At 59.1% G+C, this 57,671-nt stretch carries 45 protein-coding genes (2 of these 45 only partly in view); 26 read left to right on the forward strand and 19 right to left on the reverse strand.

The window, feature by feature from the left end:
• The 5 genes from fnrL to ACFWW4_RS15005 form a co-directional block, all read right to left on the reverse strand.
• Positions 1 to 190, reverse strand: partial view of a transcriptional regulator FnrL gene (fnrL, locus tag ACFWW4_RS14985; protein WP_411891595.1) — the 5' end (the start) only. It extends 530 nt beyond the left edge of the window; only the first 190 of its 720 coding nucleotides appear in the window; it begins with the start codon at positions 188 to 190; its stop codon lies off the left edge, out of view.
• A 101-nt stretch (positions 191 to 291) separates the two neighbouring features.
• Positions 292 to 1,071 carry an IclR family transcriptional regulator gene (locus ACFWW4_RS14990; protein WP_393927153.1) on the reverse strand — a complete coding sequence of 260 codons (780 nt, stop codon included), beginning with the start codon at positions 1,069 to 1,071 and terminating at the stop codon, positions 292 to 294.
• Positions 1,072 to 1,084: 13 nt separating this feature from the next.
• On the reverse strand, positions 1,085 to 2,461 hold the full coding sequence (locus tag ACFWW4_RS14995) for a TRAP transporter large permease (RefSeq protein WP_411891596.1): 1,377 nt from the start codon (positions 2,459 to 2,461) through the stop codon (positions 1,085 to 1,087).
• Positions 2,461 to 3,069: a TRAP transporter small permease gene (locus tag ACFWW4_RS15000; protein ID WP_393927155.1), complete on the reverse strand. Its 609-nt coding sequence runs from the start codon at positions 3,067 to 3,069 to the stop codon at positions 2,461 to 2,463. The genes ACFWW4_RS14995 and ACFWW4_RS15000 overlap by 1 nt, the downstream gene beginning before the upstream one ends.
• A 155-nt stretch (positions 3,070 to 3,224) precedes the next feature.
• Entirely contained in the window at positions 3,225 to 4,454 is a 1,230-nt protein-coding gene (locus ACFWW4_RS15005) for a TRAP transporter substrate-binding protein (protein ID WP_411891597.1), read from the reverse strand.
• 105 nt (positions 4,455 to 4,559) lie between these two features.
• On the opposite strand from ACFWW4_RS15005, the gene ACFWW4_RS15010 reads away from it, so the two are divergent.
• The 7 genes from ACFWW4_RS15010 to ACFWW4_RS15040 all read left to right on the forward strand — a co-directional run bounded on the left by ACFWW4_RS15010 (position 4,560) and on the right by ACFWW4_RS15040 (position 14,862).
• Positions 4,560 to 6,155, forward strand: a complete 1,596-nt coding sequence (locus tag ACFWW4_RS15010) for a GMC family oxidoreductase (RefSeq protein WP_411891598.1) — start codon at positions 4,560 to 4,562, stop codon at positions 6,153 to 6,155.
• A 150-nt stretch (positions 6,156 to 6,305) separates the two neighbouring features.
• Positions 6,306 to 8,207: a type VI secretion system Vgr family protein gene (locus tag ACFWW4_RS15015; protein WP_411891599.1), complete on the forward strand. Its 1,902-nt coding sequence runs from the start codon at positions 6,306 to 6,308 to the stop codon at positions 8,205 to 8,207.
• Positions 8,208 to 8,213: 6 nt separating this feature from the next.
• Positions 8,214 to 8,642 (forward strand): DcrB-related protein, encoded by a 429-nt coding sequence (locus tag ACFWW4_RS15020; RefSeq protein WP_411891600.1) that lies wholly within the window; start codon positions 8,214 to 8,216, stop codon positions 8,640 to 8,642.
• Positions 8,643 to 8,646: 4 nt separating this feature from the next.
• A complete protein-coding gene (locus ACFWW4_RS15025; protein ID WP_411891601.1) occupies positions 8,647 to 13,236 on the forward strand; it encodes an RHS repeat-associated core domain-containing protein in 4,590 nt (1,529 codons plus the stop codon).
• Positions 13,237 to 13,299: 63 nt separating this feature from the next.
• A complete protein-coding gene (locus ACFWW4_RS15030) occupies positions 13,300 to 14,037 on the forward strand; it encodes a hypothetical protein (protein WP_411891602.1) in 738 nt (245 codons plus the stop codon).
• A 51-nt stretch (positions 14,038 to 14,088) separates the two neighbouring features.
• The gene (locus ACFWW4_RS15035; protein ID WP_411891603.1) at positions 14,089 to 14,436 is read left to right on the forward strand and encodes an RHS domain-containing protein; all 348 of its coding nucleotides are present in this window, start codon (positions 14,089 to 14,091) and stop codon (positions 14,434 to 14,436) included.
• A gap of 153 nt (positions 14,437 to 14,589) precedes the next feature.
• Positions 14,590 to 14,862: a DUF1308 domain-containing protein gene (locus tag ACFWW4_RS15040; protein WP_411891604.1), complete on the forward strand. Its 273-nt coding sequence runs from the start codon at positions 14,590 to 14,592 to the stop codon at positions 14,860 to 14,862.
• A gap of 744 nt (positions 14,863 to 15,606) precedes the next feature.
• Here the strand turns inward: ACFWW4_RS15040 and ACFWW4_RS15045 are convergent.
• A complete protein-coding gene (locus ACFWW4_RS15045) occupies positions 15,607 to 16,599 on the reverse strand; it encodes a type I glyceraldehyde-3-phosphate dehydrogenase (RefSeq protein WP_411891605.1) in 993 nt (330 codons plus the stop codon).
• Between the two features lie 464 nt (positions 16,600 to 17,063).
• Between ACFWW4_RS15045 and ACFWW4_RS15050 the strand changes: the two genes are divergently transcribed.
• From ACFWW4_RS15050 to ACFWW4_RS15085, 8 genes are all read left to right on the forward strand, one after another.
• A complete protein-coding gene (locus ACFWW4_RS15050) occupies positions 17,064 to 19,325 on the forward strand; it encodes a serine/threonine protein kinase (protein WP_411891606.1) in 2,262 nt (753 codons plus the stop codon).
• Positions 19,326 to 19,368: 43 nt separating this feature from the next.
• A complete protein-coding gene (locus ACFWW4_RS15055) occupies positions 19,369 to 20,205 on the forward strand; it encodes an FHA domain-containing protein (protein WP_411891607.1) in 837 nt (278 codons plus the stop codon).
• Positions 20,189 to 21,280, forward strand: a complete 1,092-nt coding sequence (locus ACFWW4_RS15060) for a PP2C family protein-serine/threonine phosphatase (protein ID WP_393928029.1) — start codon at positions 20,189 to 20,191, stop codon at positions 21,278 to 21,280. Before ACFWW4_RS15055 ends, ACFWW4_RS15060 begins: the two co-directional genes overlap by 17 nt.
• Positions 21,280 to 22,626, forward strand: a complete 1,347-nt coding sequence (locus ACFWW4_RS15065) for a GTPase (RefSeq protein ID WP_411891608.1) — start codon at positions 21,280 to 21,282, stop codon at positions 22,624 to 22,626. The genes ACFWW4_RS15060 and ACFWW4_RS15065 overlap by 1 nt, the downstream gene beginning before the upstream one ends.
• A 162-nt stretch (positions 22,627 to 22,788) precedes the next feature.
• Entirely contained in the window at positions 22,789 to 24,861 is a 2,073-nt protein-coding gene (locus ACFWW4_RS15070; protein ID WP_411891609.1) for a dynamin family protein, read from the forward strand.
• Between the two features lie 11 nt (positions 24,862 to 24,872).
• On the forward strand, positions 24,873 to 25,736 hold the full coding sequence (locus tag ACFWW4_RS15075; protein ID WP_411891610.1) for a dynamin family protein: 864 nt from the start codon (positions 24,873 to 24,875) through the stop codon (positions 25,734 to 25,736).
• Between the two features lie 80 nt (positions 25,737 to 25,816).
• Positions 25,817 to 26,179: a hypothetical protein gene (locus tag ACFWW4_RS15080; RefSeq protein ID WP_411891696.1), complete on the forward strand. Its 363-nt coding sequence runs from the start codon at positions 25,817 to 25,819 to the stop codon at positions 26,177 to 26,179.
• Between the two features lie 33 nt (positions 26,180 to 26,212).
• Positions 26,213 to 26,995 (forward strand): hypothetical protein, encoded by a 783-nt coding sequence (locus tag ACFWW4_RS15085; protein WP_411891611.1) that lies wholly within the window; start codon positions 26,213 to 26,215, stop codon positions 26,993 to 26,995.
• 40 nt (positions 26,996 to 27,035) lie between these two features.
• On the opposite strand, the gene ACFWW4_RS15090 is transcribed toward ACFWW4_RS15085, so the two are convergent.
• Entirely contained in the window at positions 27,036 to 31,391 is a 4,356-nt protein-coding gene (locus ACFWW4_RS15090; protein ID WP_411891612.1) for an ExeM/NucH family extracellular endonuclease, read from the reverse strand.
• A 206-nt stretch (positions 31,392 to 31,597) separates the two neighbouring features.
• On the opposite strand from ACFWW4_RS15090, the gene ACFWW4_RS15095 reads away from it, so the two are divergent.
• The 6 genes from ACFWW4_RS15095 to urtE all read left to right on the forward strand — a co-directional run bounded on the left by ACFWW4_RS15095 (position 31,598) and on the right by urtE (position 38,758).
• Positions 31,598 to 32,518, forward strand: a complete 921-nt coding sequence (locus ACFWW4_RS15095) for an alpha/beta fold hydrolase (protein WP_411891613.1) — start codon at positions 31,598 to 31,600, stop codon at positions 32,516 to 32,518.
• 278 nt (positions 32,519 to 32,796) lie between these two features.
• Complete coding sequence (gene urtA, locus ACFWW4_RS15100; RefSeq protein ID WP_411891614.1) at positions 32,797 to 34,086, forward strand: urea ABC transporter substrate-binding protein; 1,290 nt, start codon at positions 32,797 to 32,799, stop codon at positions 34,084 to 34,086.
• Between the two features lie 51 nt (positions 34,087 to 34,137).
• The gene (gene urtB, locus ACFWW4_RS15105) at positions 34,138 to 36,075 is read left to right on the forward strand and encodes an urea ABC transporter permease subunit UrtB (RefSeq protein WP_411891615.1); all 1,938 of its coding nucleotides are present in this window, start codon (positions 34,138 to 34,140) and stop codon (positions 36,073 to 36,075) included.
• Between the two features lie 86 nt (positions 36,076 to 36,161).
• Positions 36,162 to 37,325 carry an urea ABC transporter permease subunit UrtC gene (gene urtC, locus ACFWW4_RS15110; RefSeq protein WP_411891616.1) on the forward strand — a complete coding sequence of 388 codons (1,164 nt, stop codon included), beginning with the start codon at positions 36,162 to 36,164 and terminating at the stop codon, positions 37,323 to 37,325.
• Complete coding sequence (gene urtD, locus ACFWW4_RS15115) at positions 37,322 to 38,062, forward strand: urea ABC transporter ATP-binding protein UrtD (protein ID WP_411891617.1); 741 nt, start codon at positions 37,322 to 37,324, stop codon at positions 38,060 to 38,062. Before urtC ends, urtD begins: the two co-directional genes overlap by 4 nt.
• A complete protein-coding gene (urtE, locus tag ACFWW4_RS15120; protein ID WP_411891618.1) occupies positions 38,063 to 38,758 on the forward strand; it encodes an urea ABC transporter ATP-binding subunit UrtE in 696 nt (231 codons plus the stop codon). It abuts the gene before it with no gap.
• A gap of 35 nt (positions 38,759 to 38,793) precedes the next feature.
• Here the strand turns inward: urtE and ACFWW4_RS15125 are convergent, their stop codons facing one another.
• From ACFWW4_RS15125 to ACFWW4_RS15135, 3 genes are all read right to left on the reverse strand, one after another.
• A complete protein-coding gene (locus ACFWW4_RS15125; RefSeq protein WP_411891619.1) occupies positions 38,794 to 39,996 on the reverse strand; it encodes a hypothetical protein in 1,203 nt (400 codons plus the stop codon).
• Positions 39,997 to 40,092: 96 nt separating this feature from the next.
• Positions 40,093 to 40,992: an NAD(P)-dependent oxidoreductase gene (locus tag ACFWW4_RS15130; protein WP_411891620.1), complete on the reverse strand. Its 900-nt coding sequence runs from the start codon at positions 40,990 to 40,992 to the stop codon at positions 40,093 to 40,095.
• A gap of 9 nt (positions 40,993 to 41,001) precedes the next feature.
• Positions 41,002 to 42,537 (reverse strand): trimethylamine methyltransferase family protein, encoded by a 1,536-nt coding sequence (locus ACFWW4_RS15135; protein ID WP_411891621.1) that lies wholly within the window; start codon positions 42,535 to 42,537, stop codon positions 41,002 to 41,004.
• A gap of 104 nt (positions 42,538 to 42,641) precedes the next feature.
• Here ACFWW4_RS15135 and ACFWW4_RS15140 point away from each other — a divergent pair, with 104 nt between their 5' ends.
• Complete coding sequence (locus ACFWW4_RS15140) at positions 42,642 to 43,541, forward strand: LysR family transcriptional regulator (protein WP_411891622.1); 900 nt, start codon at positions 42,642 to 42,644, stop codon at positions 43,539 to 43,541.
• Positions 43,542 to 43,626: 85 nt separating this feature from the next.
• On the opposite strand, the gene ACFWW4_RS15145 is transcribed toward ACFWW4_RS15140, so the two are convergent.
• From ACFWW4_RS15145 to bhcR, 9 genes are all read right to left on the reverse strand, one after another.
• A complete protein-coding gene (locus ACFWW4_RS15145; protein WP_411891623.1) occupies positions 43,627 to 45,837 on the reverse strand; it encodes a methyl-accepting chemotaxis protein in 2,211 nt (736 codons plus the stop codon).
• Positions 45,838 to 46,020: 183 nt separating this feature from the next.
• Positions 46,021 to 46,803, reverse strand: a complete 783-nt coding sequence (locus ACFWW4_RS15150; RefSeq protein WP_411891624.1) for a carnitinyl-CoA dehydratase — start codon at positions 46,801 to 46,803, stop codon at positions 46,021 to 46,023.
• Entirely contained in the window at positions 46,800 to 48,788 is a 1,989-nt protein-coding gene (locus ACFWW4_RS15155) for an acetate--CoA ligase family protein (RefSeq protein WP_411891625.1), read from the reverse strand. Before ACFWW4_RS15155 ends, ACFWW4_RS15150 begins: the two co-directional genes overlap by 4 nt.
• Complete coding sequence (locus ACFWW4_RS15160; RefSeq protein WP_411891626.1) at positions 48,788 to 49,948, reverse strand: acyl-CoA dehydrogenase family protein; 1,161 nt, start codon at positions 49,946 to 49,948, stop codon at positions 48,788 to 48,790. The genes ACFWW4_RS15155 and ACFWW4_RS15160 overlap by 1 nt, the downstream gene beginning before the upstream one ends.
• Positions 49,949 to 50,225: 277 nt before the next feature.
• Complete coding sequence (locus ACFWW4_RS15165; RefSeq protein ID WP_411891627.1) at positions 50,226 to 50,708, reverse strand: protocatechuate 3,4-dioxygenase subunit alpha; 483 nt, start codon at positions 50,706 to 50,708, stop codon at positions 50,226 to 50,228.
• The gene (gene pcaH, locus ACFWW4_RS15170) at positions 50,708 to 51,427 is read right to left on the reverse strand and encodes a protocatechuate 3,4-dioxygenase subunit beta (RefSeq protein ID WP_411891628.1); all 720 of its coding nucleotides are present in this window, start codon (positions 51,425 to 51,427) and stop codon (positions 50,708 to 50,710) included. Before pcaH ends, ACFWW4_RS15165 begins: the two co-directional genes overlap by 1 nt.
• Positions 51,420 to 51,794, reverse strand: a complete 375-nt coding sequence (gene pcaC / locus ACFWW4_RS15175; protein ID WP_411891629.1) for a 4-carboxymuconolactone decarboxylase — start codon at positions 51,792 to 51,794, stop codon at positions 51,420 to 51,422. The genes pcaH and pcaC overlap by 8 nt, the downstream gene beginning before the upstream one ends.
• A 9-nt stretch (positions 51,795 to 51,803) precedes the next feature.
• Positions 51,804 to 52,964 carry a 4-hydroxybenzoate 3-monooxygenase gene (gene pobA, locus ACFWW4_RS15180; RefSeq protein ID WP_411891630.1) on the reverse strand — a complete coding sequence of 387 codons (1,161 nt, stop codon included), beginning with the start codon at positions 52,962 to 52,964 and terminating at the stop codon, positions 51,804 to 51,806.
• Positions 52,965 to 53,010: 46 nt separating this feature from the next.
• Positions 53,011 to 53,838, reverse strand: coding sequence for an HTH-type transcriptional regulator BhcR (gene bhcR / locus ACFWW4_RS15185; protein WP_411891631.1), 828 nt, complete (start codon positions 53,836 to 53,838; stop codon positions 53,011 to 53,013).
• 165 nt (positions 53,839 to 54,003) lie between these two features.
• On the opposite strand from bhcR, the gene bhcA reads away from it, so the two are divergent.
• From bhcA to bhcD, 4 genes are all read left to right on the forward strand, one after another.
• Positions 54,004 to 55,194, forward strand: coding sequence for an L-aspartate--glyoxylate aminotransferase BhcA (bhcA, locus tag ACFWW4_RS15190; protein ID WP_411891632.1), 1,191 nt, complete (start codon positions 54,004 to 54,006; stop codon positions 55,192 to 55,194).
• Positions 55,194 to 56,165 (forward strand): beta-hydroxyaspartate dehydratase BhcB, encoded by a 972-nt coding sequence (bhcB, locus tag ACFWW4_RS15195; protein ID WP_411891633.1) that lies wholly within the window; start codon positions 55,194 to 55,196, stop codon positions 56,163 to 56,165. The genes bhcA and bhcB overlap by 1 nt, the downstream gene beginning before the upstream one ends.
• 11 nt (positions 56,166 to 56,176) lie before the next feature.
• A complete protein-coding gene (gene bhcC / locus ACFWW4_RS15200) occupies positions 56,177 to 57,340 on the forward strand; it encodes a 3-hydroxy-D-aspartate aldolase BhcC (protein WP_411891634.1) in 1,164 nt (387 codons plus the stop codon).
• 99 nt (positions 57,341 to 57,439) lie between these two features.
• Positions 57,440 to 57,671, forward strand: partial view of an iminosuccinate reductase BhcD gene (bhcD, locus tag ACFWW4_RS15205; RefSeq protein ID WP_411891635.1) — the 5' portion only. Its footprint extends 734 nt past the window's final position; the window shows 232 of its 966 coding nt (coding positions 1-232); its start codon is at positions 57,440 to 57,442; the stop codon falls past the right edge of the window.

The following is a 57,671-nucleotide window of genomic DNA, read 5'->3' on the forward strand; positions in this document are numbered from 1 at the left end:
CAGAGACAACAGAGGCCACAAACTCCAGCGGATCGCCTGCAAAAAAGATCGGCTGCCCGGCGGAGTAGGACCGGTAATATTTGATACTTTCGAGGCTATTGAGCTCATCCGGTTCACATTTGGAACAGACCGCGTTGTAGCGGATCGGGCAATCCTCACAGGATTTGAGTTTTGGAACGGCAAGCGTCACGTATCTGTCCCCCTGCGATGTTGGTTGGCGCGAGTATTGCGTAGTTTTGCGCGGAATACCAAGGGTCTTCGCCCTGCACAATGTCGCAGGCTGTCAGCGGCCTATTGCCCTGCGATGGTTGAGAGTTCAGCCGCCGCCGCCTTGAGGCCATCAAGATGGGCAATCAGGTCCGCGATCGTGCGGCGCTGTTCAGGGGCATGGATCGACAGCGTCGACAGAAGCCGGCCGCGATTGTCCAGAATGGGCACCGCGACGGCGGTCATGCCCGACATGAACTCTTCATCGTCGGTCGAATATCCCTGTTCGCGGATGACGCCCAGCGCATCCTGCAGTTTCGCCGGGCTGGTGATGGTTTTGTCCGTCAGCTTGGTCAGGGTGTAGTTCTTGAGGAACCGTTCGAGATAATCAGGCCGCAGCGTGGACAGATACATCTTGCCGCTGGCGGTACAGTGAAACGGCACCTGCGTGCCCACCGGCAACTGGATGCGCAGCGGCCAATGGGTTTCGACCCGGTCGAGGTAGAACATCCCTTCGCGTTCGGGAACGGCGATATTGCAGGTCTCGCCCACCGTGGTCGCCAGGTTTTTCAGCACCGCCAGACGCACAGTGCGGACCCGTTCGGATGACAGCGTGTTAACCGCCAGCAGCCGCATGCGCCGCCCCGGGCTGTAGGATCGACCGTCGATGTCCCGCTGCAGGAACCCTTCGGCCTCTGCCGTGGCAAACAGCCGATGGATCGTGGGCTTTGGCAGCCCCAGCGCCTCGTTCACTGCCGATGGGGTCACGGGCACACCTGCCCTTGCCACTTCCTCCAGCAGCATAAGCAGCCGGAGGTTGGTGGGGATTTGCCCCGTGGTTTCGACAGTATCCTGGTCTGTCATCGACTCTCCGCTTTTATCTTTCCGGCAGCAGGAACAACGCGGTTTCAGGAACAAAAGCCACGAGGAACCAAACGCTGATCAACGCCACAAGGTAAGGCACCGTGTATTTCAACAGCCGGAAGTAGGGAACACCCGTCACCCCGGATGCAACATAAAGATTCAGGCCATAAGGCGGCGTGATGAAACCGATGGACGCACCCACAAGGAAGATCACCGAGAAATGGACCGGGTCAATCGCATCGGCCCCGAACAGTGTCGTTGATGTGACGATTGGCGCAAGGATGGGTGCCAGAATTATCGTGACCGGCAGGCTTTCGAGAATCATGCCCGAAACGAACACGATCACCATGGCGGTCAGCAGCACCGCTGTCGGCCCGCCCATAGAGGTCACAAAGTCACTGATGACCGACTGCGCCCCGAGCAGCGACAAGATCTGCTGCATCACGACCGAAATCGCGATCAGCGGGGCCAGAATGCCGGAGATCTGCGCGGAACGCACGACGATGGAGGGCACCTCTGGGAGCTTGAAACCCTCGACCGTGATCATTTCGGCCCAGCCCTTTTTCTCGATTGGTGTGTCAGCCCGCGTTCCCATCATCTTGTTGAGCGGATAGCTCAGCAATCCGGCAATGATGCAGAAGCCGACGGTCACGCCTGCCGCCTCGGTCGGGGAAAACTTGCCGGTATAGATGCCCCAAAGCACCAGCCCGATGGCGAAAAAGCCAAGCCAGGCACCAAGTGCCGTTTTCAACACGCGGACCAGTTCCAGCGGGATCAGATAACCCCACCCATTGCGCCAGCAGATGATGAAGCAGGCCAGTTGCATACCCAGCACCATCAGCGTGCCGGGGATGATCCCGGCGATGAACAGATCCGAAATCGGCAGGTTCATCAGGAAGCCATAGACGATGAAGATGATGGATGGAGGGATGATGATCCCGACCGTACCACCGGCAGCAGCCGTCGCTGCCGAGAACCGTTCATCATACCCGCCCTTGACCATTTCCGGGTGCAACATCGACCCGATGGTGGCCGTGGTGGCAGAGTTGGAGCCGGAGATCGCAGCGAATAGACCGCAGGCCCCAAGCGAAGCCATCGCCAGACCACCCCTGATCCAGCCCAGACAGGAATAGGCGAAGTCAGACAGCCGTCGCGCAATGCCTGATTTGTTGATCAGGTCACCAGTCAGAATAAAGAGCGGCATGGCCAGCAGGGCAAAGCCCTTGTTGAACACGTTCAGCAATTCCGAGCCCAGATTGTCGAGCGTCAGGCCCAGCACGAAGGAACAGCCGATGACCCAATAGGCGATGACCAGCAGCACTGGCACGCCCAGCATGAAAAACAATGTCACCCCGATTGAGATGATGGTGACCCATGTTCCGGTATCCATTACACATCTCCCCCGATGACGGCTTGCTGGATCAGCGGCTCGCCACTGCGGTAGCGGGCGATATCATCGCCCAGGTTTTCGAAAACGCGGCCCGCCAGCATCACAAAGGCCAGTGGAATGGTCGCGATGAACCACCACTGCATCACATTGTCCGTGCCCAGCACGATCTGGAAGTTGGCGGCCGAATTGACTGTTAGCCGCAATGTCGTGGTCACCACGATCACCGACAGGCCAAGCCATAGGACGGAATCAAGGCAAAGACAGGCCATTTGACCGGTCGGTCTCATGCGTGTGCGAAATTCGTTGAAACTAAGGTGGGTGCGCAGGCGCACGTTATAGGCGGCCCCGAACCACGCCATGATCATGAACAGGAAGGGAGGTATCGTTGTCGACCATGGTTCCTGATCATTGAAGATGAACCGGTCGATCACACCCCAGAAGATGATGAAAGCGATCGCCAGATAGCTCCAGACCATGATGGATTTTTCCAGATGCCTGTCGATAAAGGGGACATGCCGGTAGATAAACATCACCAGCAATCCGCCCACGACAGTGACAAGCCCCCCAAACAGCCAGGCCGCATCCGTGCGCAATGCGGTGCGGATCATGAACGTATCCTGGTCCATCAACGCGCTGAAAATAGATAAAAAATCGCTCCACATGGATATGGCCTCCCCCGTCCATATCAGGCCGGTTTGCCCGGCTCGTCCGACAAAAAGGCCAGCCCAGTAGGTTGGGCTGGCCTTGATAGCTTAGGCGGTCATTACGCTTTCCACCACCGCCGTGGCTCGACATTTTCGGCCAAGGTGTGTGGGTTGTTGCGTACTTCGTCGTAGATCTCCTGGTAGGTATCGATGCCACCGGCCCAGCCGTTGATCCGCTCGCGCCATTCTTCCCACAGGGCAGGCTGATATTCGGGCGAACACATTTCCTCGGCCTTCTTGATCTCATCGTCGGACAGGTTGGCGATCCGCACGTTGTTCTGTGCAAAGATCGTGTCTGGCAGTTGCGGGGTCGAGAAGCCGACTGTGTTGACCAGTGCAGCCTCGTTCGCGGCCTGCACATGGACCTGTGTCAGATAGGCTGATTCCATCACGGCGTCCTGCAGATAGCCATCAAGGCTGTCAAAGACCGATGCATTCATCGCCGTATGTTCAGTACCGCAGAAGAAGCGCAGATCGACGCACTGGCTGACCACAGGCGACATGTTGGCGTAGGCCACGGCGGACGCCCATGTTTCGGCCCCATCGATCAGACCCTGCTTGAGCCCATCGAGCGTTTCTTCCCATGCAATCGGCACAGGGTTCAGGTTCAGCGCCTGCATGGCGATGCGGCCCAGCTGTGTGCCCGTGACGCGGTTCTTTGTGCCGGCCAGCTGTTCAACGCTGGTGACCGTTTCACGATCCTGCCAAGACAGGCCCAACTGGATGCCGCGCAATTCGGCATGGCTGAAGAGGAACTTCAGGCCGTGCATCTTTTCGAACGGATCACGCAGCACTTCCTGGCTTTTCGGGCTGTAGAGGAAGTAATACTGGTCAGCGCGGCTGCGGAACATATAGGCATAGTCCAGCACGTTCAGATACGGCGCACCACCGGCAGAGTTCTGGGTGGAGGCGGAGTACATATCCACGATGCCCTGCTGGGTCTTTTCAACGCAGGACAACTGGTTGCAGATTGCGTTGTCACCGATGAATTCGACGCGGATTTCACCGTCTGTCCGGCTTTCCAGATCACGGGCGAATTCAAGAACCCCGGCGCGTTCGATCAGAAGGTTGCGTTCGTTAAAACCGGCCGCCCCCAGCTTGAGCGTGAACTTTGGTTCTTTCGCAAAGCGCTTTTCATAGGTCGATTCTGCGGCTTTCGCCAGGTTTGCAAGGCTCATCGCCCCCCCGAATGTGCCCGCCGCCAAAAGCGTCGAACTCATCCCGTAAGTTCCTGCTACCTTGAATAAATCCCGCCGCGAAATACGGCTCAGGTTGTTGCTGACTTTCATGTTTTCCTCCCATGATGTCGATTATTGAGACTTTTAGTTTCAAAAAACACTAGTATAGTCCGGGCGTTCTGCATAGAGTTTTTTCACTTCGGGGGAGGAATAGAAGTGGAAGCGGATTTTATCGTCGTTGGCGCCGGTTCGGCGGGCTGCGTCCTGGCCAACCGGTTGAGCGCTGATCCGACCAATAAGGTGATCCTGCTTGAGGCTGGTGGGCGCGACCTGAACCCGTGGATCCATATCCCTGTCGGTTACTTCAAGACGATCCATAATCCATCGGTCGACTGGTGCTATAAAACCGAGCCTGATCCGGGGCTTAACGGGCGTTCCATCGAATGGCCGCGCGGCAAGGTGCTGGGTGGCTCATCATCGCTGAACGGTCTTCTGTATGTCCGTGGACAGCCGCAGGATTACGACCGCTGGCGCCAGATGGGTAATGCCGGTTGGGGCTGGGAGGATGTGCTGCCCCTGTTCAAACGGGCCGAAAACAACGAACGCGGTGCGGATGAATTTCACGGCGATCAGGGCCCGCTTTCGGTGTCGAATATGCGAATCCAGCGCCCGATCACCGATGCCTGGGTCGCCGCAGCACAGGCCGCAGGTTACAAGTTCAACCCGGATTACAACGGGGCGGAGCAGGAGGGGGTGGGATTCTTTCAGCTGACATCGCGCAACGGGCGGCGGTGCAGTGCGGCTGTCGCCTATCTCAACCCGGTCAAATCCCGCGACAATCTGCAGATCATCACCCATGCGCAGGTCGATAAGGTTGTGATCGAAGGCAAGCATGCGACCGGCGTCGTCTATACCGACCGCAGCGGCAACAAGCACACCGTCAAAGCGGGCAAAGAGGTGATCCTGTCGGGTGGCGCGATCAATTCCCCCCAGATCCTGATGCTGTCAGGTATTGGTGAAGCCGCGCAACTGGCCGAACACGGGATCGAGGTGGTGCATGACTTGCCCGGCGTGGGCAAGAACCTGCAAGACCATCTGCAGGCGCGTCTGGTCTATAAATGCAACGAACCCACCCTAAATGATGAGGTCAGTTCGCTGTGGGGGCAGGCCCGGATCGGGCTGAAATACCTGATGTTCCGGGCAGGCCCCATGACGATGGCCGCCAGCCTTGCCACAGGGTTCATGAAAACCCGCGAGGATGTGGAAACCCCTGATATCCAGTTTCATGTGCAGCCCCTGTCGGCAGAAAATCCGGGCAAAGGGGCCGACAAATTCTCGGCCTTCACGATGTCGGTTTGTCAGTTGCGCCCGGAAAGCCGGGGCGAGATCAGGTTGCACAGCAGCGATCCGCGCATCTACCCCCGGATCATCCCCAACTATCTGTCCACCGAAACCGATTGCCGGACGGTGGTTGCTGGCGTCAACATCGCGCGCACCATCGCCCGGCATGCGCCGCTGACCTCGAAGATTTCGGAGGAATACCGGCCTTACAAAGACCTCGACATCAATGACTACGACGCGACGCTTGACTGGACCCGTAACAACACCGCGTCGATCTATCACCCGACGGGCACCTGCAAGATGGGTCAGGGCAAGGATGCGGTGGTCGATGAAAGGCTGCGCGTGCACGGGATCGCCGGGCTTCGGGTCGCGGATTGCGCGATCATGCCGGAAATCGTTTCGGGCAATACCAACGCCCCCGCGATCATGATCGGGGAAAAGGCGTCTGATTTGATCCTGCAGGACATGTGACTGACGCCGCAAACTGTTGATCCGAGCCTTCGCTGAAGGTAAGCAGTTGTTTGCGTCCGTCTGTCAAGTGCCGGATTCCGGCATGACAATCACCGGCAATGTCAGTATGATTGCAATGTTTTCAAACGTCTGCACCAAAGGCGATAATTTATGAATGCTCCTTTTTCGCAAGAGACCCGCGCGGGTCGTCTGACGACCGCACTAGGCCCTGAAACCCTGGTCATGTTGCGTTTTGGCGGGTCTGACTATGTTAACAAGCTGTTCGAATACACGGTCGATGCGTTGAGCCCGGAGCCGGATCTGGATTTTGACAAACTGGTGGGCACTCATGCATCCGTCGAACTGGAAACCCAAAATCACGACCCCCGGGTCTTCGACGGGCTTGTGACGAATGCCAAATGGGCCGGTGTCGGTGAAAACGGGTTCCGCTATACATTGACCCTGCGCCCGTGGCTTTGGGTGGCCAGCAAGCGCCGCAACCAGCGCATTTTTCACGAAAAGACGGTGGTGCAGATCCTTGACGAGCTGTTCGCCACCTATGGCGGCATGGGCAATCCGGCGGTCGATAACCGCCTGACCAAGAGCTATCCGGAACTGGAATATACGGTGCAGTATCGCGAGAGCGATCTGGATTTCGCCACGCGGATGATGGAAAAATTCGGCATTTCCTATCATTTCACGTATACGGTGGGTTCGCACACGCTGGTGCTGACCGATACGCTGGAACAGCATGACAGCGTGGCTGGTGAAAGCCGTCTCTACAAACCGTTCGAGGGTGCATCGCAGGCGGCGGAAGAACATTTCTGGGAATGGGCCCCGGAAAGGAACATGACCACGGGTGCGGTCCGGATGATCGACTACAACTTCAAGAATCCGACCGCATCGATGGAAGTCGAACATATGGGCGACGCGGCCTTTGCCCATGGTCAGATCGAAAGTTTCGATTTCCCCGGTGGATTTCAGGATGCCGGCACCGGGAAAGAGGTCGCCGCGCTGCGCACGGCCCAGGAACGCGGGCGCGATGTGCGCCACCGTGCGGTTGGTGACTGCACCAGCCTTGGGGCGGGTATGAAGGTCGCGATCACTGGTGATCCCGTAAAGGGCGTGACCGGCAAGACATTTGTCTGCCTCGCCGCGACCCATTCCTATGTCTCGGATTCCTATGGATCAGGCAGCGCCGAAAGCGACGGCATGGCCTATTCGGGGTCCTATGTGCTGATGCCGGATACCGCCCCTCTGGCCCCCAAACGCAAGACGCAACCCCCCGTCATTCAGGGCGCGCAGACCGCCATGGTCGTGGGCGAAGGCGAGATTGACTGCGACGAGTTCGGGCGCATTCTTGTCCGGTTCCACTGGGATCTGAGCGGGGCAAAATCCATGCGCTGCCGGGTGTCGCAGAACTGGGCCGGTGGTGGCTGGGGTGGCATGGTCATCCCCCGCATCGGGATGGAAGTGATCGTTCAGTTTCTGGAAGGTGATCCGGATAATCCGGTGGTCACCGGCTGTGTTTATAACCAGAAAAGCATGCCCAGCGCCGGCCTGCCCGCCGCCAAGACCCAAAGCGGGTTCCGCACCAATACCCATGGCGGCAGCGGCTATAACGAGATGATGTTCGAGGATGAGGCGGGTAAGGAAGAAATCCGTGTCCACGCGCAAAAGGACCTCAATCGTAAGATCCTGGATAACGAAACCACGTTCCTGCGTGACGGCAACCGCAAGGTCGAGCTGCAGACTGGCGACGAACTGAAGGTCCTGCAGACGGGTCATAAGACGACTAATATTGATTCGGGCAACCTGACCGAAAATGTAGCCCTGACCCGTGCCGTGACGGCCAATGTGGTTCAGGCCACCGCCAACGGGGGCGAGGCGGGGCCGGGTATCGTCAGCTATACCGCGACCGATGAAATCTCGCTCACCGTGGGTAACAGTACCATTGTGCTGACCCCCGATGCGGTCGTGATCCGCCACGGCAGCTCGCAGATTCTGCTGAATGAGGGGTTCATAGATCAGGTCGCGGGCATGATCCATTTGAATAAAGACAGCGCTGGATAATCACATATGTACCACATGAATGAAGGCAGCATCGACCTGCCTGACAATTGGAAAGATCAGACCATCAACATCATCGCCAGCGGGGGGACCGGCGCGGTGCCGGGCCTGTCATTTACCGTGACCCGCGATGATGTGCCCTGGGGGATGGAGTTTGATGAATATGTGACCGGTGAGATCGAAAAGGCCAGTGAGGCGCTGACCGATTTCACCATCATCAACCAAAGCGGCCTGCATATCTCGGGCCGTCAGGCGGTTGAGCTGGAATGCACATGGAACGCCAAGCAGGGCCCGATGCATCAGATCATCACAACGGTGAATGCACCCGCCCATGCGATGGTGCTGACCGCCTCCATGCCCGGCAAGATGAGCGACACCCAGAAATCCGAGGTGCGCCGGATCACTGCCACTTTGCAACTGACCGAACCGGCGAGTTGATCCGATGGCGGGTGGCTTGCTGACAGGCATGACCATTGGGCAGGATGCGAGCCGTCACGCCCGGTCCGGCAGCAGCGTCACTGAATCCGCCCCGCGCGGCACCTTGCGTAGTGAGTTCGACCGCAGTGGGTCGGAAATGTTCATCGACAACACGTTGAACGTGGTCGAAGGCGACACGTTCAATTACGTCGTCAGCGGCGGGATGATGGGATATGCCGCCGTGTCTGGTGGCATGGCGGCCTCAGCTGCTGGAACAAGCGTTGCTGCCGGGGCCCTGACCGCCGCCGCCCCTGTTGCTGTGGGCCTTGCCGCCGGGATTGCAGGCGGCATTGCGGGGGCATGGGTTGGCGACAAGCTGGGCCATGCGGTCATGGGTGACCTGCTGGGCTGGCAACGCCTGCCCGAACAGGGCGAAATGCCCGCAACCATGGGGCACCCGATCGCCCATACCAGCCCATGGGCCACCCTTGGTGCGATGGCGCTTGGCGCGGTAGCGGCTGTCGCTGTGGGCGCTCTGATCATTGCCAGTGGCGGCACCGCGCTGATCGTGATTGCAGCCGCCGGTCTGGCGGCGGGTGCCGTGGCGGGTCTGGGGGCTGGCTTTGCCTCGGCCGCCGGTCAGTACGGCACGAACCAGGGCATCATCAGTTTTGGATCACCCAACGTCTTCTTCGAGGGCAAGCCGGTGGCCTTTGTCGGGTCGCCCGTACTTTGTAGCGTGCACAAGGTGATGGCGGTTGCCGAAGGGGCAGAAACCGTGGCCGTCAACGGGATGCCGATGTCTCGGATCGGCCACAAGACGACCTGTGCGGGGGTCATCAACGATGGCTGCAAATCCATCGCCATCGACATGGATACCAGTCCCATTGCGCTGGATATCGACGGCGGCTGGGCCCAGCGCTGGACCCGGATCGGGCTGGGTGTGTTGAACTTCCTGCCGATCCCGCGCGGGGGTAAGGCCCGCAACAACCGCAGCAACCCGCGCCCTAGACGATCGAACGCGACGACCGACGGCACCCCGCCCTGCACCCGCTGCGCCAGCGGGCGTGACCCGGTTGCCTATGCCACAGGCCAGTTTTTTGATCTGCGCACCGATATCGCGATCCCCGGCACGATCCCGCTGCAACTGACCCGGCTTTACCGGCGTGGCGCTACAGGGCAGATGGGCAAGGATTGGGTCAGCACATGGTCACAGCATCTGGTAATCGACGGCGAAACCACCACCTATTTCGATCCCGAGGGTCCCGGTGTCATCTTCCACACCCCCGACCCCGAAATCCTGAGTGACCATACCCGTTTTCCTCATCTGGAACTGATGGGGCGCAAGGATGGCGACATCTTTCTTTATAACCGGCGCGAACGACTGTTTTACAAGTTTGCCCATCGGCACGATGACAAGGTCCTGCTGTCAGAGATTGAAGATCACAATGGCAACAAGATCACCTTCCTCTATCACGCCGACAACCTTTACAAGGTCACCCACTCGGATGGCTTTGCCCTTGATATCAAATGCGAAAACGGGCTGATCCGGGCGGCATCGCTGATTGATCACGAACATGGTGACTGCAACTTCACCTGGGATTACACCGATGCGGGGCGGCTGAAAGAGGCGCGGTCGTCGCAGTTTGGCACGCTGTTCTACAAATATGACGGTGAAGGCCGGGTTTTGGGCTGGTCCGATACCAAGGCGACCTCGGCCACTTACATCTATGGCAGCAATGACCGGATTGTTGAGGTCCAGACCTCCTCCGGGCAGGCGGGCGGCAAGCTGTCCTATGATCTGGAAAACCGGATCACCACGGAAACCAACACCTTTGGGCATAGAAGCTATCACCATTACAATGCCGACGGGCTGGTCTGGAAAGAGGTAGACGCAAACGGGGCGGATTGGCTGACCGAATGGGACAGCCAGTATAACCCTGTGGCCCGGATTGACCCGCTAGGGCACCGGTCGGAATATACCTATGACGATCTGGGCAACATCACCTCAGTCACTGATCCAGACGGGGCAACTCTGTCCTGGACCTATGACGCCAACGGATTGCTGACCGCGCGCACTGATGCCGCCGGGGCGACCGAGACCTTTCATTACGACGACAAGGGCAATCTGAAACGCATCACGGACGCGATGGGGGATGATGTGGCGTTTCGCCGGGGTGACCGGGGCGAGGTGCTGCGGATCGAGATGCCGGGCGACGCGCAGGAACGCATCTATTACGACGAATTCATGCGCCCGCGGATGCGCACCAATGCCGACGGGCATGAAGAACGGATGCGCTATGACCGCGAGGGTCGGCTGACCTTTGTCGAAGACGCCGCCGGGGCCGTCACGCGCTATGACGTCAAGCGCGGCCCGACCAACCCGCGCGGTGCCGTGCAGCGGATCGACATGCCCGACGACGCGACCATGCAGATGGCATGGGACAGCGAAGGGCAGTTGGCCTCTGTCACCGATGGTGAAGGCAATACCCGCCATTTCGTCACCGGGGCCTTTGATCTACCGGCCGAGGTCACTGACCCAATGGGCAACACCATGCGGCTGGAACATGACAGCGAGATGCGGTTGACCGCTGTGATCAACGCATTGGGGGAACGGTACGAGTATCATTACGATGCTGCGGGCGGGCTGATCGCTGAACGGGATTTCGGCGGCCTGACAATACGTTACATCCGCGATGTCGCCGGTCGGGTGACCCGCAAGATCGCCCCCGACGGGGTAGAGACACAGTATACCTATTCCTCCCGTGGCGACCTGATCGAGATGCAGTTGATGGGGGCGGACGGGCCTGCCGTGACCCGGTTCACCTATGATCCGCGCGGCCTGATGACCATGGCGCAGAACGACACGGCAACGGTCGAATACGCCTATGATGCTTTGGGCCGGATCATCAGCGAAAAGGTGGACGGGCGCGAGATCAAGTCGGCATACTCTCCCGGGTCAGGCCTGCGCACGCAGCGGGCGGGCGATGTGCTCCCGCTGTCCACCGATTATACCCCCGCCGGTCTGCCTGCCCGGATCAGCATCGGGGATCATGCGCCCCTGTCCATGCAGCACGACGCGCGAGGGCTGGAAACCCTGCGCCAAAGTGCGACGGGCTTTGCGCTGGCCCAGGATTACACCGCTGCCGGTTTCCTGCGTACCCAGATGGCGGGGCCAAGCGACGCGCTGCCCGGCCCTGGCGGGCTGTCAACACGCGGTGGCGGGCTGGTCCGGGCGCATCGCAGCTATGACTGGGACAAGGCCGGGCGGGCGATTTCCCAGATCGATGCCCACTGGGGCCAGACCCAGTTCAACTATGACAAACGCGGTCAGGTCGCCGCGACCCGCCAGATCGACCGGACCGGTGCCGAAGTTGCGCGCATGGGTTACAGCTATGACCCCGCCCGGAACCTGTCAGCCACGACCGACGCCGGCGGTTTCGCCCCGATCCAGCAGGCACCTGGGGGTCGTGTCAAATCGCGCGGCCGGACCTATTACATCCACGATGCCTGCGGACGTGTAATCGAAAAGCGGGTCGAAGAACCCGGCTTCCGCCCGCGCATCTGGCGGATGGCCTGGAATGGCGAAGACCGGCTAGTCCGCCTGTCCGCCCCCGACGGGTCGGTCTGGCACTATGGCTACGATGCTCTGGGACGCCGTGTGCGACGACTGAAGGTCGTGGCCGGTCGGCGCGACGAAGAGATTGACCTGCAGCCGGGCGAAGGCCGGGCCTATCAATGGGACGGCGACCAGATCGTCGCCGACGCACCCGTTTATGCAGACGGAACAGTGGCTTGGGATGCGGCCGAGGCGTGGGTCTACGAACCCGGCACCTTCCGACCGATGGCAAAACTGGCCGGGGATGATTTGTACTATGTGGTGACAGACCACATCGGCACGCCGCGCGAGATCGTGTCGGAAGACGGCAAGCGCACGGCTTGGCGCGCCAAATTCGGGCTCTGGGGCAACGAAGAAAAGATCGACATCTGGAAAGCCGAGGCCGCCAACGGCGGTGAGGTCACCTGCAACATCCGGTTCCAGGGGCAATGGGCCGATGAAGAGAGCGGGCTGCACTATAACCGGTTCCGATACTATGACGCGGAGGCGGGGCAGTACTTGCTGACTGACCCAATCGGCCTATCGGGAGGAACCCGACCGCACGGATATGTCGTGGATCCGAATAACTGGATAGATCCATTCGGCCTGGCGACATGCCCGGTGCGCGTCGTGAACGACACACCCATCTACGGGAGAGGCCAGAAAGACGGCACACCCGGTCACGATCAATTCTCCGAGGTAATTGCCAACAAGCTGGCTATGAGCGGTAAGTTTCGCGAAATCCACATGAACCGGCAGTATAATTCGGGTGTCGGCCCAGGTCAGTCGCGACGGCGCCCAGACGTTATGGCCATTGACCATAATGGTCGTGTACACTCAATAGAGTTGGCATCAAAGACTGATATGGGTCGCAAGTTGCCAGAGCTGACAACTAGAAATCAGGCTGCAATGAATAGGCTGCCGCCAAATCAAAGGGGAGAAATCGTTGTCCTTGAACATCCTTACAAGGCCGCAGACATCAAGTCGGCACTCGACAATCTGATCGGCGGTATCTGAATAATGTGCATTGGGATAGCAATTTACGGGGTCGCGCCCGGGCAAGCCGGTCCAATACTTGAAATGGGCAAGGCATTCTTTGGACGACTTGGCCTTAATATAACCAATGCTACAACACCAAGATTCCTCGAAAACGGCGACCACCCCGGCGACTTTGAAGTAAACGACATCGAGCTAAATGACCTGGAATCAAATGTGTCAGCAGGGCGTATACAGGCATTCGCGCTGTTTCATGAGGACGAACGTCATAGGCCGTGGCGTGCAGCCTTTCATCAGAACATAAATGACTTTGGGAGTTTTCCCTACATTAGTATTCAGCTCGCCGATGCTGGCGAAAATGCAAAGGAAACCTTAATCGATTATGTATCGTCTTTGAGTGATAAAGTCGATTTCCATTATGCAATCCTGTACAATTCAGACAAGACATCTTCTGCTTGGAACTATGCAATAGGGAGCGGGGTTACGAAGGTCGATCCCAACGAGAATGTACTTCGGTTCGCGCGCGAAATACCGGAGCTAAGAGGTGGCGAAGGGCGGTATAATGGGAAAATGCTTCGGATGGTGTACCCGATAAATGTAATTAACTCTGAGCACTGTCAGATATCTATCGATGGCAAGACTTTGAAGGACTGGATTGAGAATTCTTCTGATTTGGGCAAGCTTTCATATCTATCTTGCGATTTGTTCTTGTGGAAGGTGCCTGAAGACGAACTCGGCACCATCAACGCATGGTTGGGACATGCGGGAAAGCTTATTTCATGGCAAGTTGAGAGCAAACAAAATCCCCGTCGCCTTCCATAAATTTTGACTATTATTCCATCCCGTCGAATAAGTCCGAAGGATCTGTAACGCTTGGCAAATGACGACCGCGCGTATCAATGGGACGGCGACCAGATCGTCGCTGACGCTCCAATTTGTGCGGATGGGTCAGTCGCTTGGGACGCGGCAGAGGCCTGGATCTACGAACCCGGCACATTCCGACCGATGGCGAGACTGGCCGGGGATGACCTCTACTATGTGGTCACCGACCACATCGGCACGCCCCGCGAAATCGTTTCGGAAGACGGCAAGCGGACCGCGTGGAGGGCGAAATTCGGGCTGTGGGGCAACGAAGAAAAGATCGACATCTGGAAGGCCGAAGCCGCGAACGGAGGCGAGATCACCTGCAACATCCGGTTCCAGGGGGAAATGGGCCGGTGAAGAGAGCGGGCTGCACTTTACTGCGTTCCGGTGCTACAGCGCGGAGACAGGGCAGTGCCTTTCGAGCGATCCTATGGTTTTGTATGATGGAACGCGCCCCAGCATTTACCTCGCCGGCTCCATCGGTCTGACTGATATATTGCGATTCTCAGGTTGCCCGGGGCAGGTAATATAGTTATCGGAACAAATTCAGCTTTCGTTTCTCAAAATTCTCCTGTTCGTTACCAACTCAAGACGGAGCGGCATAGCCAGCAGATGGTAATGACACGCTCAGCAAAGGCCGAGTTTGACAACGTGCTTGGCATGGCTGGATCGCAAAAGAAAGCCCAGGCCCAACGCCTCTTGGATCACGTTCAATTCGTTCCGGATAACCATTCGACCCGAACCGCCAATCGGCAGATTACCAAAAAGGGTCGGCGTGAATGACGAAGCTGTTTTTGGTACAGGCAATAACATTTGGATTTTCTTGCATTGCTCTTGTGGGGACTAAACATGGGCGTCAAATCAGGTGAAAATTATGACTGCTAGAAACCGAACCTACCTAGGCTGTCTGTCGGCCTTTTTGACAAGCATTTCGATCATCGCAATCATTCACCCGTCCAGAGTCAACTCAGATGCTGCGGATGTAGCGGATAAGCTTATTGAGATCCTTACCGACTCTGCGGTTGTGCCAACAGTTGAACGCGTGGCGAGATTCGAGAATTGCTCAATAATAGTCGACGAGTTCTTTCCAGATTTCTGCGACGGATCATCTCCACTTGCTCCAGAGCGACGTTGGAAAGAGACAAGCATAGACCTACGAAGCGTAGGTGCCATAAGGCATAACAGCCAATTTAATGACTATACTATTTTAGATTTTGTGACGTTGCGTGGTGGTGGCGCGGTTGGTAGCTTCGTGGAGAGGCGGTTCTATTGTGATGGACGTATTACAGAATCATCTAGTGAAACTGGCATGTCATTTCTGGTTGGTGGCGAAAACCACCAAAAACTAGCGGGTTTAGACTTTCGCAGGTTGTTGGACTCTTGTTCAAATCCGAACTTTTAGGAAAACAAAACTGTCAAGTTGTGCGACCTTTGGCCTAGACAGTTAGTCCACCACATCAACGTGAACTCAGCAAGCCGTTCACGACTGGGTGCATTTGGCGCGCCGCCCCTATTCAGGACAGCACGTCAGCCCGTTGCTATCGGCCCCGGTTTCATCATCTGCGCCACGTCCAGCATCCGGCAGGAAAAGCCCCATTCATTGTCGTACCAGCCGAATATGCGCACCAGCCCGCCTGCGGTCACCCGCGTTTCGGGGAGTGAGACGATCAGGCTTTCGGACCGCGCCCGCAGGTCGGATGACACCAGCGGTTTGTCAGTGTGCCCGATGATGCCGGATTGCTGGCGGATGACGTCATGCACGTCGGCAAGGCTTGCTTTGGTCTTGAGTGTCACGGTCAGGTCGATGGCCGAGACGGACGCTGTGGGAACGCGGACTGCCGCCGCCTCGATCCGGCCGGCAAGGTCAGGCAGCACCTGATTGAGCAGGTTTTGCGCGGATGTCGTTGTCGGCACCATGGATAACCCCGCCGCCCGGCTGCGCAGCATGTCCCCGCGCGGGGCGTCGATGGTGGGCTGACTGCCGGTGTAGCAGTGGATTGTCGTCATCCAGCCGGTTTGCAACCCCCATGTGTCGTTGAGTAACCTGACCATGGGCGCGAGCGCGTTGGTTGTGCAGGAGGCGTTCGAGACGATGGACTGATCGCCCAGCAAGCCTTCATTGGCCCCCAGCACCATTGTCAGGTCAGCAGCCTCCGACGGGCCGGATATGAGGATGCGCCCCGCCCCGGCCTGCAACCCCCGTTCGGCGATGTCCCGGCTATTGGCCTTGCCGGTGCATTCAAACATCACATCGATATGACCAAGGTCCAGCTTGCTGACATCCGAAGTGCGGTGAAGTGGAATTGACCTATGGTCAACCATAAGGCGACTTTCCGCCCATTCGACCGTTCCAGGATAGGGTCCGAACACACTGTCATAGGCAAACAGGTGCGCGCAGAGGTCCGGTGACGCAATGTCATTGATCCCGACGATCTGCAGGTCCGGCGCCCATCCGGACGCCCAGGCCCGCAGCACCGTTCGCCCGATCCTACCGAAACCATTGATAAAAATCCGTGTCATGGCAGACCCCTACACCGTTGCAGGGATGCTGCATCTTTGTTGCGACCGCCACAAGGAGGGTTTCGCAAAATGCTGCAATGCCGCTATACCCACAAATGTAAAGGATTCGTTAATGTGACCTTCCACGGGAGTATCGAGGGAATCGGGCGCGAATCTGTGTGGGACAAGAATGCTTAATCCATGAAACCTGGCAGAATGCCAATTTTTTTGTGCTGTCGCTGATATATTCATCGACCGGTCGCCCGTAAGGGCAAATTGACTGCGAAAGCGCACCTATACAGTGATTATAGGCGAAAAATCGCCAACCACTGTTTCATGATTAGGTGATAATGTGTCTTAAAGCCCGTCATTGCGGGCCATGAAACAACAAGTTGGCGTCACTTTTTAGCCCAATTTGAATGAGACTAGAAACTAAGGGCTAGCGGAATTCCGTCTGGCCGCCGAGTTTGAAAGCTGGATGTGAAATGGGTACGCCGCAAGTGAAAGATAATGCAGACGAAAAGGACAATTTCGTCGATGAGCTGAAGCCGGGCACCAAGTTGATGCACGGTCAGTATACAATCGACCGTTTTCTGAACGCGGGCGGCTTTGGCATTACCTATCTTGCCAAGGACAGTCTCGACCGCAAAGTTGTCATTAAAGAGTGTTTCCCCGGCGCGTTCTGCCGTCGCAGCCGTTATGTCGTGCAGGCCCGTTCGCGCGCCCACCAGAACGAGCTGAAATCCATTGTCCGCCTGTTCGTGCAGGAGGCCCGCAGTCTGGCCAAGCTGGACCACCCCAACATTGTGGGTGTCCACCAGGTTTTTGAAGACAACGAAACCGCCTATATGGCCCTTGATTTCGTTGAGGGTCGCGATCTGTTGGATACGATCGAGGATCCAAATCACGGCCTGACCCCGCCCCAGATCAAGAATATCCTCAAAGAGGTTCTGGGCGCTGTCGGCTTTATCCACGATCAGGGTATCCTGCACCGTGATATTTCGCCCGACAACATCCTGATCAATGAGCAATTCCATCCGGTCCTGATCGACTTTGGTGCCGCCCGTGAAGAGGCCACCAAGCAAAGCCGCGTGCTGTCGGCCCTGCGTGTGGTCAAGGATGGCTATTCCCCGCAGGAATTCTATATTGCCGGATCCGAGCAGAGCCCGAGTTCTGACCTTTATGCGCTGGCCGCATCCTTCCACCATCTGATTGCCAAGGATGTCCCCCCGAACTCGCAGGCCCGTCTGGCCGCGATTGCGTCGGGCGATTCGGACCCCTATGAGCCGCTGATCGGTCGTTTCCCGGAATATGACAGCGATTTCCTCGCCGCGATCGACAAGGCGCTGGCCGTTCTGCCCAAGGATCGTCTGCAGTCCGCACAGGACTGGATCAACATGATGGACGGGGTAGAGGGCAATGTGACCTCGCTCAACGTTGTCAAGCCTGCTGCCGGTGGTGTGGCGGTCGATGCCAATGGTCAGCCTGCAACAAAATCCAAGATGCCCCTGCTGCTGGGTTCGGCTGCCGTTGTGGCCCTGCTCGTTGGCGTTGGTGCCTTTATGATGACCGGCGGTGAAGAGCCTGCCGCGGCCGTTGCCACGACGCCTGAGGCGCCCGTGACAGAAGCCCCGGCCACCGAGGCCCCTGCACCTGTCGAAACTGCGGCCGTGGAGCCGCCTGCTGTTGAGGCCCCTGTCGAAGCCGCCCCTGAGCCGGTTGCGGTCGCACCTGTGATTGAAGAGCCTGCACCGGTTGAGCCCGCCCCAGTGGAAGAGGTCGCCCCTGCATTGCCCGGACCGGTGATCGTCGACGCGACAGAGCCGTCATCCGCGCAGGAGCCTGGTCCACGCCCTGTTATTGTGACAGGTCCAGAAGAGGCCATTGAGCAGCCTGTGCCGACAATTCGCCCTGCTGCCCGCCCCGAAAACCTTGAAATCGCTGCCGTTCCGGAAATCGTGGCACCTGCCCCGCTGCCCGAGCCGGTTGACACCCCGCGTCCGGTCACAACTGAACCTGCAGCGAATGCGGAACTGCCCAATCAGCCAGCGAACCGCCCGATTGCCGATGCATCAACCCCTGAGGTTGCCTTGCCAGCCATCCCTGATGCGGTTGCCGCCATTGGGTCCGGCTTGGTTGTTGACGAAATCGCAGCTGTTGTGCCCGGAAATGAGCTGACACCGTCGGAAGTGACCACAAACTGGTCCGTGCAACTCCCGTTCGAGGCGGATCCCCTATCGCCGAACCGGGTTGGCCAGGTGGCGTTCATTTCGCCGATCTGGGTGCGCGAAGGTCTCGTCATCACCACAGTGAACGGCACCCCGGTTGATACCATTAACGATATTTCACGTGTTCTGCGCGGTACCACTGCGCCGGGCGACGCGGATCAGATCGAAGTTGTCTTTGGCACGTTGGACCCTGCGTCGGGCGTAACCGAAGGTCAAAGCTGGGTGGTTCCTGTTGTGCAGGAGACCGCGCTGGCGAATGGCTTGCGTTTTGAGACGGTGTTCAACGGCACCGATTGGCGCACGTCTGTCACCGAAGTTCCTGAGGGTCTTGCTGGAGGTCTTCAGGTTGGTGATGTTCTTTTGTCGAGCATCACCACTTCAGAAAACATCACAGGCCGCGACACGATTGCCGAGATTTTCGGGCGCGAGTTGAGTGATGGCTCGGGGCAGTTTGCCTTTGAGGTCCAGCGCGGGGATGGCCGTTGGGTAGCTCCGCTTAGCTATGATAGCGGCGAGTAGTGCAACCAATCCTCGTCTGTGACGTAAATGGAAGGTAGGTAAAATGAAATTTCTTCGCTCTATTTTTGGCAAGAAGCGTACAAATGAAGATACTGGTGGTGCGTCCGGATCGCTGGAGCAGTCGTATCGCGACACCATCGGATCCATCGTGGATGAGAACCAGGCCCTGCAGCCCGGCCAGAACGGCGACGTGGCGGTCACGGATATCCTGACCAATATCAACAGCAAGGTGAACCACGGCGACGGTGCCGAAGCGGCCCCTGCGGTGAATATCTGGGACATGGATGACAATGCCGGTTCGACCGAACTGCCTGCGACTGCGCCATCGGCGCGCAGCACTTCTGCGGCTGCCGCCGCCTCTGCCGCGGCGTCCCGGTCACCTGCCCGCGCCCGCCGGACCAAGACACGGCTGATCGGTTTTGACAAATCTGACGGTGATGTCGTTGATATCTTCAATGATGCACCCGCGATCCCGTCTGCGCCTCCCGCACGGCGCACCAAATTCCCGGTTGGCTGGATCGTGGTCGCCGAAGGCCCCGGCCGCGGCGAAAGCTTTTCCCTGTTCGCCGGCATGTCCCAGATCGGACGTGGTGAGGATCAGGCGGTGCAGCTCGATTTTGGTGACAATTCCATTTCGCGCACGAACCATGCGGCGATCGTCTATGACCCCGAAACAGCGGAATTCACGCTGGGTCATGGCGGCAAGTCCAATATCGTGCGCCTGAACAACAAGCCGCTGATCAGCAATGAGACGCTGAAAACCGGTGATGTAATGCGTATCGGTGAGACGGTTCTGCGTTTCGTAGCCCTCTGCAATGAAGATTTCAGCTGGACTGACGATGACGCCGACGGGGAGGATGAAGATGTGGCGATCGCCTGAACCTCGTTTTGACGTCGCTTCGGCGATTTGTCAGGGCGGACGTGACTATCAAGAAGACGCGATTGTCACTGACTTTCCCTTTGGGATGGACAGTGGTGTTGTGGTCCTTGCTGACGGCATGGGTGGCCATGCCGCCGGTGACGTGGCCAGTAAGATCGTGGTCACCGAAGTCTATAGCGAGCTGAAGTTTCAAAGCGCAAACTTTGCTGATTTTGAAACCGAGATCCCCCATTACCTAACCTCTGCCGCGGTCAACGCAAATAACTGCGTCCGCGAGCATGTGATGGAACACCCTGAGACCCGGGGCATGGGTGCCACGCTGGTGTCGCTGGTGCTGGTTGAAAACCGCATGTTCTGGATGTCTATCGGTGACAGCCCCCTGTATCACTATCGTGCAGGCAAGATGCAGCAGTTGAATGAGGACCATTCGATGGCCCCTCAGATTGATTTCATGGTGAAATCGGGTTTGCTGGACCCTGAGGCAGGCAAGAACCACCCTGATCGCAACTGTCTGACCTCTGTGATCCTGGGTGATCGCGTGGCGAAGTCCGATTGCCCCAAGACCCCGTTCGAATTGCAGGTCGGCGATATTGTCGTCGTCTCCTCTGACGGGTTGCAATATCTGGAAGACGACAAGATCCAGAAAATCCTGCACCGCTATCGCCGCCGCAAGAGCGCCGAGATCTGTGGCTATCTGCTGGAGGCGATTGAGGCCCTGGCAGACCCTGATCAGGACAACTGTTCCTTCTCGGTCATCAAGCTGAACCACAACAAGCCGGTAATCCGCGCTATCCGCGCCAAGCCTATCGGCCATGTGGAAACCCATGCCGCCACTGTCACTCGCGTGGTGCAGATGGATGATGATGCACCTGGGGCCGATGGCATCCCTGCCGGAAAGCCCAAGGAAAAGATCAGCGGTGATCTGCAACTTCCGCCGGTCATCAAGGAAGTCAAACCGGTCAAACCGGTTGATCCGAAGGCTGATGCCAACAAGACCGACGACACAACAGACACACCAGATCAGGAGGTTGATGCGGCTGCGCCGCCGGCTAAGATAGCCGCCGGAGGTAAGTAATGTCGAATCGATCACTGGGCGCGCGCGTCCAAGAACAACTGACGCAGGCAGTAGAGTCACATCTGCTGCCTTCGTCCGTGCAAGAGAAGGCGGAACATCTGCTGAGCCGCCTGCAGAAACCGGTGCGCATCGCCCTGTTGGGCCGCCCCGGATCAGGCAAGTCGACATTGCTGAACCTTTTGGTGGGCGCCATCGTCCTGCCGTCTGACACCCCCTTTCCGACCCTGCAGCTCAGCTATGGCGAGACCCCGCAATCGGTCGTCACGCTTGCGGACGGCAGTAAGCAGACCGTTGACCATGCTGACGGCGACAAGATCGCCGCCATGTCCCCCGCCTTTGTTGAAATGCAGATGCCACTGGCCGCCCTGACCAAGATCAGCCTACTTGAGGTGGTGACACCCGACGATCCGACCGCCCTGCAACGCGCCAGCCAATGGGCCAGCAAACGTTGCGAGGTCGCGATCTGGTGCACCCAGTCATTCAGCAAGATCGAACAGTCCCTTTGGTCAGAGATGCCTGACATCATCAAGGATCACGGGTTTCTGATGTTGACCAAGGCGGATTTCCTGCGCGCCAACAACATGCTGGATCAGACCCTGGACGGTATCAACATGATTGCCCGGGATGAGTTCGCCCATATCATGCCCATCGCGACCAAGCAGGCCATTGCGGCCCGCCGCCCGAACAAGACGGTAGACAAGGACCTGATGCGCAGCAGCGGCGGCACCGCACTGATTTCGGCTGTACTGAAGCAGGTGGATATGGGCCGCCAGACCGCCGTGGATATGGCCGATATTCTGCTGCATCAGCATGCCGAGGTTCTGGCCCCCATTCTGTCGCCCGAAGCAGCGGACGCCTCACCAACGCCGAAACCTGAGCGGGAACCCGCCGAGATTGAAACCGCAATCAACGCCACTGTTGCGGAGACTGAAACGGCAGCGCCACAACCTGACGCTGCGGCAGCGAAGACACCAGCGGTTGAAGAACCGGTTGCCGAGTCCAATATCGTCACACTGCACCCAGCGTCCCGAGAGGCCTATGAGGCGGCAGTGGCTTACATCATTGAACAAAGCCGCGCACTGATCGCGGAGGTCGATAATATCGACGATGGTGGCGCTGCGACCATAATTGCAAAGGCTGTGGAGCATGTGCAGTGGATCAGTGATCACCTGAACGAGAACGGTGATGACGCCGACGCAGCCTTGCAAACAGCCCGCGACGCGGCGATGGATGCCGCTGATCTGGTCCAGTTGATGCAGATGGAAAAGCGTGATAGCGCTGCAATCGAGGCGCTTAGTCTGCTCTTGCAGCTCAAGCACGAGTTGCAGGCCGATCTAGCGGCGTAAGCTGTTGCAACAGCTAACAATTTTATGAAAACTGTGCCACACTTTTGCCGTTCTGGTCTGTTTCCATTATGGCAATAAAAACAGTGTAAGCCTCGTGATTTGGCGACGAGGCTATCAACTGGTAAAGGTGGTGCCAATAAGAGTGATTGAGGACGGACAAGAATGAAGATGGAAGAGCTGACAAAAGGGGACGGGTACAAAGTCCCTGCAGCGCACCACCCTTTCATGCGACTTGGCCTTGAAAAGCTGGACGCGTTTCATGATGAGATCACCGATCTCGAGGCGACCCTTGCGGACGTCGTGAAACTTGGCGGCCCGGATGCAGAGAAGAAATCTGCAAAACTTATCAGGCAGTTACGGACATTTGAACCCAGCATCACCATGATCGGTCAGATCAAATCGGGCAAAACATCGCTGGTGAACGCGATGGTAGGCCGCCCCGATCTGCTGCCCGCTGATGTGAACCCGTGGACATCGGTTGTGACGTCCTTGCACCTGAACGCGCCGCTACCGCCCGATGCGCCCACCGCGTCGTTCCAGTTCTTCAGCCAGGGTGAATGGGATCATCTGGTCGAAAATGGTGGCCGAATCGGTGAACTGTCCGCCCGTGCCGGTGCTGACGAGGAACTGGAAAAGGTCCGCGAACAAATCGCCGAGATGCGCGAAAAGACCAAGGCCCGCCTTGGCCGCAAGTTCGAACTGCTGTTGGGCCAAAAGCACAACTATGCCGAACTGAGCGATGAGTTGGTCCAGCGCTATGTCTGCATGGGCGATGATTTCGAGGATATGGACGAAGAAGACCAGCAGGGTCAGTTCGCCGATATCACCAAATCCGCCGATTTGTATCTGAAAGCGGATTCCATTCCGATGCCGCTGTGTCTGCGCGACACACCCGGTGTCAACGATACCTTCATGATGCGCGAGCAGATCACCATCAATGCCCTGCGCGACAGCCGCATCTGCGTGGTTGTCCTGTCTGCCCATCAGGCGCTGAGCTCGATGGATATGGGCCTGATCCGTCTGATCGCAAACGTCAAATCCCGCGAGGTCATCATTTTTGTCAACCGGATCGACGAATTGTCGAACCCGGCTGAACAGGTCCCTGAAATCCGCGACAGCATTTTGCAGACGCTGGCCGACAATAACGGACCCGAAAACCCGGAAGTGATTTTTGGCAGCGCCTATTGGGCCAATATCGCCCTGTCCGAGGACCTGAACGATATCGTGGCTGATAGTGCTGCGGCGCTGTTCAACTGGGCCGAGGTCGCGCTCGATTCCGGTACGTCTGGCATGGAAACGAACGAGCTGGTCTGGCATCTGTCGGGTGTCCCTGCGCTTTATAAGGCGCTGTCAGAGCGCATCGCCGAAGGTCCGGGTGCCGAGGTGCTGTCAGCGTCGCGCAAACGCGCCCTGAACCTTGTTGGCGGCGTGCGCGCTTCGAACTCTGTCGTGTCGATGCGGATCGATGGTGACAGCGTTGCGATGATGCCCCCGGATCAGTTGGCGGCGCATCTGGACAAGCTGGAAGCCGATAACCTCAAATTCCTGCATGACCGGCTGGACATCGTGTTTCAGCAATTCGGATCGCGCGTGGATCAGTCCCACAAGCGGTTCCTGGATCGCGCGTTGGAATCCCTGCTGCAGCATCTGGAAAAGAACGGCGAAGACCAAATCTGGCAATACAGCCCGGACGGTTTGCGCATGCTTCTGCGCACCAGCTATCAGGTCATGCGCCGCAACGTGGCATCAACCTGTGATCAGGTATTTGCCGCCGCTGCCGGTGATCTGGCCGAAACCTATCGCACCGCCTTTGGTGTTGCGGTCGAAAACTTTTCCATCACGCCACCGGCGGCCCCTGAAATCCCGGCCCCGGTGTCGCTGGGCCAGACCATCGCGCTGGACCTGCAGACATCTTGGTGGAAAGGCTGGTGGAAACGTCGCAAGGGCTATCGCGCCTTTGCCAGCGGGTTCTATGACCTGATCGAAGCGGAAACCGCCCCTATCGTGGACGAGCTGAAGGTGCGTCAGGCCGAGGATATTCGCCAGATGGCCGAACGCGAGCTGCGCGAGTTTCTGGCCGAGCAGCGCGCGCTGCTGACCGATATCAGTGACAAATCCAACATCGGCGTTGACGATTTGAAAGATATTTTTGGTATCACTGCGCAGCAAGAGCGCGAAGAGCTGTTCGAATTCATCTTTGAAGAGCTTAGCGATGGCGCACCGGCTGAGGCATAAGGAACCGATTAATGAGTGATCAGACCCCCGCACCCGGCGGGCCACGTAAACCCCGCATCGCCCTGATGGGCGAATTCAGTGCGGGCAAAAGTACGTTGTCCAATCTGTTGCTGGGGTCCCGGCCATTGCCGGAAAAGGTGACCGCCACCCGCCTGTCGCCTGTCTGGATTTCACACGGGTCCGATACCCCTTATCGCGTTGATGTCGACGGCAGCACCGAACCTGTGTCACTGGACCGGCTTGAGGGCATTCCTGTCGAGGAAACCCGTTTCATCCGCCTGTTTATCGAAGCCGAAATTCTCGACCTGATCGACCTGATCGACTTTCCCGGCATTTCTGACCCGAACATGGAATCGACGGTCTGGGAACGCATGCTGCCGGAAATCGATGCGGTGATCTGGTGTACCCATGCCACGCAAGCCTGGCGCCAGTCCGAGGCCGCCGTATGGGACACGATTCCAGACGCGGTCCGTGAGAATTCGATCCTGCTGATCACCCGCTATGACAAGCTGACCACTGATACGGATCGGCGTCGCGTGTTCAAACGTGTCCGTCGCGAAACCAAGGATATGTTCGGCGGCACTTTCCCGATCTCGCTTTTGCAAGCGCTGGAAGCGGGCGATGATTACGACAAATGGGATGGCAGCGGTGCTGGCCCCTTTGTCGATCACTTCATCGACACCATCGGCAAGTTGACAGCGCTGGCCGCACGCTCTGCCATGCCGCTGTATAACGTGGCCAATGGCACCGCCATTCCAGAGCCTGTCGCCCCCACTGTTGCCCCCCGCCGGGTGCAGCGCCCGCTGGATGCGGATAAGCCAAAACGCGAGCGTCCCGCGGCCCCAACCGGCACTGACGTCAACTCCGGTTCCTGATCGCCCCCTTTTACAGGCTTCCACAAGTGACTATCTTGGCGTAGTCACGAAAGACATGGGCTGAAAACTGGGCGCGAATGATGGTTGTGGACGATTTAGATGCGCTGCAAGGCAAGTTTGACGGATGCGAGACGATCGCATTTGCCGATTTGTCCACGCAGATGATTTTGGTAACGAATACAAATGCTGATCACCGCCGCGAGGTGTTGGACCGATTATGCGCCGAGGCGGCACTGGCCCTTGGCACGGCAAAGAAGCCCGCATTTGGCGACACCCCAAGCAGTGCCGCATTTGTGGCGACCAAGAACCAGTTGCGGATTTTTTTGCGCGCCCCTGATGAACCTTCGGATGTTTTATGTTGTGTGTGCAGGCCTGACGTGGATGTTGCGTCGTTCCTGTCAGACGCCCGCCCTTGCCTCGAAAAAATCAGCAGCGGCGCGTGACGCGATAATTGTAACTGGATCAGGACCACTTGCGTGAATGATTTGACGGCTCTTGCCACGAAACTCGCCGCGCTGATTGCCGAAGATGCCGTGTTCGCCCCCGGCGGTGCCCGTGTGATCAGCCAGGGCGGTGCCCCGCCAGCAATGGTGGCGATCCTGCGCGAGGTCGATGACACCGTGCTGGAACGCACGCTGGTCTTCGGGCTGGGTGATGTGACTGTCAGCATGGTGGCGGCCGGTCGCCGGCTGCGCGGCATTGTCGAGGTTGAGGGCGACGCCCCCGGTGTGGATGCGGTCATTGATCAGGTCCTGACCCGCGATGCGCCCGACGTTCTGAAATCCGCAGGCAAGCTGTTGACCCAATTGGCCGATGCCGCCACGCAGATCACCGTGCGCAGCACCCCAGTGCGTCCGATTGGCAGCAGCGGCGATGCGGGCCTGTCGGCCACCGGTCTGGCAAAGGAATGGGGCGTCGATATGGATGCCCGCCCCGCCCCACCGATGGAGCGGTTTCTGGCGGCCAATACAGACGCCATTCGTAGCATGATTTATCTGGAAGCTGGCAAGTTGGTTGAGGCTGTCGGCGATGACGCCCCCTTGCAGGCGATCTGGGACGAACAGATTGCCGATTTCCGCAAACGCCACAAGGCGCTGAAGGCGGCGACAGAGGGGCCAATGCTGGTCTGTCTGGACGGTGCGCTTGATGGGTCGGCGGGCGCGGCCCTTGCCATGATCGATGATGAGGCTTGCGTGTTTTCCTATGATGAGGCCGCACTGCCCACAATCGTCGGATCCTGGTCGGCCATCACGGCCTAGGGGCGACGCGGCAACCAAAGGTCGCCGCGCCATTTCGATTTTATGCGATTGTCGTGATACCGCCGAAGTCCAGCCCGACGATCAGCGGGTCGTGGTCGGACGCCGCATAGACCCCATCGTTGAAGAAGAGCGGGTTTTTGAACGATGTATCATAGTTCAACAGATCCGGTTCGTCCGCATTGATGTGCCATTCGGTGGCACCGGTGACAAACGCCGCCAGCGTATCATCGGCCAGGCCTTGATCCAGCGTGCCGCGCTGCCCGTCAAAGACAAAGCTATATGCGTTCTCCTGACCGATGAATTCGTCAATCAGATCGACCAGACCGGCATCATCATCTAGATGCTGCACCGGGTCTTCCTCGGCATAGGCATTCAGATCGCCCAGCAGCAGGTAGTTGTCCGTGCCGGTGCCGTTATAGCCGTTTTCGATCCAGTCGCCGAGTTCGATGGCCGCATCCAGCCGCACCTGGTTCCAGAACCCCTGCCCGTTGCCCTGGTCAAAGTTCGGGTCAGCCCGCAGCGCATCAACATCCGCCTGAGTGAATCCAACCGCCGTACCGGCATCAAGCGCCGCCTGGGCGTCATCGGCCAGCCGATCCAGCCCGCTGGGCCCTTTGGATTTGAAATGGGACGACACGATCGTGAAGGTTTCGCCCGTAGCATTGTCCTCGAACGTGGCGGCCACGGACGGCCGGTTACGATCAAAGTCGCCAACGCGGTCCGTGCCCAGCGCTGTATCAAGCACATTGGCCAGTGCAAAGGTCGTCGCGGCAGAGGTTTCTTCGAACTGGATGAAATCCGCACTGACCAGCGTGACCGCGTTGGCATCGTAGATGATTGCGGTCTGGATCGCGTCGGTGCCGATGAAATCCTCTGTTCCGTTTGACGGATCGACAAAGGCATAGTTGGCGGCGGTCCCTTCCGCATTCAGGGCATCAACCAGCGTTTGCAGGGCCGAGTCCGGGCCGAACCCGTTGTTTTCGATTTCCTGCAATGCCAGCACCTCGGCCCCTGTCCCAAGAATGGCCGCGACCGATTTTTCCGTCTGCCGTACCAGTTCCTCGGGGCTGTCAGCCCCGCGCGGGTCAAGGTTGTTCGGCCCCGATCCTGCCCCAGGCTCATCAATGGTCGAGAAGTAGTTGAGCATGTTGACGCTGGCGACCTGCAGGGTGCCACCCACATCATCGGGCGTGTCCTGCCGGGCACCGCTATTGGTGCTTTCGTCGATATCCAGTGTTTCGGTGACCACCAATTGGTAATCGCCAAAGGCAAAGGACATGACCCCGGTCACATCATCATTGATCTGTGCGCCCAAGCGGATGGTGGACCCCCCATCACCGAAATTGTCACCTGCGTCGAGGAACCCGTTGCCATTGTCGCCCGGACCGCCCGGCACGAATTCGAACTGGTCAGGGTTTTGTGACCCGTCGCCATCATCAAGGATCAGCCGGTTGTTTTCATTGGCCTCCTGTAAGGCGGCGATTTCGTCAGCCTCCGTCTGGGCATCGAAAAGTTGCGTGGCCTGGGTCTGCACGCCTGCGCTGATCACCAATTGACCGAACCGGTCAAAGTTGAAGTTGGTAATCACCGTCAGCGGGTCGGGCGTGCCAGAGGTCACGTTGACCAGCATCCCCTCGACCGCCTCAAAATCCGGTGCGGCGGCAGGCGACAAAAGGATGCTGGCGGCGGTAGGTGTCGCCACCAGCGCGTCAATCACCACGGTCGCGCTGACATTGGTCAGTTGGGTCTGGCCGAACCGTTCCTGCACCTCTGCCGTGATCCCGATCAGATTGCCGACATCCACGGTTGGCACACTGCTGGTGAAGACAAAGATACCTTCGGACGTGGCCGTACTGCCGTCGGCGTCAGCGTCTTCTTCCTGCAGGTAATAGCCGTTGGAGACGATATGGGTCACCACGGCCTCTACATTCACCGTATCTCCTTCCAGCGTGGACACATCGCCACTGCCTTGGATTTCGCTGATCAACCGGTCCTCGGCAGGGTTGATCACTGGCTCGTTCGCCGCACCGCGTGTTTCGTCAATGGGGCCGACCCAGCTGCCGTCAGCATCAAGCTGCAGGGATTGCCCTTCGGGTTCACCTGCTTCGGCTACACCGATATCGGTGGATGTCTGCCCGGCGGCAGGGCCGTCCGTGGCCGTCACCTCGCCCTCATAGCTGAGGAATTCGACCACTGTGCCGTTGTTGGACAGGGCGATTGCATCAGGCCCGTTCTGAATACCGGGCGTGTCGATCACATAGTAATCATAGGTCCCGTCCGTGCTCTGGGTGCCGCTGCTGACGGCGAAGCTGGCATAGCTGCCACCGCCATTGCCATTATAGAGGTTGATATTCAGCGCACTGACATCCTCGCCCGCGTCGACCCGGATTTCGATGAATTCGCCATCGTCGCCACCGTCGTCGTCATAGTGGAACTCATTGATCCGCGCGCTGGTCGGCCCGGCCGCGTTGGCAGCACCCGCGGTATTGGGGGCGGCAGCTGACCAAGTGCCATCGGGGTTGCGCTGCAGGCTGTCGCCAATGGCGGTGGTGCCGGGTTCCGACACGCCGATATCGGTCGATGTGGTGCCGTCAGCGACGCCACCCACGGCGGTGAATGCACCTTCGTAGCTGAGGAATTCGACCAGTTCGCCAGCATTCGACAGCGAGATCCCGTCAGGCGATCCGTTCTGCAGCCCGTTGGCGGGCAGGTTGAAGACATAATAATCATATGTCCCGTCAGTCGTCTGAACAGCATCGGACAGGTCCGGCGTGCGATAAACCGCCCCGTTACTGCCGTTATGCAATTCCACCAGAAGTCCGCTTGCATCGGCCCCTGCATTGGTGCGGATTTCGATGAACTCGCCCACATCTCCGCCGTCATTGTCATAGTGAAATTCGTTGATCCGGGCGTTCAATTCGATGGGGGCCGGGACGTTTTCCGCACCAGCGGTATTTTCCTCGGCCTCGCGCCAGGTGCCATCGTCATTGCGCTGGAGCGAGAAACCGACCGGAGTCGTTCCCGGCTCTGACACGCCGATATCTGTTGAGGTGACGCCATCAGCGACCCCGCCGATGCCGTCAAAGCTGCCTTCATAGCTGAGGAATTCGACAAGCGTGCCGCCATTCGACAGTGCAATCCCGTCAGGGGAGCCGTTTTGCAGCCCGTTGGTAGGCAGGTTTAGAACGTAGTAATCATAGGTGCCATCGCTCGTCTGTACCGCGCCGGACAGGTCGAGTGTGTTGTAAGGACTACCATTGCTGCCATTGTAGAGCACAACCAGCAGGCCGCTGGCATCATCGCCTGCATTTGTGCGAATCTCGATAAATTCGCCAACGTCACTACTCGCGTTGTCATAGTGGAATTCATTGATCCGGGCGACGACTGGTGGCACCTCGTCCACATCGGCAACGGTAACCGTGATGTCCTGGCTGGCGCTGCCGCCCTGTTCGTCGGTCACGGTGACCGTGACGTCATAGATATTGTCGGCACCGGCATCTGCGGGTGCCTCAAAATCTGGCGCGTTGATGAAGCTGAGCACGCCTGTGTCAGGGTCGATGCTGAAGAAACCCGCGTCGATGCCGCCGATACTGTAGCTAAGCGTGGTGCTGTCCACGTCCGTCGCGCTGACCCCCGCATCAATCGCGGTGGTGTTTTCGTCAATCGTGACGCTGTTTGCGGTCAGGACGGGCGCGTCATTGGTGCCGGTGATCGTGATGGTCACGGTGGCGGTATCGGTGCCGCCTTTGCCGTCATCAACGGTATAGGTGAATGTGTCGGTTGCTGTTTCGCCTTCGGCCAGGCTGTCAAAGATGTCGCCGGGCAGGTAATCAATTGCGCCGTCACGCAATGTGACGGTCACGCCAGCCGTGCTGACGCTGTCGACCTCGGTGATTGTCAGCGTGTCCCCGTCAAATTCCTGATCATTTACCAAGAGGGCAAAGGGATTGATGATGGCTCCATCTTCGGTCACCGTCAGAACATCGTCAGCCGCCAGCACCGCATTATTAGTGCCGTCGAGAAACAACGTGTAATCGTCAGCCGCGAAATAAAGCGCCTCAACACCGAAAAGCGTGTCCTTGCCCGCATCGGCCACATCGCCGGTCGATTTGACGGTCGTGCGGCCAAACCAGCCATAGCCGACCGTGATCTCATAATCGGCGATCCCGCCTTCATAAGCGGCGATGTCAAAACCGAAACCACCATAGATGCGGTCATCACCCGCACCGGCGTTGATCGTGTCATTGCCAAAGCCTGCAACGATCACGTCATTGCCGGCGCCGGTCGAAATATCGTCATCGCCAAAAAAGCTGAAAACATAGTCGCGGCCATCTGTGCCGGTCAGCACATCGTCGCAGAACGTGCCAAATACAAAATTGGGACGGTAAAATGTCATTGTCGTTTCCCCACGGTGTTGGACTTCATTTTTGTTGTGTAGGGAATTTGTAACAGCATTATTTTGTCCGGCGCACCTGTTAATGGAAGATGAACGCGCCTAATCGCCTATCAGTGACGCAGGGTTATGCGCCTGAAATTTCGCCATTACGGTTTTGCATCCGGTGTTCTAGGCTGGTCGCGACCGGTTCGAGAGAAGGAATATCAATGCATCCAGCCGCTGACAGTGCCCCCGTCGCGCCGTCGTTTTTTGACGGGTTTGAAGAACGGTTTATCGATGGCCCCGACGGCCCGATGTTCTGCCGGATCGGGGGTGAGGGGCCGCCGCTGGTGCTGTTGCATGGCTATCCCCAGACCTCAGCCATGTGGCATGCGGTGGCCGCTGATCTGGCGCGCGACTACCGGGTGATCTGCATGGATTTGCGCGGCTATGGCCGGTCGGTAAAGCCGCCCAGCGCGCCTGACCATGCCCCCAATTCCAAACGGGCCATGGCGGGTGACGTGATCGCGGTGATGGATGCACTGGGCCATGACAGGTTTCTTGTCGGTGCCCATGATCGCGGCGCGCGGGTGGCCCACAGGCTGGCCGCTGATCACCCCGACCGGGTGCGCGCGCTGGCCATTCTGGACATCGCCCCCACCCGTGAAATGTATCGCGATGGCGACAGCGCCTTTGCCCACAGGTATTGGCACTGGTACTGGCTGACCCTGCCGCATCCGTTTCCCGAAACGCTGATCGGGGCGGATCCTGCGTTTTTTTGGCTCAGCAAATCTATGGGCTGGGCCGCCAAACCTGCCCCCTTCGTTCAGCAGGCGCTGGATGAATATCTGACCTGCTTTGATGACCCCGCACTGATCCATTGCGCTTGCGAGGATTATCGCGCCGCTGCCAGCATCGACATTGCCCATGATGATGCTGATCCGACCAAACTGCCCATGCCGCTCTTGACACTCTGGGGCAAGGAGGGCGCGATTGAGGCGCATTTTGATTGTCTGGCCTTGTGGCGTGAACGGGCCGAGGATGTCACCGGCTGGGCATTGCCCGGGGGTCATTTTCTGGCCGAAGAATGCCCGGACGACGTGATCGCGGCCTGGCGCGAATTCTTTGCCAACGCCCCCGCGCCCTGATTTTCCAGCGCACAAATTTCAGGCAACCGGCCTGCTGATCCAGCATCTTTGCCGCAATTTGCGGTGATCGCCTGATTTTTGAGCGTCAGCGCCGGGACTCGCCGCGCTGCGGCATCTACCCCTTGGGCGTCCGCAAGGGCATCAATCGCCGCGCGAGGGAATTTCCTGGCAGAAACCGCCCCTCACGCGACTACAACACCACTGTTGCGGGGTCCCGATATCATCTGGCCGCGCCCATGGATAGGGCACCGCAGCGCCGAACGGGGGACATTGTTACAATGACCAATAGAAATTCACTGAGTGCGTCCATTCTTGCCGCTCTTCTGGCCAGCACCGGCATGGCTGCGGCCCAGGATTGTGCTGAACCGATCAAGGTGGGCGTGCTGCATTCGCTCTCCGGGACGATGGCGATTTCGGAAACCACGCTGAAAGACACGATGCTGATGCTGATCGAACAACAGAACGCCGCTGGTGGTGTTCTTGGCTGCGAGATTGAGGCGGTCGTGGTCGACCCGGCCTCTGACTGGCCACTATTTGCCGAAAAGGCCCGCGAGCTTTTGACCGTGCATGAGGTCGACGTGATCTTTGGCAACTGGACATCCGTGTCGCGCAAATCCGTCCTGCCGGTGATCGAGGAACTGAATGGCCTGCTGTTCTATCCGGTGCAGTATGAGGGCGAGGAAAGCTCCAAAAACGTGTTCTACACCGGCGCCGCCCCGAACCAGCAGGCGATTCCGGCCACCGACTATTTCCTTGAGGAACTCGGCGTCGAAAAGTTCGCCCTGCTCGGCACTGATTACGTCTATCCGCGCACGACCAACAACATCCTTGAACAGTACCTCAAGGATAACGGCATCGCGGAGGAGGACATTTTCGTCAATTACACCCCCTTCGGCCATTCCGACTGGGCGACCATCGTTGCCGATGTCGTGGCCCTTGGTGAAGACGGCAAACAGGTCGGCGTGATTTCCACCATCAATGGTGACGCGAATATCGGCTTCTACAAGGAACTGGCGGCCGCCGGTGTGTCTGCCGACGATATCCCCGTCGTCGCGTTTTCTGTGGGTGAGGAAGAGCTTTCCGGTCTCGACACCTCCAACCTTGTCGGCCATCTGGCCGCCTGGAACTACTTCCAGTCCGCCGACACGCCCGCCAATGCCGAATTCATCGCCGCCTGGAAAGAATTCGCCGGTGAAGAGCGCGTGACCAATGACCCGATGGAGGCGCATTATATCGGCTTCAACATGTGGGTGAACGCGGTGACCGCTGCGGAAACGACCGAGGTCGATGCGGTGCGCGAGGCGATGTATGGCCAGGAATTCCCGAACCTGACCGGCGGCACCGCCGTGATGCTGCCCAATCATCACCTGGCCAAGCCGGTGCTGATCGGTGAAATCCAGGATGATGGCCAGTTCGACATCATCAGCCAAACCGCAGAAGTGCCCGGCGATGCCTGGACCGATTTCCTGCCGGAAAGCGCCGTGCTGAAATCCGATTGGCAGACCCTTGGTTGCGGGATGTACAACACCGAAACCGAGACCTGCGTGCAGCTGACCTCGAACTACTAAGCGAACCGGGCGCAGGTCCGCCTGCGCCCCACCCCATTGTCGGGACATCCCATGTATCGCCTTTTCGTCCTTTTCGCCCTGTTCATCGGGCTGACCCCGGCTGCGCAGGCGCAGGACCTGCAAACGATCCTGCAGACCCACGCCGAAGAGGTCGCAGACCCCGGTCGGCGGACCGTGGGGGTGGTGCTGGATGATCTTGTCGCCTCTGGTCTGCCGCAGGTCACGCCGTTTCTGGAAGAATGGCAGGATAAATCCGTCTGGCAGCGCGATGCTGACGGGTTGTTTTTCATCGCCGATGAAAATGGCGACACGCTGGCACTGACGGATATCGACACGGGCGACGAAAGCGTTGCGGACAAGGCCGGTTTCACTCAATTGAAACCCAATGGCGGTGTACGCCGTGTGATCGGCACCGCACTGGTGCAGTTCCAGCTATCCGATCCCGACCTGTCCCGCCGTCTGTCTGCGGTAGAGTCCATTGCCCGCAGGCCGGACGCATCGCAATTGGAGCCGCTGCTGACCTCGGTCGAGAGCGAAGAAAACAACGCCCTGCGCGCCCGCAAGATACAATTGGCCAACTTCCTGTCCGCCCGCTTTGCCGACGCGCCTGAGGACCGCATCGCGGCTATCGAAAGCCTCGCCACCGATACGAGTGTCGAGGCGCGCGCCGTTCTGAACCAGATCCTGAGCACCAACGCCGGTCTGGCCGCTGAATTGCCAACGGATGTGAACGTGGCCGGGGTCTTGACCCCGGGTGAGGACATGACACTGGACGAAGCCTATGCGCTGCTGGTCGCGGCTGATCTGGCGGCGCCCCGCACACCACCCACCGTGATCCGCACCGCACTTGAGGCCAATATCGTCGATGGCCGTGTTGGCGACGTCCCTGTCGCGCAACTGGGCACCGATGCCGCCCGCGAACGGGCCTATGCGATGCTCGCAGCAGCGGGCAGCGTGCCGCCCTTGGTGACCGAAATTGATCGAAACGCCGCCCTTTCCAAGTTCACCTTCTTCGAAAGCTATGACGAGGATAACCCTGATATCACCGCCGCTGCCGAAGCCGCCCTGGCGTCGGTCGAAACACGAGTGGCGATTGGCCAAACCGCCGATCTCGCACTTGATGCCCTTTCGCTCGCTTCGATCTATTTTCTGGCCGCAATCGGCCTCGCCATCACCTTTGGCGTGATGCGGGTCATCAACATGGCCCATGGCGAATTCATCATGATGGGGGCCTATACCGGCTATGTGGTGCAGCTATTTGTGCCCAGTTACACCGTGTCGATCATCATTGCCCTGCCGCTCGCCTTTGCGGTGACGTTCGGGGCGGGGGTGCTGATGGAGCGCCTCGTGATCCGGCACCTCTATCACCGCCCGCTGGAAACGCTTCTGGCGACGTTCGGCATTTCCATCGCCCTGCAACAACTGGCCAAGAACATCTTTGGCACGCAGGCCCGTCCCCTCACCTCGCCCGACTGGCTGGACGGGGCGCTGGTCTTCAGCGACGTGATCCAGATCAGCTATATCCGTATCGCGATCTTCGTTCTTGCCCTCATCTTCCTTGGGCTGATCCTGTTCACCCTCAAACGGACCCGCCTGGGGCTTGAGGTGCGGGCCGTCACCCAGAACCCCGGCATGGCCGCGTCTATGGGGATCAACCCGGACCGGATCAATATGCTGACCTTCGGGCTGGGGTCCGGCATCGCGGGGATCGCTGGCGTGGCCATCGGGCTCTACGCCAAGGTCACATCGGAAATGGGGGCCGATTACATCGTGCAATCCTTCATGACCGTGGTCGTCGGTGGGGTCGGAAATGTCTGGGGCACGCTGGCGGGGGCCTCCCTGATCGGGTTCCTGCAAAAGGGGATCGAATGGCTGAACCCGTCCAACACGCTGGCCGCCCAGACCTACATGATCCTCTTCATCATCCTGTTCATCCAGTTCCGGCCCCGCGGCATTGTGGCGCTTAAAGGCCGGGCGGCAGCGGACTGATCTCATGCTTCTTTTGTTCATAAATACCTCGGGGAGGTCTGGAGGGGCAGCGCCCCTCCAGCGTGGCGGCGCCGGAAGCGGCGCAAATGCATAACAGCTTCATCGCCCGTAACCCGTCGGTCCTATGGTTCCTGCTCGCCCTTGGCCTTTTCACCATTGGCGTGACCATCCTGTCCGAGGCGGGGCTGAGCGTGATCTCAACCTCGTTCGTCAAGACATTGGGCAAGACGCTGTGCCTCTGTCTGATCGCCATCGCGATGGATGTAGTCTGGGGCTATTGCGGCATCCTCAGCCTCGGTCATTTCGCCTTTTTCGGGATCGGCGGCTATGCCATCGGCATGTGGCTGATGTATGCCCGTACCGAAGGGATCGTGCTGGACAGCCTGTCGACACAGGTCATCCCGCCCACTCCCGCCGAAATCGAAGCGGCCATCGGCAATCAGATTTTCGGCGTCGTCGGCAGCTCCGACTTTCCGGTACTCTGGGCCTTTGCGGACAGTTTGTTTTTGCAGCTTCTGATGGTCGTCCTAGTACCCGGTTTGCTGGCCCTCGTCTTTGGCTGGCTGGCCTTCCGCAGTCGTGTGACCGGGGTCTACCTGTCGATCCTCACCCAGGCCATGACACTGGCGCTGGCGCTCTACCTGTTCCAGAACGACAGCGGGCTGCGCGGCAATAATGGGCTGTCGGGGCTGCAGAACATTCCCGGCTTTGAAAGCACCCCGCAATCGACAATCTCGCTGGCGTTTTTCTACGCCTCCGCGCTTGCGCTGGGGCTGGGCTATGTGCTGTTCGCCTGGGTGGTGTCAGGCAAGATGGGCAGCGTGATCAAGGCGATCCGCGATGATGAGGCGCGGGTGCGGTTCCTCGGCTACCACGTTGAAAGCTACAAACTGTTCGTCTTCACCCTGACGGCCATTGTCGCGGGCATCGCCGGCGCGCTTTATTACCCGCAAGCCGGCATCATCAACCCGACCGAAATCGCGCCCATCGCATCGATCTATCTGGCTGTCTGGGTCGCCATCGGCGGGCGCGGACGGCTTTATGGGGCCGTCATCGGGGCAGCGTTTGTGTCGCTACTATCCAGCTGGTTCACCGGGGGCGGCGCGCCTGCCGTCGACCTTGGGTTCTACACAATCCTGTGGACGGATTGGTGGCTGGTCCTGCTTGGCTTTTCCTTTGTTGTCGTCACCCTGTTCTTTCCCAAAGGGATCGGGGGCCTGTTTGACTATCTGGTGAGGAAACCATCATGAGCACGCTCTTGGAAGTCGACGGCGTCTCGGTCAGTTTTGACGGCTTCAGGGCCATCAACAACCTGTCGATTCAGATCGGAGAGCCGGAATTGCGCGCCGTGATCGGCCCCAACGGGGCAGGCAAGACGACGTTCATGGACATCATCACCGGCAAGACCAAACCGGACACGGGCAAGGTCATCTGGGGTGACAGGAACATCAATCTTCTCGGCATGTCCGAAAGCCAGATTGCCCGCGAAGGCATCGGGCGCAAGTTCCAGAAACCCACCGTGTTCGAAGCGCAGACAGTCCGCGAAAACCTCGCCATGGCGCTGCGCAACCCGCGCGGGCCGTTTGCCGTGCTGTTCTATAAGAAAACCAAACAGGGCGCGCGGCGGATCGAAGACATTGCTGAAGAGGTTGGTCTGACCGAGGAACTGACCCGCATCGCGGGCGAACTCAGCCATGGGCAAAAGCAATGGCTGGAAATCGGAATGCTGCTGGCGCAGGACCCGCGCCTTTTGCTGGTCGATGAACCAGCCGCAGGCATGACCGCGCAGGAACGCGAACACACTACTGACCTCTTGAAACGGGCGGCCGAAACCCGGGCCGTGGTCGTGGTGGAACATGATATGGAATTCGTTCGCCGCCTTGATTGCAAGGTGACGGTCCTACACGAAGGCTCGGTTCTGGCCGAAGGGTCGCTTGACCATGTCACCGCCAACCAGACCGTCATCGATGTCTATCTGGGGCGCTAAATGCTGAATGTTGCAAACCTGACCCTGCATTACGGGCAAAGCCAGATCCTGCATGGCATCGACCTGACCGCCAATGTGGGCGAGGTGACGGCGGTCATGGGCACCAACGGCGTGGGCAAGACCAGCCTGCTCAAGGCGATATCGGGGCGGCATCCCTATTCCGGCGGCACATTGTCGGTGGATGGGCAGAAGCTGCACCACCCATCCGCCTTCGCCGCCGCCCGCGCCGGTGTGGCCTACGTCCCGCAAGGCCGCGAGATTTTCCCGCTGATGAGCGTGCAGGAAAACCTCGAAACCGCCTTTGCCTGCCTGCCCAAGGATCAGCGCAGCATCCCGCCCGAGATCTTTCAACTGTTCCCCGTGCTCCTCGATATGAAGGCCCGGCGCGGCGGCGATCTGTCCGGCGGGCAGCAACAGCAACTGGCCATCGCCCGCGCGCTGATCACACGGCCCAAAGTGCTGCTGCTGGACGAACCGACCGAAGGCATCCAGCCCAACATCATCCAGCAGATCGGGCGGACCATCAGCCTGCTGCGCGAACAGGGCAATATGGCGATTGTGCTGGTCGAACAGAATTTCGATTTTGCCTATGGACTGGGTGATCGGTTTGTCGTCATGACCCGTGGTACGGTCAAACGGCGCGCCGATAAGGCCGATATCAGTGCAGAGGCGATGCTGGCCGAACTGGCCTTATAGTGATGCGCCGCCCTGATGTCGGGCGGCGCGAGGTTTCAGACGAAATCAAAACCGTCGCTTGTCATGACCGGATCAGGCACAACCGGGTCCTGCCCGCCGGGCAGTGATGCCCACAGATTGTCCAGCAGATGCGCATCGACCAGTTCAAGGTCTTCAAAGAAATTGCCGTCATCCACAGCATTTTCAACCTCGGCCACATGGTACGTCGTACCGGCCCCGATATGGCCCCAATAGGTCACCAGATCGTTGAAATCGGTGCCCGGATCATCGCCGGTGATTTCAGTGATGTTGGCATCACCCGCACCATCCCAGATTTCCTGATCGTAATAGGTGCCGTCAAAACCACCGATTCCGACCGACTGAATGGCATAGACATGATCGAACATGTCCGGATCATCACGGTATTGCAGCACGGCCTCTGCCCCGCCAAGCGAATGGCCAGACAGGTTCACCGTTGCACCGTCTTGGATATCGTCGGCAAAGAACTGGCCGATCATCTGGGTGATCGCAATTTCACTGGCACCCGTATCTTCGGTCAAGACAAGGTTCAGGTCGGACAGGATGTCGCCAAAGGAACTGGTCCCGCCGATGCCGACAAAGTAATCACCGGTCACAATATTCTGGGTCAGAGTCACATTCGCCTCGAACCCGCCAAGGAGGCTGGAACTGGCATCTTCAAGAATGCGAATAATCTCGAACCGTTCGCTGGCCCAGTTGACGATGCCATCGAGCCAACCAGCCTCGGCATAGACCGCCTCTGTGCTGATGACATAGCCATCGGCATTGATCGCCCCGGCGGCAAACAGATCGGAATAATCGGCATAGCCGATCTGAGCGACAACCACGGCGTCGCGGATTTCGGTGGTCTCGTCCGTGGTCCAGGCGGCACTGTCGATTGTCGTGCTTTGGACCTGTTCGACCTCTGGCACTACAGGTTCAAACCGGGACAGATCGGGGTTGTTCGGCTGATAGCCGTTTTCAAAAATATGGTCGGCCGTGTTGATCGCAACCTCGAACGCCTCCTCGCTGACATTGTCGATCAACCCGCCAACCGCCTCTGTCACTGCGTCCACGATCCCTGCAGCTGTTGCTGTCACGGCCTCCCAAACCGATGACGCAGCAGCGGTCACCGTCTCCACCACCGGCTCAACCACAGTTTGTATGAATACTTCGGTCGCCTGCTCCACCGCTTGCACCACGGGGTCCACAACCTTTTTTATCCAGCTAAACCATCCCAACGTCTTATCCTCCCTATTGATTGACGTAAGGGTCAGCTTAGCGGCGGTTTTTGGTTGGTTTAACTTGACGTTAGGTCAATTTGACGCAGCGTCATTTCAGGTAAGCCTGTCTGGAAACCCCTCAGCACGCAGGTTGGTTTCCAGCAAATCCTCAAGCAATTTCACAATCATCGGCGACTGGGCCGTACCACCATAGGCTGCACGCGCAGCACGATATGTTTGCTGCGTCGCGGCGGCAAGGTCCAGCGGCACCTCGTATTCTTCGCCGAACCCCATGGCGAACCCAAGGTCCTTCAGCGCCAGATCAATATTGAATGCCACGTCATAAGACCCGTTCAGCACCAGCGCCCCTTCGGTTTCATGCACGAATGAATTGCCAGACGAAGCCTTGATCGCATGCCAGGCCTGACCCAAATCCAGACCACCGCGTTTGGCAAGCATCAGCGCCTCGCCGCAGGCCTTCAGATGGATAAAGGCGAGCATGTTGGTGATCACCTTGATGATCGATGCGGATCCAAGCGGGCCCATGTGAAACACCTGATCACCCATCGCCTGCAGGGCAGGCAGGTGCAGATCGAACATGTCCTTGTCACCGCCCGCCAGCATGGTGATCTTGCCTTGGGCGGCCAGATGCACGCCGCCGGTCACGGGCAGTTCCATCATGCGCACATCGTGCTTTGCCGCCTTGTCCGCCAGTCGCAACACATCATCGCGGCTGACTGTCGACATCTCGATCCAATGCGTGCCGGGCTTCGCCGCGGGCAGCACCGCATCAAGCACTCTTCCGGATATGGCGGGGGATGGCAGGCAGGTGATAATGTGATCAGCGCTGGCTGCAACCTCTGCCGGGCTGTCCGCCCAGGTGGCGCCCAAATCGCAGCACATATCGCCCGCGCCGCGATCAAGATCAGTGACAGTGACCTCCATCCCCGCACGCAGCAGGCAGGCCGCGCAATTGGCCCCCAGATTACCAAGACCGATATAGCCGTAGTGCATGACGCGCCCCTAGTGAAAGTAGATGTTGTAATCGGCCCGGATCGCCGCATCGAGCGTCGGGTCGATCTGGACCTGCGCCTTGGCCAGAATGTCATTCTTGCGCTCAATCGCCTTGTCCAACAGCATGGGCCGGTCCGCCTCGCCCCATTCCTTGGGGCTCATCCGGTTGCCAAGGCTGGGATAGATATATTCGGTCTGCATCAGTTGCAGCGTCTGGTCCGACCCCAGATAATGCCCCGGCCCGTCCAGACAAACCGCCTTCATCGCTTCGATTGAGGTGCTGTCTTCGGTCACATCAATACCGCGCACACAGCGCAAAACCTGACCCAGGATATCATCACCCAGCACCAGCGATTCCAGACAGAACCCCAGAAGCGAGGCATGCATGCCCACGGATTCGTACACCATGTTCAGCCCTGACAGCCCGGCCAGAACATTGGTGATCCCCTGCTCCCAACCTGCCTGCATATCTGGCAATTTGCTGTCGGAAATCCCTGCCGCAGCACCCCCCGGCAGGTTGTAAAACCGGTGCATCTGGGCACAGCCCGCTGTCAAAAGTGCCTGTTCCGCCGAACCGCCCGACATCGCCCCGGTCCGCAAATCCGACACGAAGGGCCATGTGCCAAATACCGCCGGATGGCCGGGGGCCAGCGCGTTGACATAGACCACCCCGGCCAGGCATTCGGCCACCGCCTGCACGATGGCCAGCGCGATGGGGGCCGGGGCCGTGGCGCCCGCCTGCCCGGCCGACAACAGCAGAACCGGCATGCCGCCCCTGATGCAGTGCTCCATCGCGATGCAGCTTTCCTCGGCGAATTTCATCGGGGGCACCACAAAACAGTTGGAGTTCGACATGAACGGCCGCGCCCGCCATGTCGCCTCGTCCCCCGCGATCCGATGGATCAGCTCAAGGCCGGGGGCCACGTGATCAGGTTCACTGAACGACGTGCCGATATGCTTGGTCGTGCCCGCGCAGCACGCATAGATGGTGTTCAGGTCCATCTCCAGATTGTCGGTGATGTCCCGCGCCACCATAGCCCGCTGAAAGAAATGCACATTATCAAGGGCATGGGTGATCCGGGCGGCATCATGCAGATCCTGCGCCGTGCTGTCGCGATAGGTATTGGTTTCGATATCGACAACATGGACGGCAGCACCGGCGGTGCCGAAATGGACGTTTGATCCAGTCAGATGTAGGTCATGTTTCGGGTCGCGCCCGTGCAAGGTGATGTTGCGGGCGGCCTTGGCCAGCATATCCTCGACCAGGGCGCGGGGAAATCGCAGCCTGCCGTCATCGCCCAGAATCGCGCCAACACGCGTCATGATGTTGATCCCCGAAGGCGGGGCTTGCGACAGACCGATCTGCTCCAGTGCATCAAGCGCGGCGGCGTGGATACGCGCGACATCCGCATCTGTCAGCGGTTTGTACTGGCCGCCGGGCAAGCCGGCCCTGACCGGGCGTAATTCTTCAGCCAGCGGTGCATTGCGCAGCGCGACGCGGGCCGCGCGGCCCCCGCTCCGCCCTTTTCTGTCAATCCGAGCCAATGGATCCTCCCTCGATATGTGAAGTATCCGCAGATGATGGCTTTCAATCAATTCGCATAGCAGTACAATATTGATCGGAAATTCCGATCAGGACAGAGTAGGCCATGCAGATTGAATTGATCGAAACCTTCCTGGACCTGTGCAGCACGCATAGTTTCAACCAGACGGCCGACCGGATGGGTGTCACCCAGTCCACCGTGTCTGGCCGGATCAAGTCGCTGGAACGCCATGTGGGTCGCCCATTGTTCAAACGGTCGCGGTCGGGCACTGCGTTGACAACAGCTGGTCTGCGGTTTGAACCGCATGCCCGCGCGTTGCGCCATTCTTGGGTCACGGCATTGAACGCGACGCGAGACACCGGGATGGCCGGTGTAACCATGCGCATCGGTCTGCAGCATGATCTTGTCGCCATCGCGATGGATGCGCTGATCGGCGGGTTCCGCAAGGTTCTGCCCGACACCGTCTTTTATTTCGAGGCTGACTATTCGCACCAGATGTGCGTCGATCTGGTGTCAGGCGCGCAGGATGTGGGGGTGCTTTATTCACCGCAAACCCATCCCGATCTGCATTTTGAAGCCTTGGGCGAGGTTGCATATGTCATGGTGTCGACTGAAACGGACAATCTGGCCGATGTGCGCCCGGAGAGTTACATCTTGGCCAATTATGCCGCCGCCTTTGCCCATACCCATGCAGCCATCCTGCCGGCGTTGACGCATGTATCGCTGTCGATCGGGCAGAATGCCGCCATGGTCGATCTGCTGAAATCATTGTCTGGGACGGCATATGTCTTGCGCCATTCCGCGGATGAACTGTGTGGAACAGGGCACTGCCGGCGCGTCCGCAACGCCCCGGCGATCACGCAGCCGGTTTTTGCGGGGGTCAATATGCGCAACAGGCATCGGACATCCTATCGGCAGTTGCTGCGCATTCTGCTGGCCCATTATACTGACGGGCAATCCGGCGTGACCGCTACAACCGGGCCCAGCCGCCACAAAGGCGGTTGAGCCGGGAATGCCACTGATACACCGGCCGGGTATGGCTGTTCCGCCTAGCCGGGGTTTGGCTGATCCTGAGGGCTGGCCGCCACGGTCAGAAATCCTCCCAGGCGTCCGGATCACCAACGGCCTTGGCCTGCGGCGCATGATCGTGTCTGACAAACTCCGGTGTTGCGGGCGGGTCCATCTTCACGACATTTGTGGGTGCTTTGGAACCGGCCTTTTCCGCCACACCGGGTGACAGGCGGAATACCTTGACCAGGCGATCCAGCTCTTTGGATTCATTGACCAGTTGCTGACCCTGCTGATGCGAAGATTCCACCATGCCGGCATTCTGCTGGGTCACCTGATCCAGCTGGTTCACACCAATATTGATTTCCGAGATGCCAGAGGCCTGTTCGCCCGCATTCGATGCAATCTCGGCGATCAGATCTGAAATATGATCAACTTTTTCGATAAATGTGCCCAGCGCTGTACCCGCATTGTTCACTAGTTTGGTGCCCTCCTCGACATGCATGGAACTGGTCGAGATCAGTTCAGACACCTGCTTGGCAGCCTCTGACGATCGTTGCGCCAGCGCACGGACTTCGGAGGCGACGACGGCAAAGCCCCTGCCGGCGTCGCCGGCCCGCGCCGCCTCGACCCCGGCATTGAGGGCCAGCAGATTGGTCTGGAACGATATGTCGGAAATCACCTGTGTGATCTGGGAAATCTGTTCCGACGACTGTTCGATCTTGCCCATGGCGTTCACCGCCTGGCTCACGACGGCACCGCTGTCCTTTGCCTCTGACCGGGTGGTTTGCACGGTTGAGGCCACCTGTTGGACACGGTCGGCCGAGGATTTGACGCTCGCGGTCAACTCGTCAAGTGCCGCGGCCGTTTCTTCCAATGTCGCAGCTTGATTTTCTGTGCGGCGTGACAGGTCCTGAGACGACGCATTGATACTGACGGCATTGCCTTCGATACGTTGCGAGGCTGCGATCACACCGGCCATCGCCTCTTCCAATTGCGTCAGGGCGCTGTTGAAGTTCTGACGCAGTTCCTCGTATTCAATGCCCAATTTTTCATTGACCCGGGCATCCAGCCGACCGGCCGCCATGAGCTGCAGCCCTTTGGACAACGCGGCCACTGCCTGTTTTTCAGCCTCTGCCTTTTTCTCGCGCTCTGCCGTGATCCGGGTGCGCTCGATATGCGCCTCGCGAAACACCTCCAGCGCGCGGGCCATGTCGCCCAGTTCATGCTGATCCTGTGTTCCCTCGATCGCAACGTCGGTGTTTCCCTGGGCCAAGGCTTGGGTGGTTTGGGCAAGGCCGCGGATGGGTCGGGTAATCCAACGTCCGATCATGAACGCCGCAAAGATCGCGGCCAGAACGGCAAACCCGCCGACAAATGGCGTCATACCCAAAACGCGCTCAACCACGGCCTGCCCTTCTGGCCCAAGCGTATCCTGTTCTCCGACAATTATTTCAGCCAACACCTCCAGCCGGTTTTGCATCTCTGGCCCGATCCGATCAAGCGAAGAGGATTGCAGCCGTGCCGCCTCAGCCAGGTTTGTGTGCAGTGTCTCGGCGATGCCTTGCATACCGACCACGGCATTACGCGCCTCGGCAAGCGCCTGCTGAGCAGACCGTTCCCATCCAATCACCCCGCCATCTGCCAGATGCGCTTCGGCATTGGCCAAAGCCGCATCAGCCGCAACAAAATGTGCAATCATATGGTCCTGCGCGTCCGGACCTTCAGCCCCCCGCAGCTGTCGCTCTTCCGCGATCCCAAGAAGTATCTGGGTCAACGCATCGCTTTGATATCCCATGAGCGTCGCATCATCGTTGGGCACGGCCAAGGTGCCAAGATCAGCCAAGGCAGACCGGGCCGCGTCACCAACAGCTATCAGATCAGCAACATTGCGTCTGGAGTCAGACAGCCTGGTGGACATTGCCAAAAAATCTGTCCTGTAAGCCTCGGCCAGATCGGAAATCTCGCTGATCTCGCGCGCTGTATCCGGGTCATTTGCGAACTCCGGCGCGGATGCCGCATCGCGAATAATCTCTCCGATATTGCTTGTGACCTCATTCAGGGTATTGTCATTTGGATTTGCACGATATTTGAGCGAGGCCACTCGCGCTTCAAACAAATCCTCAACGAAAGCAGTAATGACGATGTTCTGCTTTGCCGTCAGCCGATACCGTTTGTAGCTGTCCCCCAGCGCGCTAACCGCCACAAAGGCCAGAACAGCGCCGAAGACAATAAGGGTGGTCGTGGCCGCAAAGCCAATATTGATCCGATTTGAGATAGACGGCGATTTCATCAAACGCTCCTGCAATGCCATGTGCGGAACCGTCTAACAATCGGACGTTAAGAAGCGATTGACGATAACCCGGTACTTAATAGATGAACCGTTTTACTCTCTAATCGCTGGCGCTTCGCTGCTCCTGATCGCAGCCACTAACCTTGCACGCATCACCGGATGCGATCTGACCCAGCGCGGCATTCACTTCCCCCTCCACACCGGATCGCGTTTTTCGGCAAAGGCGCGCGCGCCTTCCAGATTGTCTTCTGACCCATAAAGCACATCGACCGTCCGCAACTGCCGTCCGGTGATCCTGTTCAGCGCGTCCTGAAACTTGCTGTCCTCGGCGTCGCGCACGACCTCCTTGATCGCCGCATAAACCAGCGGCGGACCGCTGGCCAGCATCCGCGCCATTTCCCAGGCCTGGTCCATCAGGGCGTCGGCCGCATGGATCTGGTTCACAAAGCCCCAGCGATGCGCCTCTTTCGCGTCCAGCCAACGGCCCGTCAGCAGCATTTCCATCGCGATATGATAGGGAATGCGCTTGGGCAGCTTGATGGATGCCGCATCGGCAACCGTCCCCGACCGGATTTCGGGCAAGGCAAAGGTCGCATGATCGGCGGCCAGAATGATATCAGTGGACAAGGCCAGTTCCAGCCCACCGCCACAGCAAATCCCGTTGACGGCGGCGATCACCGGCTTGTTCAGATCGCGCAGTTCCTGTAGGCCCCCAAAGCCACCAACCCCGTAATCACCATCCACCGCGTCACCATCCGCAGCCGCCTTCAGATCCCAACCGGGGCAAAAGAATTTCTCGCCCGCACCGGTCACGATGGCGACCCGCAACTCAGGATCATCGCGAAAATCGACAAAGACATCGCCCATGATCCGGCTGGTCGCCAGATCGATCGCATTGGCCTTGGGGCGGTCCAGAGTGACCTCCAGCACGCCACCGTCGCGGCGGGTCTTGATCGGATTGGTCATGATGTCCCTTTCACAAGCAGGGCGTCGGCAACGACGGCCTTGTCCTTTGTACAGATCAGTGGGTTGATCTCAATCTCCGTCACGTCGCGATGCGCGCCTACATAATCCTGCAATTGCAGGACCGCCTGCACAATCGCGTCCAGATCGGCCCCCTGCTGGCCGCGATAACCCTGCAAGATTGGCGCGATCCGCAACCTGCCCAGCGCGGCGCGGACGGCATCCGCATCCACGGGCAACAGCAGCGACTGGCGATCCTGCAGCAATTCGGTCAACGTACCGCCCGCTGCAAGGGTCAGCACAAAGCCATGCGCGAGGTCGGCCACCACACCCACAAGCAGTTCCGCGACCGCCCCGCCAATCATCTCTTCTATCAGGAAACTGTCCGCCTGCATTGCATCCGCCGCAGCCAGAACCGCCGCCACATCTGATAGGCCCAAGGCTACAGCACCCTTCTCGGTCTTATGGGCGACCCCTTCACCTTTCAAAACCAAAGGAAAGCCGACCTCAGCGGCAGCCTCTGCCAACCCATCCCGCGACACGCCAGACACACGGCGCGGCACATCCATTCCGGCGGCGGCCAAGGCGACCTTGGCCTCGCCTTCGGTCAGTGTCCGGGTCCGGTCCAGCACCGCAACGGGCCAGACAGGGGGCAAAGGTGACGCAACAGGCGATGCAGCAGCCCGGATCGCCATGAACCCCTGATCAACATCCGATAGCGGCACAATACCCTGCGCCATGAGGCGGGCCGCAATCTCCTCCGGCATATTCTCCGGCATCGTGGCCAGCACGGCAAACTGGCCAGCCTCTGCCGCTGCAGCCTCAATCGCCTCGACCGTCGTGATCCAGTCGGCAACCGAACACCGGTCCGCATGCGGAAAATCCAGCACCACAATCGTCAGGTCCACTTGCCCGCCAGCCATGGCCGCGAAAACCGCCTGCATCGCCGGTTTGTTACGCCAGATATCGGTATGATAATCCAGCGGATTGGTCAGTTGGACAAGCGGGCTGAGATGCGGCGAAAGAACGTCATGCTGCGCATCTGAAAGGGTTGGAAATATCAGCCCGTGACGGGCCGCGGCATCGGCCATGACGCTCGCCTCACCCCCCGAACAACTGAGCGACGCAATGCGCATACCGGGCAACCTGCCAAAGCAATGCAAGATCTTGAGCGTTTCCAGAAACACCGTCAGCGACGACACGCTGGCAATCCCCAGCCGGGCCAGTAAAGCCTCTGCCCCCGCCGCACTGCCCGCCAGCGACGCGGTATGCGACACGGTCGCGCGCTGTGCCGCATCCGACTGTCCGACCTTCAGAGCCACGATGGGCTTGCCCAGTTCCTCCGCAAGGGCGGCCAAGGCCTCAAACCCCGGCACATCGCCGAAACTTTCCACATAAAGACCCAGTGCCGTGACCCGGTCGTCGCCTAACAAGGCCGCGCCAATCTGCGCCATCCCCTGCTGCGCCTGATTGCCCGCAGTCACGGCATAGGCAATCGGCAGCCCCCGGCGCTGCATGGTCAGGTTGATCGCGATATTCGACGATTGCGCAATGATCGCCACACCCCGGTCCACCGGCACCAGACCATGCTGATCCGGCCAAAGTGCAACCCGGTCCAGCGCATTCAGCAGACCATAGCAATTCGGTCCCAGCACCGGCATGTCGCCAGCCGCCTCCAACAGTGCATCATGCAGACCGGCACCATCCGCCGCCTCCTTGAACCCGCTGGCAAAACAGACGGCACCCCCCGCCCCCATTGCGCGCAGCGCGGCCACCACCCCGATGGTCGCCTGCCGGTTCACGCCCACATAAACCGCGTCCGGCACACCGGGCAGATCATCCAGCGTGGTAAACGCCCCTTCTGCCGTCGGATGCACATGCCAGACCGGCCCGGCAAACCCGATCTTGAGGGTCTGTTCCAGCACCGCGCGGCACCAGGCCCCCCCACCGACCACGGCAATCGACGCGGGCCGCAGCAGACGTTCCATCAGGCCCCCAAGGGGCGCAGCAATTCGCGGCTGATGATGTGGCGCTGAATTTCCGAAGTGCCGTCCCAGATCCGTTCCACCCGCGCATCGCGCCAGAACCGTTCCACCGGAAAGTCATCCATCAACCCCATGCCGCCGAAAATCTGCAAGGTCGTATCGGTGACCTTCGCCAGCATCTCGGAGGCATAGACCTTCGCACTCGCGATCTCTCGATTGGCGGGCAATCCCTGATCCAGCCGCCAGGCGGCAGCCAGCGTCAGGAAATCCGCGGCATCAATCTCGGTCACCATATCGGCGATCTGAAAACTGACGCCCTGAAACTTGCCAATCGGCTGTCCGAACTGCTTGCGCTCGGCGGCATAGCCCAGCGCCAGATCAAAGCAACGCCGCGCCCGGCCCACACACATGGTCGCCACCGTGATCCGCGTGGCATAAAGCCATTCATTCATCACCGCAAAGCCGCCATCCACGGCCCCCAGAACTTGGGCATCCGGCAACCGGCAATCATCAAATTCCAGGATCATGTTCTTGTAACCCCGATGGCTGACCGACTTGTAACCATCGCGCACCGTGAAGCCCGGCGTGCCGCGATCCACCAGAAAGGTCGTGATCCGCTTTTTCGGGCCGCGCGGGGTGTCATCCTCACCCGTCGCCACGAACACGATGAAGAAATCGGCATGATCCGCGCCCGAGATGAAATGCTTGGTCCCGTTCAGCACCCAATCGCCGCCATCGCGCCGGGCACTGCATTTCATGCCCCGCACATCCGATCCGGCATCGGGTTCCGTCATCGCCAGCGCATCCATGCGTTCGCCGCGCACCGCAGGCAGCAGATACCGATCAACCTGATCCCCCGCACAGGCCATCAGGATATTCTGCGGCCGGCCAAAGAAATGGGTCAGCGCCATGGACCCCCGGCCCAACTCACGCTCCACCAGCGCGAAATCGACATGAGACAGGCCCGCGCCCCCGACACTTTCTGGAAAATTGCAGGCATAGAAGCCAAGCTCTTTGGTCTTGGCCTTGATCGCCTCAGCCACATCGGCGGGAACTTCGCCGGTGCGCTCGACCAGATCCTCATGCGGATAAATCTCGTTCTCGACAAAAGACCGCACGGTCGAGACGATCATCTCCTGCTCATCGCTCAGGCCAAAATTCATGCAAGTCCTCCCGTTTCGGGAAGCCTAGGACCAGATCATCCGGTCTGACAAACGGAATTTGCGCAGTGGCGTCAAAACCTTAACAGCGCATTCACAATTCTACCGTGCGCGGCATTAAAGGGGGTAATACTGGCAAAGGGGTCCGACGCTTTGCCGACGCAAATCCGACGCGATGCCGACAGCCCGTTTTGGCCCCATCGCCAATATTAACAGGTGATTCCCGCAAAACCGCAAAAACCGGCAAAGCGCCGGTGTTGCGCACCCCACCGAACGTTGCTCAGACATCAAGGAAAACCGTCTCCTCCGGTCCCTGCAGATGAATATCAAACCGGAATGCACCCGGCCCCACCTCGCGCATCACCATCGTCTGCGCCCGCGCCCCATCCAGCCCCGGCAGATCAGGCACCTGCCCCGGCCAATAGGCCCGTGTATGCAGCCCGATATTGATCCCCCGCGCAATGATCCAAAGCGTCAGAAACGCATCCTCCGCGCGGCGGGTTTCGAACCGGTATTCACCTGTTTCGGCATCCGCCGCAGAGCGGCCAAACGCCCCGATATCTGCCTGCCAAACCTCGATCACCGCATCGGTCAGCGGCGCGCCATCGCCGTCGTAGATACACCCTGTCAGGACTGCATCAGGGTCAGAAACCATAACAGCCCCAATGTCTTGGCCATAAATCCCAAAAATCCCCGCCGCATTGGGCATCAGCCCGATATGCACATAGGGCCCTGCCGTCTGCGACGGTGTTTCGCGCGCCATCACATGCCCTCCGGTCTGTTTTCAAACGGTGTCTGCCGCCGCCCGCGCAGCACGATATCGAAACGATAGGCCAGGCTGTCCATCGGCACCGCCGCATCCATATCCAGCGTTGCGGTCAACGCAGCGACACCATCCGTATCCGGCACCGATTGCACGATGGGGCAAAGCGGGATCAACGGATCACCTTCGAAATACATCTGCGTCACCAGCCGCTGGGCAAAGGCCTGACCGAAAAGGGAAAAATGAATATGCGCCGGCCGCCAGCTATTCGGCCCATTCGGCCAGGGATAGGCCCCCGGCATGATCGTGTGGAACCGATATGCCCCATCATCGCCCGTCATCACGCGCCCACAGCCGCCGAAATTAGGATCAAGCGGGGCCAGATACCCCTCGCGCTTGTGGCGGTAACGGCCCCCGGCATTGGCTTGCCACACCTCCAGCAAGGCACGCGGCACCGGGCGCCCGAACTCATCCATCACGCGGCCATGCACCACGATCCGAGGGCCGATGGCAGTCCCACCTTCCGCCGCGAAATTATGAATAAGATCAGCATCCTGCGGTCCGATCAGATCAGAACCAAAGACAGGCCCGCTTTCCTCTGCCGGGCCGGTCGGCATCTGCAACAACGGCTGTTGCGGGGCACGCAGCCGCGTCGATTTGTAAGGCTCATAAAGCGCTGACGGATGCCGCGCCCGATCCCGTGGCGGAAACTCATTCACCGCGCATCTCCGCAAACACCTCCTTGGCGATCTTCACCGCGTGATTGGCCGCAGGCACGCCCGCATAGATGGCGACATGCTGCAGCGCCTCCATGACATCCCTTTCGCTGGCCCCGGTATTGGCGGTGGCGCGGATATGCATCGGCATCTCGTGGAAGTTCTTGGTCGCGGCCAGCAGTGCCAGCGTGATCATCGACCGCTCGCGCAAGCTGATCGCGTCTGAGGCCCAGACAGTACCCCATGCCCCTTCGGTCACAAGTGTCTGAAACGGCTCATCCAAAGCGGTCTGGCGCGCCTGCGAGGCATCTACATGCGCATCACCCAGGACCTGCCTGCGCCGCGCCTCACCCTTTTCATATCGGTCCATGACATTCCCCTAATATGGCAATCCAACGTAATTCTGCGCCATTGCCGCCTGCGCGGCCCTGTTGCTGCGCAGAAACTCCAACTCAGCCCGCTGTATCCGCAGATCGAATTCCGACTGATCGGGATAGCGGTGCATCAGCGAACTGAACCACCAGCTAAACCGCTCTACCTTCCAGACCCGCGCAAGCGCTTGTTCGGAATAGGCGTCGATCCCGTCGGTAACCCCATCTTCATAATACTGGCGCAAACCTTGGTACAGGTAATGCACGTCCGACGCCGCGGTGTTCAGCCCCTTGGCCCCCGTGGGCGGCACGATATGGGCGGCGTCACCGCACAAAAACAAGCGCCCCCAGCGCATCGGCTCGGTCACGAAAGATCGCAGTGGAGCGATCGATTTTTCAATCGACGGGCCGGTGACAAGGGCCTGCGCCTGATCGGGTGGCAAACGGCGTTTCAGCTCGGCCCAGAACGCATCATCGGTCCAATCGGCCACGCTATCGGCCAGCGAACACTGGATGTAATAGCGGCTGAGTTGCGGGTTGCGCATGGAACAGAGCGCAAATCCGCGCTCGGAATTGGCATAAATTAACTCTTCGTTAACCGGTGGCGTTTCCGACAGCACGCCCAGCCAGCCAAACGGATAAACCTTCTCATACTCGCGCCGCACCGACAGCGGGATCGTGTTGCGGCTGATGCCGTGAAACCCGTCGCATCCAGCGACAAAATCACAGTCAATGCGTTGCGGCGCGCCATCCACGGTATAGGTCACATAAGGCGCATCAGTATCCGCATCGCAGATCCGGACCTTATCGACATTGAACACCGTTTCGGCTGTGCGGGCATCGTAAAGATCGCGGGTCACTTCGGTCTGGCCGTAGACCATCACCGGGCGGCCCGTATGTTCAGTGAAATCCACCCGAAACATCTGATCTCCATAGGAAATCAGCGTACCATCATGGCGGATGCCCTCGCGCTGCATCCGGTCGCCGCAGCCCGCCTCCTCCATCAGATCGACCAGCCCCTGTTCCAGCACACCAGCCCTGATCCGCGACAATACATAATCGCGGGTCTTGCGTTCCAGCACGACCGTATCGATCCCGCGCCGGTGCAGCAGCTGACCCAAAAGTAGCCCCGAAGGGCCGCCGCCGATAATGGCAACTTGTGTCTTCACGATATCCTCCCGCGGCCAGTTTGGCGGCAGTACCGAGCAAAGTAAATCACCCCGCAGGGCGGTTATTGCCGCCAATGGCCGTGGTCAGCCGCGCCGCAGCCGCCATCACCGGTTCGGCCAGTTCGGCAATGCGATCTTCGGTAATGCGGGATGTCGGACCAGAGACGGAAATGCCCGCCACCGCCTCTCCAAACACGTTATAGACAGGGGCGGCAATGCAGCGCATGCCAAGGTTTCGTTCCTCCCCGTCAATCGCATAACCCCGCGCCTTGGTCGCATGCAGATCGGCGATCATCGCCTCGGGGTCGGTCAGCGTATGCGGGGTAAACTGTTCCAGCTTGCTCGCCGCCAGCACCTGCCGCTGGCGCGCATCGTCCATGCGGGACAAGAGCGCCTTGCCAATGCCAGAGGCATGCATGGCCGACGCGGTGCCGGGCGGAAAGAAGGCGCGGATCGTGGCATGTGTTTCGACCTGCCCGAGGAACAGAACCTTGCCATCGCGCTCGATCCCCAGATTGGCGGTCTCTCCCGTCGCCTCCATCAACTCGCGCATAATGGGTCGCGCCCGCTCAACCAGCGAGGTGCGGCGCAGAAACTGCGAGCCCGTCAGGAAGGCCGCGGCCCCGATATTCCAGACCTGTGACTGTTCGTCAAAATCAGCAAAGCCGCGGCCCTGAAACGTCGTTAGCACCCGATAGACAGTGGCCGGGGACTGATCCAAGGTGCCCGCAATCTCTGACAAGGTGCCGCCGCCCATATTGCCCAACTCCACCAGCACCTCCAGCGCGCGATCCAGCGATTTGATCGTGTTCTGCTGGCCTTTGTCATCCCACGCCTTGGGGCGACCACGGGCGCGTTTGGTGTCTTCTTCCACGATTCTCTTCCCTCACATGAAAAACAGTTTCATAATATGAAAAATGCAACCGTCTGACAATAAACAGTTTTTCCAGTCATCCAGTTTCTGAAAAATAATTTCAAAAAAATTGAGTGACGCAGGGGCATCTGGCAAAACACCATCAACCTAATGGAGGATAGGCCAATGAGTTTTCAGAACCCCGTCTTTATTCCCGGCCCCACCAACATGCCCGAGGCGATCCGCAAGGCGTGTGACATGCCCACGATCGACCATCGGTCGCCCTTGTTTGGCCAGATCCTGCATCCTGTGCGGGCCAACGTACAGCAGGTCCTGAAATCTGACAGTGCCGAGATTTTCATCTTTCCATCCACCGGCACCGGCGGCTGGGAAACGGCCCTGACCAACACGCTGTCGCCCGGCGATACCGTGCTGGCCTGCCGCAACGGGATGTTCAGCCACAAATGGATCGACATGTGCCAGCGTCACGGGCTGGATATGCAGGTGATCGAAACACCTTGGGGTCAGGGCATTCCAGCCGGCGAAATGGCCGAAGCGCTGATGGCCGACACCGGCCACACGATCAAGGCGGTGCTGGCCACCCATAACGAAACCGCGACCGGCGTGAAATCCGATATCCGCGCGATCCGCAATGCAATGGATGCCGCAGGGCACCCGGCAATGCTGTTCGTCGACGGCGTGAGTTCCATCGGGTCGATGGATTTCCGGTTTGACGAATGGGGCGTCGATATCGCCGTGACCGGGTCGCAAAAGGGGTTCATGCTGCCTGCGGGCCTTGCCATTGTCGGGTTCAGCCAGCGCGCGCTGGATGCGACCAAGACGGCCAAACTGCCACGCACATTCTTTGATATCAACGACATGACCGCTGGTTATGCCGCCAACGCTTATCCTTACACACCCGCTGTCGGCTTGATGAACGGGCTGCTGCTGTCCACCGAAACACTGCTGAAAGAAGGGCTGGATAACGTTTTTGCCCGCCACCATCGCATCGCGTCCGGCGTGCGGGCTGCTGTTGACGCGTGGGGCCTGAAACTCTGTGCGGCCAGCCCAGATGTGGAATCCGACTCAGTCAGCGCTATCTTGACGCCTGAAGGGTTCAACGCCTCGGACATCGTGACACTGGCCGCCGAAAAATACGGCGTCGCCTTTGGCACCGGTTTGGGCGAGGTCGCAGGCAAGGTGTTCCGCATCGGCCATCTGGGCAGCATGACCGATGTCATGGCCCTGTCCGGTATCGCAACGGCGGAAATGTGCATGGTCGATCTGGGGCTGGATGTCAAACTCGGCTCCGGCGTCGCGGCGGCTCAGGATTACTATCGCGGGCACACGGCCCAAAAACTCAAGGATGCAGCGTGATGAAAGATATCACAGACATGTATATCCCAACCTTTGACGATGTGATCGCAGCGCATGAGCGGATCAAACCGTATATCCACCGGACCCCCGTCCTGACCTCAAGCTATCTGAATGATCTGACCGGGGCCGAACTGTTCTTTAAATGCGAGAACTTTCAAAAGGCGGGTGCGTTCAAGGTGCGCGGAGCGTCCAACGCGGTGTTTGGTTTAAGCGATGAAGACGCCAAGAAAGGCGTCTGCACCCATTCGTCCGGCAACCACGCGCTGTCGCTGTCCTACGCGGCGGGCCGCCGTGGCATCCCCTGCAACGTGGTCATGCCACGCACAGCGCCACAGGCCAAAAAGGATGCGGTGAAAGGCTATGGCGGGATCATCACGGAATGTGAGCCATCCACCACATCGCGTGAGGAGGTGTTCGCCCAAGTGCAGGCCAAGACCGGTGGTGATTTTGTGCATCCTTATAACGATCCCCGCGTGATTGCGGGCCAGGGCACCTGTAGCCGCGAATTTATGGAACAGACCGATGGCGTGGATATCATGGTTGCCCCTATCGGTGGCGGCGGGATGATTTCAGGCACCTGCCTGACCCTGTCGAACATCGCGCCAGAGGTGCAGATCATCGCATCGGAACCAGAACAGGCCGACGACGCCTATCGCAGCTTCAAGGCCGGTCATATCATCGCCGATGATGCGCCGGTCACCATCGCGGATGGCTTGAAGGTCCCGCTGAAAGAGCTGACCTGGCACTTCGTCAGCAACCATGTGACCGATATCTTCACGGCGTCAGAGCAGGAGATCATCGACGCGATGAAGCTGACATGGCAGCGCATGAAAATCGTGATGGAGCCAAGCTGCGCCGTGCCACTCGCCACAATCATCAAGAACCGCGACTTTTTTGCAGGCAAACGCGTCGGTGTGGTGATCACCGGCGGCAATGTCGATCTGGATAAACTGCCCTGGATGCAGGGCTGAGGAGGAAGAAAATGAACGATATGAGCAACCTGAAAAACCTTGAAGTCGGCTATGACGTGCCGGCCATCCCCGGCATGGACGAGGCTGATATCCAGACCCCCTGCCTTGTGCTGGATCTGGACGCGCTGGAACGCAACATCAAGAAGATGGGCGACTATGCCAAATCCCACGGCATGCGCCACCGGGTCCACGGCAAGATGCACAAATCGGTTGATGTCGCCCTGCTACAGGAAAAGCTGGGCGGATCTGTCGGTGTCTGCTGCCAGAAAGTTTCCGAGGCCGAGGTGTTCGCCCGTGGCGGCATCAAGGATGTACTGGTGTCCAACCAGGTGCGCGATCCGCAAAAGATCGACCGTCTGGCCCGGATGCCCAAGCTGGGCGCGCGGACCATTTGCTGTGTCGATGATATCGACAATGTGGCCGATCTGTCTGCCGCCGCGCAAAAGCATGGCACAACCATCGAATGTCTGGTGGAAATCGACGTGGGCGCAGGCCGCTGTGGCGTGCAATATGGTCAGCCGGTTGTTGATCTGGCCAAGGCGATCGACGCGGCCCCCGGCCTGAAATATGCAGGCATCCAGGCCTATCAGGGCGCGATGCAGCATCTTGATGACTATGAAGAGCGTAAAGCCAAAACAACAATCGCCATCGATCAGGTCCGCGAAACGCTCGACATGCTGAAGGCTGAAGGTATCGAGTCTGATATCGTCGGTGGTGGCGGCACGGGGTCCTATTATTTCGAAAGCAATTCGGGCGTGTTCAACGAACTGCAGTGTGGGTCTTACGCCTTCATGGATGCAGATTATGGCCGTATCCTTGACAAGGATGGCAACCGGATTGACGAAAACGAATGGGAAAACGCGCTGTTTATCCTGACCTCCGTCATGAGCCACGCCAAGGCGGACAAGGCCATCGTGGATGCAGGGCTGAAGGCGCAGTCGGTCGATAGCGGCTTGCCCACGATCTACGGACGTGACGATGTGGAATACGTCAAATGCTCCGACGAACATGGTGTCGTGGCCGACCCCGACGGCGTGCTCAAGGTCAATGACAAGCTGAAACTGGTGCCGGGCCACTGCGACCCGACCTGCAACGTGCATGACTGGTATGTGGGCGTGCGGAACGGCAAGGTCGAAACGCTCTGGCCCGTGTCCGCACGCGGCAAAGCCTACTAAGTGCCACGCAGTCCCGGACCCCGATCCGGGACCTCAAACGCAACACCACGAGGCCCCGGGTCACGCCCGGGGCTGCGTCACACATAGGGAAACCGTACCATGATCATCGTCCCCGAAGCCGCGATTGCGGATATCCTCACACGCGCCGACTCGTTCACCGCCGTTGAGCAGGTTTTTGCAGCCATGGCGGCAGGCGATGCCTACAACTTCCCCGTGGTCCGAGAGGCGATTGGCCACGAAGACGCGCTTTACGGCTTCAAGGGCGGGTTTGATGGCAAGGGCATGTCGCTAGGCCTGAAGGCCGGCGGGTACTGGCCGCACAATCTGGAAC

It is taken from the genome of Yoonia sp. SDW83-1 (genome assembly GCF_046762885.1).
Taxonomy (GTDB): domain Bacteria; phylum Pseudomonadota; class Alphaproteobacteria; order Rhodobacterales; family Rhodobacteraceae; genus Yoonia.

Coding starts and splice junctions, on each gene's coding strand:
- urtE (WP_411891618.1), top strand. CDS start 38,063: ATGCTGAATGTTGCAAACCTGACCCTGCATTACGGGCAAAGCCAGATC.
- ACFWW4_RS15145 (WP_411891623.1), bottom strand. CDS start 45,837: ATGAAATCGCCGTCTATCTCAAATCGGATCAATATTGGCTTTGCGGCC.
- ACFWW4_RS15165 (WP_411891627.1), bottom strand. CDS start 50,708: ATGGCGCGCGAAACACCGTCGCAGACGGCAGGGCCCTATGTGCATATC.
- ACFWW4_RS14995 (WP_411891596.1), bottom strand. CDS start 2,461: ATGGATACCGGAACATGGGTCACCATCATCTCAATCGGGGTGACATTG.
- urtA (WP_411891614.1), top strand. CDS start 32,797: ATGACCAATAGAAATTCACTGAGTGCGTCCATTCTTGCCGCTCTTCTG.
- bhcC (WP_411891634.1), top strand. CDS start 56,177: ATGAACGATATGAGCAACCTGAAAAACCTTGAAGTCGGCTATGACGTG.
- ACFWW4_RS15000 (WP_393927155.1), bottom strand. CDS start 3,069: ATGATCCGCACCGCATTGCGCACGGATGCGGCCTGGCTGTTTGGGGGG.
- ACFWW4_RS15065 (WP_411891608.1), top strand. CDS start 21,280: ATGTCGAATCGATCACTGGGCGCGCGCGTCCAAGAACAACTGACGCAG.
- ACFWW4_RS15015 (WP_411891599.1), top strand. CDS start 6,306: ATGAATGCTCCTTTTTCGCAAGAGACCCGCGCGGGTCGTCTGACGACC.
- ACFWW4_RS15045 (WP_411891605.1), bottom strand. CDS start 16,599: ATGACACGGATTTTTATCAATGGTTTCGGTAGGATCGGGCGAACGGTG.
- bhcB (WP_411891633.1), top strand. CDS start 55,194: ATGAAAGATATCACAGACATGTATATCCCAACCTTTGACGATGTGATC.
- ACFWW4_RS14990 (WP_393927153.1), bottom strand. CDS start 1,071: ATGACAGACCAGGATACTGTCGAAACCACGGGGCAAATCCCCACCAAC.
- ACFWW4_RS15080 (WP_411891696.1), top strand. CDS start 25,817: ATGGTTGTGGACGATTTAGATGCGCTGCAAGGCAAGTTTGACGGATGC.
- ACFWW4_RS15005 (WP_411891597.1), bottom strand. CDS start 4,454: ATGAAAGTCAGCAACAACCTGAGCCGTATTTCGCGGCGGGATTTATTC.
- ACFWW4_RS15030 (WP_411891602.1), top strand. CDS start 13,300: ATGGGCAAGGCATTCTTTGGACGACTTGGCCTTAATATAACCAATGCT.
- ACFWW4_RS15130 (WP_411891620.1), bottom strand. CDS start 40,992: ATGCACTACGGCTATATCGGTCTTGGTAATCTGGGGGCCAATTGCGCG.
- ACFWW4_RS15155 (WP_411891625.1), bottom strand. CDS start 48,788: ATGGAACGTCTGCTGCGGCCCGCGTCGATTGCCGTGGTCGGTGGGGGG.
- bhcA (WP_411891632.1), top strand. CDS start 54,004: ATGAGTTTTCAGAACCCCGTCTTTATTCCCGGCCCCACCAACATGCCC.
- ACFWW4_RS15140 (WP_411891622.1), top strand. CDS start 42,642: ATGCAGATTGAATTGATCGAAACCTTCCTGGACCTGTGCAGCACGCAT.
- ACFWW4_RS15095 (WP_411891613.1), top strand. CDS start 31,598: ATGCATCCAGCCGCTGACAGTGCCCCCGTCGCGCCGTCGTTTTTTGAC.
- ACFWW4_RS15070 (WP_411891609.1), top strand. CDS start 22,789: ATGAAGATGGAAGAGCTGACAAAAGGGGACGGGTACAAAGTCCCTGCA.
- ACFWW4_RS15060 (WP_393928029.1), top strand. CDS start 20,189: ATGTGGCGATCGCCTGAACCTCGTTTTGACGTCGCTTCGGCGATTTGT.
- ACFWW4_RS15150 (WP_411891624.1), bottom strand. CDS start 46,803: ATGACCAATCCGATCAAGACCCGCCGCGACGGTGGCGTGCTGGAGGTC.
- ACFWW4_RS15160 (WP_411891626.1), bottom strand. CDS start 49,948: ATGAATTTTGGCCTGAGCGATGAGCAGGAGATGATCGTCTCGACCGTG.
- ACFWW4_RS15025 (WP_411891601.1), top strand. CDS start 8,647: ATGGCGGGTGGCTTGCTGACAGGCATGACCATTGGGCAGGATGCGAGC.
- ACFWW4_RS15090 (WP_411891612.1), bottom strand. CDS start 31,391: ATGACATTTTACCGTCCCAATTTTGTATTTGGCACGTTCTGCGACGAT.
- ACFWW4_RS15075 (WP_411891610.1), top strand. CDS start 24,873: ATGAGTGATCAGACCCCCGCACCCGGCGGGCCACGTAAACCCCGCATC.
- urtD (WP_411891617.1), top strand. CDS start 37,322: ATGAGCACGCTCTTGGAAGTCGACGGCGTCTCGGTCAGTTTTGACGGC.
- pcaC (WP_411891629.1), bottom strand. CDS start 51,794: ATGGACCGATATGAAAAGGGTGAGGCGCGGCGCAGGCAGGTCCTGGGT.
- ACFWW4_RS15020 (WP_411891600.1), top strand. CDS start 8,214: ATGTACCACATGAATGAAGGCAGCATCGACCTGCCTGACAATTGGAAA.
- ACFWW4_RS15050 (WP_411891606.1), top strand. CDS start 17,064: ATGGGTACGCCGCAAGTGAAAGATAATGCAGACGAAAAGGACAATTTC.
- urtC (WP_411891616.1), top strand. CDS start 36,162: ATGCATAACAGCTTCATCGCCCGTAACCCGTCGGTCCTATGGTTCCTG.
- urtB (WP_411891615.1), top strand. CDS start 34,138: ATGTATCGCCTTTTCGTCCTTTTCGCCCTGTTCATCGGGCTGACCCCG.
- ACFWW4_RS15055 (WP_411891607.1), top strand. CDS start 19,369: ATGAAATTTCTTCGCTCTATTTTTGGCAAGAAGCGTACAAATGAAGAT.